Source organism: Burkholderia sp. AU31624 (assembly GCF_020420065.1).
In the GTDB taxonomy this organism is placed as follows: domain Bacteria; phylum Pseudomonadota; class Gammaproteobacteria; order Burkholderiales; family Burkholderiaceae; genus Burkholderia.
Genome location: NZ_JAIZRT010000001.1, coordinates 1 through 57,671 on the forward strand (window position 1 = coordinate 1; position 57,671 = coordinate 57,671).

At 67.5% G+C, this 57,671-nt stretch carries 46 protein-coding genes, 2 pseudogenes and 2 riboswitches (1 of these 50 running past the window's edge); of the genes and pseudogenes, 28 read left to right on the top strand and 20 right to left on the bottom strand.

Features of this window, described 5'->3' with window-relative positions:
• The 3 genes and pseudogenes from LGM89_RS00005 to LGM89_RS00015 form a co-directional block, all read left to right on the top strand.
• Window positions 1–562, top strand: a pseudogene (locus tag LGM89_RS00005) (ISNCY family transposase); the annotation flags it as partial.
• A 201-nt stretch (window positions 563–763) separates the two neighbouring features.
• The gene (locus LGM89_RS00010; RefSeq protein WP_226203261.1) at window positions 764–901 is read left to right on the top strand and encodes a hypothetical protein; all 138 of its coding nucleotides are present in this window, start codon (window positions 764–766) and stop codon (window positions 899–901) included.
• A 239-nt stretch (window positions 902–1,140) separates the two neighbouring features.
• Entirely contained in the window at window positions 1,141–1,470 is a 330-nt protein-coding gene (locus LGM89_RS00015) for a DHCW motif cupin fold protein (RefSeq protein WP_089496926.1), read from the top strand.
• Between the two features lie 26 nt (window positions 1,471–1,496).
• Here the strand turns inward: LGM89_RS00015 and LGM89_RS00020 are convergent, their stop codons facing one another.
• The 5 genes from LGM89_RS00020 to LGM89_RS00040 form a co-directional block, all read right to left on the bottom strand.
• Window positions 1,497–3,065, bottom strand: coding sequence for a coproporphyrinogen-III oxidase family protein (locus tag LGM89_RS00020; RefSeq protein WP_226271886.1), 1,569 nt, complete (start codon window positions 3,063–3,065; stop codon window positions 1,497–1,499).
• A complete protein-coding gene (locus LGM89_RS00025) occupies window positions 3,062–5,668 on the bottom strand; it encodes a methyltransferase domain-containing protein (protein WP_226271887.1) in 2,607 nt (868 codons plus the stop codon). The genes LGM89_RS00020 and LGM89_RS00025 overlap by 4 nt, the downstream gene beginning before the upstream one ends.
• A 93-nt stretch (window positions 5,669–5,761) precedes the next feature.
• Complete coding sequence (locus LGM89_RS00030) at window positions 5,762–6,472, bottom strand: methyltransferase domain-containing protein (RefSeq protein WP_089496923.1); 711 nt, start codon at window positions 6,470–6,472, stop codon at window positions 5,762–5,764.
• Complete coding sequence (locus LGM89_RS00035; protein ID WP_226271888.1) at window positions 6,469–7,389, bottom strand: DUF692 domain-containing protein; 921 nt, start codon at window positions 7,387–7,389, stop codon at window positions 6,469–6,471. The genes LGM89_RS00030 and LGM89_RS00035 overlap by 4 nt, the downstream gene beginning before the upstream one ends.
• Before the next feature lie 51 nt (window positions 7,390–7,440).
• Window positions 7,441–7,653: a hypothetical protein gene (locus LGM89_RS00040; RefSeq protein WP_089496921.1), complete on the bottom strand. Its 213-nt coding sequence runs from the start codon at window positions 7,651–7,653 to the stop codon at window positions 7,441–7,443.
• 371 nt (window positions 7,654–8,024) lie between these two features.
• Between LGM89_RS00040 and LGM89_RS00045 the strand changes: the two are divergent.
• From LGM89_RS00045 to LGM89_RS00065, 5 genes and pseudogenes are all read left to right on the top strand, one after another.
• A pseudogene (locus LGM89_RS00045) lies at window positions 8,025–8,135 on the top strand (alpha/beta hydrolase); the annotation flags it as partial.
• A 1,011-nt stretch (window positions 8,136–9,146) separates the two neighbouring features.
• A complete protein-coding gene (locus LGM89_RS00050) occupies window positions 9,147–11,081 on the top strand; it encodes a protease pro-enzyme activation domain-containing protein (protein WP_226271889.1) in 1,935 nt (644 codons plus the stop codon).
• Between the two features lie 294 nt (window positions 11,082–11,375).
• Window positions 11,376–12,539: a response regulator gene (locus tag LGM89_RS37270; RefSeq protein WP_226271890.1), complete on the top strand. Its 1,164-nt coding sequence runs from the start codon at window positions 11,376–11,378 to the stop codon at window positions 12,537–12,539.
• Complete coding sequence (locus tag LGM89_RS00060) at window positions 12,434–12,835, top strand: VOC family protein (protein ID WP_226272460.1); 402 nt, start codon at window positions 12,434–12,436, stop codon at window positions 12,833–12,835. Before LGM89_RS37270 ends, LGM89_RS00060 begins: the two co-directional genes overlap by 106 nt.
• 42 nt (window positions 12,836–12,877) lie before the next feature.
• On the top strand, window positions 12,878–13,456 hold the full coding sequence (locus tag LGM89_RS00065) for a hypothetical protein (protein WP_226271891.1): 579 nt from the start codon (window positions 12,878–12,880) through the stop codon (window positions 13,454–13,456).
• Between the two features lie 39 nt (window positions 13,457–13,495).
• Here the strand turns inward: LGM89_RS00065 and LGM89_RS00070 are convergent, their stop codons facing one another.
• From LGM89_RS00070 to LGM89_RS00095, 6 genes are all read right to left on the bottom strand, one after another.
• Complete coding sequence (locus tag LGM89_RS00070) at window positions 13,496–14,404, bottom strand: ABC transporter ATP-binding protein (protein WP_089496918.1); 909 nt, start codon at window positions 14,402–14,404, stop codon at window positions 13,496–13,498.
• A 45-nt stretch (window positions 14,405–14,449) separates the two neighbouring features.
• A complete protein-coding gene (locus tag LGM89_RS00075; RefSeq protein WP_226271892.1) occupies window positions 14,450–15,424 on the bottom strand; it encodes an ABC transporter permease in 975 nt (324 codons plus the stop codon).
• A gap of 64 nt (window positions 15,425–15,488) precedes the next feature.
• Window positions 15,489–17,396: an allophanate hydrolase gene (atzF, locus tag LGM89_RS00080; RefSeq protein ID WP_226271893.1), complete on the bottom strand. Its 1,908-nt coding sequence runs from the start codon at window positions 17,394–17,396 to the stop codon at window positions 15,489–15,491.
• Window positions 17,393–20,986 carry an urea carboxylase gene (uca, locus tag LGM89_RS00085; RefSeq protein ID WP_226271894.1) on the bottom strand — a complete coding sequence of 1,198 codons (3,594 nt, stop codon included), beginning with the start codon at window positions 20,984–20,986 and terminating at the stop codon, window positions 17,393–17,395. Before uca ends, atzF begins: the two co-directional genes overlap by 4 nt.
• Before the next feature lie 234 nt (window positions 20,987–21,220).
• The gene (locus tag LGM89_RS00090; protein WP_226203188.1) at window positions 21,221–21,877 is read right to left on the bottom strand and encodes an urea amidolyase associated protein UAAP2; all 657 of its coding nucleotides are present in this window, start codon (window positions 21,875–21,877) and stop codon (window positions 21,221–21,223) included.
• 13 nt (window positions 21,878–21,890) lie between these two features.
• A complete protein-coding gene (locus LGM89_RS00095; protein WP_226271895.1) occupies window positions 21,891–22,646 on the bottom strand; it encodes an urea amidolyase associated protein UAAP1 in 756 nt (251 codons plus the stop codon).
• Window positions 22,647–22,703: 57 nt separating this feature from the next.
• Window positions 22,704–22,837, bottom strand: a riboswitch (guanidine-I (ykkC/yxkD leader).
• Window positions 22,838–22,913: 76 nt separating this feature from the next.
• Here LGM89_RS00095 and LGM89_RS00100 point away from each other — a divergent pair.
• From LGM89_RS00100 to pal, 4 genes are all read left to right on the top strand, one after another.
• Window positions 22,914–23,114 carry a hypothetical protein gene (locus LGM89_RS00100; RefSeq protein WP_226271896.1) on the top strand — a complete coding sequence of 67 codons (201 nt, stop codon included), beginning with the start codon at window positions 22,914–22,916 and terminating at the stop codon, window positions 23,112–23,114.
• 155 nt (window positions 23,115–23,269) lie between these two features.
• Window positions 23,270–23,391, top strand: a riboswitch (guanidine-I (ykkC/yxkD leader).
• 134 nt (window positions 23,392–23,525) lie between these two features.
• Window positions 23,526–24,548, top strand: a complete 1,023-nt coding sequence (locus LGM89_RS00105) for an ABC transporter substrate-binding protein (protein ID WP_089496912.1) — start codon at window positions 23,526–23,528, stop codon at window positions 24,546–24,548.
• Between the two features lie 244 nt (window positions 24,549–24,792).
• Window positions 24,793–26,004: a porin gene (locus LGM89_RS00110; RefSeq protein ID WP_226271897.1), complete on the top strand. Its 1,212-nt coding sequence runs from the start codon at window positions 24,793–24,795 to the stop codon at window positions 26,002–26,004.
• Between the two features lie 408 nt (window positions 26,005–26,412).
• Window positions 26,413–26,904 carry a peptidoglycan-associated lipoprotein Pal gene (pal, locus tag LGM89_RS00115; protein WP_089496910.1) on the top strand — a complete coding sequence of 164 codons (492 nt, stop codon included), beginning with the start codon at window positions 26,413–26,415 and terminating at the stop codon, window positions 26,902–26,904.
• Between the two features lie 139 nt (window positions 26,905–27,043).
• Here pal and LGM89_RS00120 read toward each other — a convergent pair whose 3' ends face one another.
• The 4 genes from LGM89_RS00120 to LGM89_RS00135 form a co-directional block, all read right to left on the bottom strand.
• Window positions 27,044–27,508, bottom strand: a complete 465-nt coding sequence (locus LGM89_RS00120; protein ID WP_226271898.1) for a hypothetical protein — start codon at window positions 27,506–27,508, stop codon at window positions 27,044–27,046.
• Between the two features lie 467 nt (window positions 27,509–27,975).
• A complete protein-coding gene (locus LGM89_RS00125; protein ID WP_226271899.1) occupies window positions 27,976–29,235 on the bottom strand; it encodes a cytochrome c in 1,260 nt (419 codons plus the stop codon).
• Window positions 29,232–29,933, bottom strand: a complete 702-nt coding sequence (locus LGM89_RS00130) for a (2Fe-2S)-binding protein (protein WP_226271900.1) — start codon at window positions 29,931–29,933, stop codon at window positions 29,232–29,234. The genes LGM89_RS00125 and LGM89_RS00130 overlap by 4 nt, the downstream gene beginning before the upstream one ends.
• The gene (locus LGM89_RS00135; protein ID WP_226271901.1) at window positions 29,930–32,806 is read right to left on the bottom strand and encodes a xanthine dehydrogenase family protein molybdopterin-binding subunit; all 2,877 of its coding nucleotides are present in this window, start codon (window positions 32,804–32,806) and stop codon (window positions 29,930–29,932) included. Before LGM89_RS00135 ends, LGM89_RS00130 begins: the two co-directional genes overlap by 4 nt.
• Window positions 32,807–33,327: 521 nt before the next feature.
• On the opposite strand from LGM89_RS00135, the gene LGM89_RS00140 reads away from it, so the two are divergent.
• The 11 genes from LGM89_RS00140 to LGM89_RS00195 all read left to right on the top strand — a co-directional run bounded on the left by LGM89_RS00140 (window position 33,328) and on the right by LGM89_RS00195 (window position 44,680).
• The gene (locus LGM89_RS00140) at window positions 33,328–34,878 is read left to right on the top strand and encodes a sensor domain-containing diguanylate cyclase (RefSeq protein WP_226271902.1); all 1,551 of its coding nucleotides are present in this window, start codon (window positions 33,328–33,330) and stop codon (window positions 34,876–34,878) included.
• A gap of 244 nt (window positions 34,879–35,122) precedes the next feature.
• Window positions 35,123–35,398, top strand: coding sequence for a hypothetical protein (locus LGM89_RS00145; RefSeq protein WP_226271903.1), 276 nt, complete (start codon window positions 35,123–35,125; stop codon window positions 35,396–35,398).
• A 260-nt stretch (window positions 35,399–35,658) separates the two neighbouring features.
• The gene (locus LGM89_RS00150; RefSeq protein ID WP_226271904.1) at window positions 35,659–36,702 is read left to right on the top strand and encodes a succinylglutamate desuccinylase/aspartoacylase family protein; all 1,044 of its coding nucleotides are present in this window, start codon (window positions 35,659–35,661) and stop codon (window positions 36,700–36,702) included.
• A gap of 103 nt (window positions 36,703–36,805) precedes the next feature.
• Window positions 36,806–37,048: a type II toxin-antitoxin system MqsR family toxin gene (locus tag LGM89_RS00155; RefSeq protein ID WP_413227454.1), complete on the top strand. Its 243-nt coding sequence runs from the start codon at window positions 36,806–36,808 to the stop codon at window positions 37,046–37,048.
• Between the two features lie 52 nt (window positions 37,049–37,100).
• Window positions 37,101–37,502 (top strand): type II TA system antitoxin MqsA family protein, encoded by a 402-nt coding sequence (locus LGM89_RS00160; RefSeq protein WP_226271905.1) that lies wholly within the window; start codon window positions 37,101–37,103, stop codon window positions 37,500–37,502.
• A 316-nt stretch (window positions 37,503–37,818) separates the two neighbouring features.
• The gene (locus LGM89_RS00165; protein WP_226203175.1) at window positions 37,819–38,379 is read left to right on the top strand and encodes a GNAT family N-acetyltransferase; all 561 of its coding nucleotides are present in this window, start codon (window positions 37,819–37,821) and stop codon (window positions 38,377–38,379) included.
• Window positions 38,380–38,434: 55 nt separating this feature from the next.
• On the top strand, window positions 38,435–39,382 hold the full coding sequence (locus tag LGM89_RS00170) for an ABC transporter substrate-binding protein (protein ID WP_226203173.1): 948 nt from the start codon (window positions 38,435–38,437) through the stop codon (window positions 39,380–39,382).
• Window positions 39,383–39,445: 63 nt separating this feature from the next.
• Window positions 39,446–40,495: an LLM class flavin-dependent oxidoreductase gene (locus LGM89_RS00175; RefSeq protein ID WP_089496902.1), complete on the top strand. Its 1,050-nt coding sequence runs from the start codon at window positions 39,446–39,448 to the stop codon at window positions 40,493–40,495.
• A gap of 7 nt (window positions 40,496–40,502) precedes the next feature.
• Complete coding sequence (locus tag LGM89_RS00180; protein ID WP_226271906.1) at window positions 40,503–41,855, top strand: LLM class flavin-dependent oxidoreductase; 1,353 nt, start codon at window positions 40,503–40,505, stop codon at window positions 41,853–41,855.
• Window positions 41,856–41,919: 64 nt separating this feature from the next.
• Window positions 41,920–43,710, top strand: coding sequence for an amino acid ABC transporter permease/ATP-binding protein (locus tag LGM89_RS37275; protein WP_319001489.1), 1,791 nt, complete (start codon window positions 41,920–41,922; stop codon window positions 43,708–43,710).
• Window positions 43,711–43,744: 34 nt separating this feature from the next.
• On the top strand, window positions 43,745–44,680 hold the full coding sequence (locus LGM89_RS00195) for an ABC transporter substrate-binding protein (RefSeq protein ID WP_226271907.1): 936 nt from the start codon (window positions 43,745–43,747) through the stop codon (window positions 44,678–44,680).
• Between the two features lie 96 nt (window positions 44,681–44,776).
• Here LGM89_RS00195 and LGM89_RS00200 read toward each other — a convergent pair whose 3' ends face one another.
• The gene (locus LGM89_RS00200; protein ID WP_226271908.1) at window positions 44,777–45,871 is read right to left on the bottom strand and encodes an LLM class flavin-dependent oxidoreductase; all 1,095 of its coding nucleotides are present in this window, start codon (window positions 45,869–45,871) and stop codon (window positions 44,777–44,779) included.
• Window positions 45,872–45,923: 52 nt separating this feature from the next.
• Window positions 45,924–46,889, bottom strand: coding sequence for an ABC transporter substrate-binding protein (locus LGM89_RS00205; protein WP_179243733.1), 966 nt, complete (start codon window positions 46,887–46,889; stop codon window positions 45,924–45,926).
• A gap of 301 nt (window positions 46,890–47,190) precedes the next feature.
• On the opposite strand from LGM89_RS00205, the gene LGM89_RS00210 reads away from it, so the two are divergent.
• Window positions 47,191–48,108 carry a serine aminopeptidase domain-containing protein gene (locus tag LGM89_RS00210; protein WP_089496898.1) on the top strand — a complete coding sequence of 306 codons (918 nt, stop codon included), beginning with the start codon at window positions 47,191–47,193 and terminating at the stop codon, window positions 48,106–48,108.
• Entirely contained in the window at window positions 48,105–48,536 is a 432-nt protein-coding gene (locus LGM89_RS00215; RefSeq protein WP_059240503.1) for a MarR family winged helix-turn-helix transcriptional regulator, read from the top strand. Before LGM89_RS00210 ends, LGM89_RS00215 begins: the two co-directional genes overlap by 4 nt.
• A gap of 51 nt (window positions 48,537–48,587) precedes the next feature.
• Here LGM89_RS00215 and adhP read toward each other — a convergent pair whose 3' ends face one another.
• Complete coding sequence (adhP, locus tag LGM89_RS00220) at window positions 48,588–49,616, bottom strand: alcohol dehydrogenase AdhP (RefSeq protein WP_226271909.1); 1,029 nt, start codon at window positions 49,614–49,616, stop codon at window positions 48,588–48,590.
• 587 nt (window positions 49,617–50,203) lie between these two features.
• Here adhP and LGM89_RS00225 point away from each other — a divergent pair.
• The 3 genes from LGM89_RS00225 (at window position 50,204) to otsA (ending at window position 56,455) form a co-directional block, all read left to right on the top strand.
• Window positions 50,204–52,282 (top strand): TonB-dependent receptor, encoded by a 2,079-nt coding sequence (locus LGM89_RS00225; RefSeq protein ID WP_226271910.1) that lies wholly within the window; start codon window positions 50,204–50,206, stop codon window positions 52,280–52,282.
• 468 nt (window positions 52,283–52,750) lie between these two features.
• A complete protein-coding gene (locus tag LGM89_RS00230) occupies window positions 52,751–54,370 on the top strand; it encodes a methyl-accepting chemotaxis protein (RefSeq protein WP_226271911.1) in 1,620 nt (539 codons plus the stop codon).
• 678 nt (window positions 54,371–55,048) lie between these two features.
• Complete coding sequence (otsA, locus tag LGM89_RS00235; RefSeq protein ID WP_226271912.1) at window positions 55,049–56,455, top strand: alpha,alpha-trehalose-phosphate synthase (UDP-forming); 1,407 nt, start codon at window positions 55,049–55,051, stop codon at window positions 56,453–56,455.
• Window positions 56,456–56,471: 16 nt separating this feature from the next.
• On the opposite strand, the gene LGM89_RS00240 is transcribed toward otsA, so the two are convergent.
• Window positions 56,472–56,939: an OsmC family protein gene (locus LGM89_RS00240; RefSeq protein ID WP_089496891.1), complete on the bottom strand. Its 468-nt coding sequence runs from the start codon at window positions 56,937–56,939 to the stop codon at window positions 56,472–56,474.
• Between the two features lie 83 nt (window positions 56,940–57,022).
• A protein-coding gene (gene ftsH / locus LGM89_RS00245) for an ATP-dependent zinc metalloprotease FtsH (RefSeq protein WP_089498123.1) crosses the window boundary here: on the bottom strand, window positions 57,023–57,671 show its 3' portion. 1,334 nt of this gene lie beyond the right edge of the window; 649 of the gene's 1,983 nt are visible here — the last part of the coding sequence; its start codon lies beyond the right edge, outside the window — the gene reads right to left on this strand; it ends in the stop codon at window positions 57,023–57,025.

Below are 57,671 nucleotides of genomic sequence, written 5' to 3' on the forward strand. Positions count from 1 at the left end.
GGCCAACGAGAGTCTGGACCGGGCGCTGACGTGGCGCGAGCCACGGAAGGTAACGAAGTCGCTCACGGTTCAGTACGACCGGGTGATGTACTTGCTGGACGATACGCCGGAGAACCGGAAGTTGATCGACCGTCAGATCGAGGTATGGGAGTACCCGGATGGGCGGATCGAGATTCGGGCTGACGATCGTGCGTTGAGCTGCAGGCAATACGATCGCCTGGCCGAAATCGATCAAGGTGCCGTCGTTGAGCACAAGCGTTTGAGCCATGTGCTACAGGTCGCCCAAGCGCTGCAGGCGCAACGCGATAACAGTCGAATCGGTAAAGCCCCGTCTCGAACGCATCGTGGCGACTCAACCCGGACCGACCGAAACGAACCCCAAGCGGGCAAGAAGAAGCAACGCGAGATCACGCAGGCCGACGTCGAGCATGTGATCGTGGAGCTGGCGCAACGTCGGCAAACCGCAAAGCCGCCAACCAAACCTGGCCGTCGGTCTGCAAAGGCTAGCGAAACAAACGTGAGCGCCCTGCCCGTTCAGGCGCCGACCTTCGACACTGCGTAATGCTCAAAACGAGGAAAAAGACGCAGCAAAAACAACCTTAAAACCGGACATTTTTAAATGGCTGGAAGGTGGACATCTGAATCCGGGTATGACATTGCTTGTAGCGGCCATATCCTAATGTCGTGTTCTGGCTATTTACAGATGTCGTGTTTTTGACTGCTGGCATGCTGGACGGCTCGTTGAGCAAGCGCGGAGCCGACCATGCAGCCAGCCGGATTGGTGACACTGACGATGCGCGAGCTGGACCGATTCAAGGTCATTCAGGACGTGGCGGACAGTAAGCTCAAACCATGGCGTGCTGCGGAACGGCTGGAGTTGACGACCCGGCAGGTTCGCTGACTGGTCATGCGGCTGCATCCTGCAATCGCGATCCGGCCGAGTTCGCCGGGCCGGTGTCCCCGCAACGACGTCACCGTTTCACGAGGCACCGGCGATGGTTGTATCCTGACCGGGAAGGATCTCGCGACGCGCATCGATTTGCGCACGCGTCCCGGCAGTCCCACCCGCGTGCCCGGCCCGCCAGCGCAACAAAGTTGATCGGACGCTCAGGCATGGAGCGCGCAATTGGAGTCGTCACCGTGAAAATGTCGGCCATTCCCTTTGGCACCACGAACTGGTCGCAGGTCGATCGCGTCGAATATCCGGGCGAACGCGGCGCGGCCTACTGGCGCACGCAAACCTTCGGGACGATTCGTGTCCGCATGGTCGAGTACACGCCGGGCTACCTTGCCGACCATTGGTGTTCGAAGGGGCACATCCTCTTGTGTCTCGAAGGAGAACTGCATACCGAGCTCAAGGATGGCCGATCGTTCACGCTGCTGCCCGGCATGAGCTATCAGGTTGCCGACGACACGGAACCCCACCGTTCGTCCACCGACGTCGGCGCCAAGCTGTTCATCGTCGATTGACGCGCACCGTCGGCTCCACGCGCAGATCAGACGCGCGTCATCGACGGGACCGCAGCGGTTTTGGCTGGCATCCGTACGAGCGAAACCGCCGGTTTCGGGGGCGCCGTCAAGATGCGCTTGACGGCCGGGCTGAAGAACAGCGCGAGCGTCTCGTCCTCGAACAGCCGGCCGAGCGGGGTCAACCGCAACCCTTCCCTGCCCTCGCAGTCGGCATACGGCTCGAGGGTGCCCAGCCCGGTCAGCCTGCTCGTCAGCGCCCGATAATGCGCCGAGAGCCGCGGCTTGCCGATGGCGATCGCGTGCAAGGCGGGATCCTCCACGCGGCCGCTACGCAACCCGGTGGCGTAGGACATCGCCAGCCACTCCTCGTCGTCGATCGCGCGGCCCGTGGCGATCGGGAGGTCGCCGCGCAGCACGCGGTCGGCGTACGCGCGAACCTGCGTGTCGTTGCGGAACGTATAGCCTCGACAGCCGTAACCCGCCGAACTTGCACCGACGTGCGAATACGACGCCACCCCGACGCCAAGCAGATCGCGCGACGCCGACGTGCGGACCTTCTTGAACGGATCGATATAGTGGTGCGCGCGCACGAAGCGGTTGCCGTCGCACTGGTGATAGCCGAGCGCCTCCATCCCGCGCCAGATCAGCATGCGCCCGAGCAGCGTCGCGAGTTCGTCCTCGAATTCGCCGTGCCGGTCGTCCGACTGATACCAGTCGCCCTGGGGCCGGTCGGCGAAACGGCCGTGATACCAGGTCAGATGCGCGGGCTGCAGTTCCGCGATCGTCTGGAGGTTCCGCCAGACTTCCGCCGGCGAACCCTTGTAAAGCCCCTGGATGAGATCGAGATTCCAGTTGTCGAAGATCGCGCCCGCGATTTGCGCGGCGCGAATCGGCACGTCGCGCTTGTAGCCGCGCCCCGCGTATTTCAGGACGGCGTCGTCGAAGGACTGCACCCCGAAGCTCAGGCGCGTGAAACCCTGCTCCTTCAGGAAATGCAGCTTGTCCTCGCCGCCGGGCGCCGTGATGGTGAGCGGGCTGCCCTCGACGCACACCTCCGCGCCGGGCAGGATGTCGAAGCATGCGCCGATCGTGCGAATCAGGTCGCCCAGCGACGCCTCGTCGAGCACCAGCGGCGTGCCGCCGCCGATATAGATCGACGACAGCGCGGTGCCCGATTGCGCGATCCTGGCGCCCCAGAGCGCCAGTTCGCGCCGGAGCGCGTCGAGATAGCGCGCCACGTCGTCCTCGCTGGTCTGCGATGCCTTGCCTTTGCCCGCATAGTGCTGCACCGTGTAATGGCAAAAGGTGCAGCGCGTCTCGCAGAAAGGAATGTGCACGTAGAGACTGGTATCGCCGCCGAAGCCTATGGCGCGCAGGACCGAACGCGATTCGACCGGCGTCAACGAGTCGATCGGCGGATAGACCGCCACCGAATGGGAGCCGCCCAGCACGCTGCGTCGAATGCCCAGCCCCGCGGCGTGCAGCGCCGGCAGCGCGTCGGGGATGCCGAGCCGGTCCAGCGACGCGCGCGCGTCGTCGAAGGCGGCGGCCTGCGATCGTGCGTCGATCCCTGGGGCCGGTGCATCGGTCGTCATTGAACACGCTCCGCGATGAGGGTGAGGCACACGTCGGCGTGCGGGCCCGGATCCTTGTCCTCGGTGTAGGTCACGTCGAACGGATTGACGATGCGCGGCACGTAGTGCTTGCGCCATGCACTGGCTTTTTCGCCGGCCAACGTCGACACGGTTTGCCCCCACACGCGCTCGGTGACGATCGCGAGGTCCGGGCGATCGAAGGCCTCGCGCATCAACGCGTAGATGTTGTCGAACTGCACCCACGGCTGCCCGAGCCGATCGAGCGGGAGCCGCACCAGCCGATGCGTGACGGCGATTCGACCGCCGACGCGGACGACGCGGGCCATCTCGGCCACCATCGCCGGGCCGAGCCCCAGCTGCCAGATCGCGCCTGTCCACTCGTTGACGGCCGCATCGGCCGCCCCGGCGGGAAACGGGATGCGCTGCGCCAGGCCGACGCGAAACTGCACGTTCAGGTACCCCTGCTCGCAGGCAAAGCGGCGCGCGCGATCGGTCACGCAACGCAGCATCTCGATCGAAACGACGAGGCCGTCGGCGCCGACCAGCGGCGAGAGACGGCGCGCAACGCGGCCATTGCCGCCGCACACGTCGACGACCACGCTGCCCGGCACCAGGTGAAGCAGCTCGGGATGGTTGGGAAGCAGGTCTTCCCGAAGGCGAACGAGCTTTTCCTCCGCCTCGGGTGTCTGGCTGAACGTGTTGTCGCCTTCGAATGACTTCAGCAGCGGCAGACGCCAGCGCAAATAGGCGAGACGGAACCGTGCGGCGATGTCGGACAGCCCCTCGGGACCGGGCGACGACGCATTGCCGAGCAGGACCTCGTCACTCGGCAGGCTGACGATGGAGACATCTCCCAGGATCTCCTCCCACGCGCTCACGGCCTGGAAGACGCCGAGGAAATCGGCCTCGCTCGCCTCGCCTGCCGGCCAGAGCGCGTCGGCATCGAGCACGAGGCACCAGCCGGAGAACCCCGCCCTTTCGGCCCAGGCCAGCGCACGAGCGCGCGTTTCCGGGTCGAGGAAGGAACGGTCCGGCGTTATCCGTGCATGCACGGGGATGCCCGCTCGCGTCAACACATCGACGCCCGCGATGGGCCGCTCCGGTGCCGGCCACGGCACATCGTCGACGATCACGCCGGCGCCGAGTCGGCGCAGCGACCGGACGACCTCGGCGTCGCAACCCGGATCGGTCGTCTGCACCACGGTGTCATGCAGACGCAACTGGCCTGCCTGACGCAGGCGCGCAAGCTCGGCGAAGGTCGGCGCGTGATCGCCGAGGTGCGCACAGCGCAAGTGCAGTTGCGGCGCGGTCGACTCAGTCTCGGCACGGGCACGAATGGCGTCGGCCGATGTGGCGTCGAGAGGCAGGTCGAGGGTGTGGCAAAGCCTCGCCCGACGGCGCTCCGCGGCGGAGCGGCGCAACTGCGCCAACGCATCGGCCGACGGCGCATCCTGCGACGTCACGTGGAGGAAGCCATGCTGGCGCAACGCGGCGAGCATCGTGTCGATCAGATGCTGATCGTCGAAGCCCTTGCGCAGCGCGCCAACGCGGACAGGCTTGCCCGCGAGTTCGCCCACGAAGTCGGACAGTCCTTCGCCGGGCGGCACGGCCATGCCGACTGCGAAGTGGCCCTGGCACAGAAACCAGTGCCCGTCGATCTCCACGTCCAGTATCTCGACCGCCGGATCGAGCATGACGAACGCATCGCTGCTCAGCGACTCGTCCTGAAAGGCGCTCCGCTCGACGCGCCCGCCGGCTTTCTCGCCGACGACCACGCCGAGTTCCGTGAGCCGGTCGACCACCTTGAGCGCCTCGGCTTCGGACAGGCTGCCCAGTACCCGTGCCACGTCGGCGGCTGAATGCGGTGTGGCCAGCAGCTCGAAGATGCGGGCCGATCGCTCGGACAACTCCGCATAAGCCGGCGCGCTGTCCGCATCCGGGAAATAGACCAGCCAATGCCGCGGCGACGCGTTCAGGGCTTCGTCGGGATCGAAGCCATGCGGGTTTTCGATCCACCGCGTGAGATCGTGCCGCGACCGGACAACGACGGCGGCTCGCGACGCGACGAAACGCACGGCCGAGCGATCCGAACCGGCAGTGTCGCGAATCCCGGCCGCGACGGCGGTTGGCCATGCATCGACCGTGCCTTGGCCGAGACGGAGGGCGAGCGCAACCCGCGCCTGATCGATCGCCAACACGTCCTGGTGCGTTGGCGCGTTGAATTCGGGACGCGTCGCGAGATAGGCGACGAAGGCGCCGGCGAGGCGCCAGAAATTCGGGCCGTCGTCGGCATAGCCGTTGACGCGGGCGAACTCCGCGCCCACTTCATCGACGTCGAGCCCGCTCATCAACAGAAGATGCTGACTCATCGGCACGCAACCGAGCGCGACGCGAGCGATCCGCACCAGGCTGCGGCGGTACATGCCGACATTGGTCTTCGTTGCGCGCGGTGTCGACGCGTAGTCGTCAACCACGGCCCGCTCGGCGGCGCCGAGGCGCGCGAGTGCCGCGTCATCGGCATGACCGGCCTGCGTGACGATCGCGACAAGACCGTCGTCGCTCAGGATTCGCCGCCACGTGTCCCATACCAGCCTGGCATCCATCCAGCCCCCCGTGTTCTAAGAGTGTGCTCGCTCGCGGCCACGGCGATCCCCTCGCAGGGCATCCCGATCGCCGGAAGGTCTGCTCGCAGCGGCCTACTTGATGGCGAGGAATCCCTCGAAACACAGGTACTTCATGACGGTCGTGACGTCGACGAATCCCGCTCGCTTGAGCAGCCCCAGGTTGGCTTCCGTGGAAAACGGCTCCAGGACGCTCTTGAGGCTCGCTGTCTTGTTGAGGATCTCGTCGGCCGAGAAGCCCTCGCGCCGCTTGTAGTCGTTGTAAAGCGACACGGTCATGTCCTGGAACCGCGCATCCGGCGCGCGAACTTTCTCGAAGAGAATGAAGGCCCCGCCCCAGTGCAGGCGCTCGTAGATGTGGTCGAATACGCTCTGCCGGTCCTTCGGCGGGATGAACTGCATGCAATAGAACGAGACGATCAGGTCCGACTTCTCAAAGTCATACAACCGCGCGTCGCCGGTTTCAAGCTCGATGTTGGGCACCTCCACGCAGTGCTGCCGCGCCTTGTCGATCATCGACTCGACCGGATCGATGCCGACCCACCGGATGCCCGGCTTCGACGCATGATGTTCGGCCAGCTTCCGCAAAAGCTGGCCCGTGGATACGCCGATCTCGTAGCAGACGCTGTCGCCATGGCAGAAGAAATCGCTGAGCTGGCAAACCAGGTCGTGCCCGGCATCGTAGTACGGCACCGACCGGCGAACGTGGTCGACAAAGGTATCTGCGACGTTGCCGCCGAACGTCCAGTTCGCCGGCGCGACGTCGATCTCGTGGCCCACTTTCACGCTGCCTCCCGTTGTGTTGTTCTGCGGCTGGCGGGGCCGTAGGCACGGTCCCACGCCGCGCGTCCGCGCTCGAGATCGGCCAGGACGACGTCGATCGAGCGGGCAATGTCGAGGGTCTCTTCGCGGCTGTGCAGCGCCTCGGCTTCGTATTCGAGAATCACCGCGCCGGGGCGCGCGCGAGACAGCACGTCGTCGAGCAAGTCCCACACCGGCTCGACGACCTGAGTGTCGTGCAGATCGTGGTACTGGTCGTCGAACCAGCGGCCGCCGGCCATATGGATGCAGATGACGCGGTCCATCGGGATCGTGTCGAGGAAACGCGCGATCGAATAGCCACTGGCGCCATGGTTTTGCCCGTTGGCATACAGGTTGTGCAGGTCGAGGTGCAGATAGGTGCCCGACCGCTCGACGACGCGGGCGAGGAACTCCGCCTCCTGCATTTCGCTTCCCGGGCACGTCCGGTAGTAGGCCGCGTTCTCGTGCGCGAGCGGAACGCCGTACAGGTCCTGCAACGCGCGCGCGCGGTCGGCGACCCGGACGACCTCGGCATGCGAGAACTGCAGCGGACTGCTCCACACGTCGCACCACGATGCGTCGCTGTAAAAGCAATGGTTCGAGACCCACGGGACGTTGAATTTCCCGGCGAGGGGCACGTGGCGCCGCACCGCCGGCGTGCTCGCCAGATCATCGAACCCGAAGTCGCCGCCGTAGTTCGAGTGACCGACGAGCGGAAAGCGCGCGGCGACCGCGGACATCATGTCGACCGTCGCCGGCAGCATCAGCCCGGGCCCGTCGAGCGGCGTCATCACGCCGTCGAACAGGATTTCCAGCGCATCGAGCGACTGCTCGAGAAACGGAAACCAGCCAATCAGCGACGGATTGAACTGAAGTCCTACACCCAGCGTCGGGACGTTCATGGCGAACTCCTCCGGTGGTCCGCCATGAAGCCCGTATCCGTGCGAGGCATGTCAGTTTGCCGCGCACTTTGCCGCATTGGCCGCGCAGTGGGCCGCGTTCGCCGCGCACTTGGCGGCGGTGGCGGCGCATTTCGCGGAGGCTGCCCGCGCCACTGCGGCATGGTATGCCGCGGCGCATTTCGCCAGATTCGCCGCGCACTGGGCAGCAAGTTCGGCCGCCTCGGCCGATTGCACAATCAGCTTCTTCACGTCGTCGTTTGCCATTTCATACCCCTTCACCTGTAGTTGAACACTTTTGATTACACCCACTTCCGACCGACAGCTGAAATCCGTTATAGCAGTTATTTCGCGCAAATCCAGGAATCGATATTTTGAAAATTCATTTCAATGGGATATGGAGTCTTTACATAAATAAAGCGCAATACCGGGCGGAATCGCCCGTGTGGCGCGGCTCCGCGAGCCTTGCAATTCATTATCGCCGCGATTCAAAAAAATCAATTTCTAAAAATAAAACAAAGACGAAATTCATTGCACCAAATAACGGGGCACGCTTCGCACCGCCGCATTCGACAAAATTTTCTAAATGATTAAATCGATTGAGCGGACGGGGGTATTCAATCGATATTCCGCAAGTCTCGCGGACCAACTTCACGGAAGACCTGAAGGGCACAACGACTCCCGGGCTCGTGATGCACGGCGACGACGACCAGATCGTGCCTTATACCGATTCCGGTCTCCTGTCGGCTGGCAGCCTGGCCTTCGGGGAGGGACAGCCAGGGCCGTCGTTTCGAGCGAGCGGTATGTCGACGCGAGCCGCCCACGAACACATCGAACCGCCAGCCACCCGTCATCATGTCGATTCAAACGATAAAAATATTCTGCAATCCTTTTAAATTGGCGCAATCCCCTGCCCCTTGCTCACCGTCACCTCGCTGTATCGAGCCACGCTCGAACGAACAGCGGCGCAGCGAGCCCGTTGACTCCCCGCTCGTCACGTTCAACCAGGGAACCGGTTCATGTCGCCTCGCGCCTTCAGCGCGACGCCCCTACGTTCCGCTTACGACTCCCGCAAGCTTTGAAACCTTTCTCGGCAACCCTGCCAAACCTCGATCTAAACATTTTAGATTCCATCAAAAAATATTTGACGCTCCGTTTTCTTCCTTGCTATCTTTTCCTGCAATAAATACCGGCGGGAGCTTGAGCGGCGAAAAAATCAAAAACCCGACAAATAACTTCCATTTTAATTACGTTACTACGAGGTCGATATCCGGTTCGCAAACCGCGATTACCTCCAGCAGGGAAATATTTTCGATTCACCCTCATCCAGCTTTGCTTCAGGCTGGACCGTTTCTTAGATGCGTCGCAAGGAAGTTACCGGCATCCAGGTCGTCTAACGGCATCTCGATATCGCCTTTTTTCGACTCCAATAAATTGCATTCCTAATCAACAGGGAACGAATCGAAGCTGTTCCATCCGCAAGCCGCGGACTGTACCCAAAGCATGTGTCGGACCACCGCACGCACGATCGCGGCACAGCCCGGCAAACAAGAGGGCCGAGCGCAGAATCCGCGCCCGCGATACGCGAGCCCGATACCGGACCGGCCTCAAATCCTGATGGTGGGTGGGGAGGAATACTTATGTCGCCTTGAATTCTGCTGATCGTTCTGGCTTGCGTCAGGTTGCATCGGCCGCCCTTCGCTACCCGCGATCCGGGCCGCGCGCTGTACCCGTTCTTCGTCGAAATCTCGGAGCTCACAATGCAGAGAACTCAATACCTCAATCGCAAACGCCTGCAACGCTTTGCGCTGACGGCAATTGCAGTTGGAGTAGCAGCCACGATGGTCCCGCTGTCCGCCCAGGCGGCAACCAACTGGGTCCAGACGCGCACCAGCGCGTTCCTCCTGCCGAATGCACCAGCCGCGGCCGCATCGCAGGCACTGGCCGCGTCCGCTGCGGCACCCGGTTATTCGCTGAACAGCGTCGGCACGCCGGCGCTCACCGATACGCACGTGACGCCGCTCGAATTGAGCCAGCCGCTGCACGTGACCGTGGTCCTGAAGAACCGCAACGCGGACCAGCTCGACACCTTCCTTCGCGACGTCAACCAGCCGGGTAGCGCGAGCTATCACAAGTACCTCACGCCGGCCCAATTCAAGGCACGCTTCTCGCCGACCGACGCGCAGGTCGCGGCGGTAGTCGCTCATCTGAAGGCGAACGGCTTCAGCAACATCACGGTCTCGGACAACAACACACTGATCGCCGCCGACGGTAATGCCGGTAACGTGCAGCGTGGCTTCCAGGCGAGCATCAAGCGCTTCAACTATCGAGGCAAGCCGGTCTACGCGAACGATTCGGCGGCGCTGATCCCGGCGTCGCTCGGCCCGGTCGTCGATTCGGTGCTCGGCCTGCAGAACGCTGCCGTGCCGCACCGCCTGCTCCACCGTTTCGCGCCGGCCGCCGTCGTCGAGCCGAATGCGATCTCGAAGAATGCGACCGCCGGCTCGCAAGTCGGCCATCAGCCGACCGATTTCGCAAAGATCTATGACGCGAGCGGCCTGCCCGCCGCGACCAACACCACGGTGGGCATCATCACCTGGGGCGACATGACCCAGACCATCGCCGACCTGAACACCTTCACGCAGAACGCCGGCCTGGCAACCGTCAACACGGCGGTGGTCGCGGGCGGCCCCGGCACGCTGGCCGACGACGGCGATCCGAGCGAGTGGGATCTCGACAGCCAGGACATCATCGGCACGTCGGGCGGCGTCAAACAGCTGATCTTCTACTCGGCCATCAACGGCGACAGCAACGACAGCGGCCTCACCGACGCCACGCTGACCGCCGCCTACAACAAGGCGGTAACCGACAACAAGGCGACCGTCATCAACGTGTCGCTCGGCCTCGACGAAACGGCCGCCAACTCGGACGGCTCGCTCGCGGCCGACGACGCGGTATTCAAGCAGGCGGTCGCGCAAGGGCAGGTGTTCTCCGTCTCGGCAGGCGACGCGGGCGTCTATCAGTGGTCGACGTCACCGCAGGGCGCACCCGGCTACATCGGCACGTACAACGGCACGTCGGTCAAGACGACGATCAACCTGTCCAAGTACAGCGTGTCGTCGCCCGCGAGCTCGCCGTACGTCGTCGCCGTCGGCGGCACGACGCTATCGACCACCGGCACCACGACGTGGGCCGGCGAAACCGTGTGGAACGAAGGCGTCGCCTATGCGGACCTCGACAGCAACGGCAACCCGGTCGACAACGCCGTGCGGATCTGGGCGACGGGCGGCGGCGTGAGCGCGTTCGAGACCGCACCAAGCTGGCAGACCGCAGCGCTTGGCAGCACGGTAACGAAGCGCGTACTGCCCGACGTGGCGTTCGACGCCGCGCAGTCGACGGGCGCACACATCGTCATCAACGGACAGACGAACCAGCTCGTCGGTGGCACGAGCCTCGCTTCGCCGATTTTCGTCGGCGGCTGGGCACGTGTCGAATCGGCCAACAACAACAGCCTCGGCCTGCCGACTTCGGCGTTCTATCAGGGCCTCCCGACCCATACGTCGCTACTCCACGACGTGACGTCGGGCAACAACGGCTACAGTAGCCACGGCTACACCGCGAAGGCAGGCTGGGACGACGACACCGGCTTCGGCAGCCTGGATTTCGCGAAGGTCAGCGCGAGCTCCGTCAAGTAACGCGGCACGGCCCGAGGGGGCGCGGCAAGCTCGCCGCGCCTCTCGTTGCCCAGTCGGGCTCACGTGACGGCACGGCTTACCGGCGCTGGCCTCACGCTCATCCCGCGCCTCGATTGTTGCCACGAAACACGACCGCAGCCGCCTCGTTCGGCTGAAATCCCCGCGCCTGCGACGCGCAGGCAAACGCGGGGCCGACGACGGCTGCATCGCGCTATCCAACGCCGCGGCGCCACCGATCGGAACGGACATAAGCAAAGAATCCGCAACCACACAATGCGGATCCAAGTTAGCAGTATGGCCAAAGTGCTGTTGCTCGACGGCGAGGTCGAGTTGCGCGAAGAAATCGCCGCGTTGCTGGAAAAACGCGGCTGGACCGTCGATCAGGCCGGTACGGTCGCGGATTTCCAGGAACGGGCGTCGGATCTCGCCTTCGCGATCATCGACGTGATGCTGCCGGACGGGAGCGGCTTCGATGCGGCCGTGTGGCTCGGGGCCCGGCATCGCGACCGCGGCATCGTGATGCTGACTGCGCGCGGAGAGACCCAGGACAAAATCGACGGCCTGATTGGCGGCGCCGATCACTATCTCGTCAAGCCGGTGAAACTGCTCGAACTCGACGCCATTCTCCAGGCACCCGGCCGCCGGATGACAAACGACTGGCGGCTCGACTGTCAGGCGCGCGTGCTGTCCGCGACGGTTGGCGGCCGGCTCGAACTGTCGGCAAGCGAAATCGCCCTCCTCGCCCTGCTGGCGCGGCGCGTGGTACAGGCACCAGTGCGCCCCTTCGCGCCGCGCCGCCTTCTGCTCGACGTAGCGGCGCAGTTTCGCGCGATCGTCGGCGTTATCCTGGGCGACCGCGCCGGCGATGCAGTCGGTAACGCATTCGACCCGTTGCCGGCACGACAGTCCGCCGCATGTGACTGGCTGAGGTCGCAATGGAACGCCGGCGCCTACCTTGCGGCAAACTGCACCGGCAGTTTTGTCCTGGCCAACACCGGCCTTCCGGACGGACGGCCCGCGACGACCACGTGGTGGCTGGCAGACCCGTTTCGTCGTCGGTTTCCGCAGGGCGACCTTCAACTGGAAGTCTGTAGAATCAGCGTGTTCGCCGTTCACGGCACGGTAAACGACATGATCCGCGGCCGCTGCCCCGGCGAAGACGGCGATCCTTCATCGACCCGGCCCGGGCGTCACACCCGCCGTTTCCGAGTCAGACGAGGCGGTCAATCCTGTTCAGGACGGGGCCCGCGAGGCCCGACAGAATCGAGCGTTACCCGCACCACCCACCGGAGGGCACCATGGCGATTCACGAAGTCTTCCCCTATTTGCGCGCCAGGCGCGCGGACGACGCCATCGCGTTCTATGCGAAGGCATTCGGCGCGCAGGAGAAATTCCGTCTCGTCGAGCCGTCGGGACGCATCGGCCACGCGGAATTGCAGCTCGGGCCGTGCACGCTGATGATCTCGGACGAGTTCCCCGAATACGATATCTTCGCGCTCGACCCGGATGGCAAGGCGCCGATGTCGCTTCACCTGCATGTCGACGATGCCGACGCGACGATCGCCGCCGCGATCGCGGCCGGCGCGCAGCTGACACGCGCGATCCAGGACCAGTTCTACGGCGAGCGTTCGGGCAAGATTCGTGATCCGTTCGGCTACGATTGGCTGATCGGGCATACGTTCGAAGCGGTCGAACCCGATGAAATGCAGCGGCGTTACACCGCGCTGCTGTCCGGCGACCCGCCGAAAACCTGAACGGCGCACCGCGCGCGCCGGTCGATCACCCCGACATTCGCGATGCACTATCACCCCGACGACATCCACCGGCTCTACCGAAGCGTGCCGACGCTGTTGCTGAACCGTCCCGCGCCGGCCGAACGGTTTCTCGCCGCTGCCGTCGAGACCGGCGCCGAACTCGGGCACGTGCTGGGCGACTACCCGCAGGTCCGCTGCCAGCCGCTCGACTTCCACTACCTGTGCCAGCAAAGCCTGTCCGTGCTGGACGACGCGCTGCTGGCCGACCTCACGCGCGACGAGGAACATGGATGGCGCGGCGCGCAATGGGCCGCGCTGTTGATCGCGTTGTCGGGCGACGCACGCCATCTGCCGCACCTCGATGCAGTCAGGCGCCATCGCGGCGTCGAGTGGACGGCCGGGCTTGCCGACGCCGCCGTCCACCCGCAGGCCGCGTCCCACGGTTTTCGCTGCTGCCGGCTGATCGTCGACCTCCGGACGCAGCTCGCATCACTGCCGCGCGTCGCCGTGCGCCTGCGAAAGTCACCCCCGCCGGAAGTCATCGAGGCCACGACGGCAGCCGTTCGGGCCGCATATCGCCGCGGCGATGTCGCGACGGCGTTGGCGATCGCCCGAGCGTAGACACGTAGCGACCGTCCGCCCGTTTTCATCACCTGCCTCTTACTCGACGTTGTCCGACACATCCGTCATGCGGATCATGTGCGGCCTCACGCCGTCGTCGATGGCCACCGCCTCCTTCGGATGGATCAGCGCCTCGAGCCGCGCCTTCGTCGCGATGAATTCGGGCGTATTGACCTGCGCACCGTCGCGCGGCCTAGGCACGGGCACCTCGATCAGCTCCTGCACCGCCCCCGGGTTCGCCTTCAGCACGAGAATCCGGTCCGCCAGGAAGATCGCCTCGTCGAGGTCGTGCGTGATGAACAGGATCGTCACGTCGATGTTGCGCCAGATGTCGAGCAGGTGCGTCTGCATTCGCGCCCGCGTCTGCGCGTCGAGCGCGCCGAACGGCTCGTCCATCAGCAGGATGCGCGGACGGTTCGCGAGCGCGCGGGCAATCGCCACGCGCTGCTTCATCCCGCCCGACAACTGGTGCGGATAGACATCCGCGAAACGCGTCAGCCCGACCAGATCGAGCCACTGCAGCGCTTCGCGCTCGGCCTGGCCGCTGCTGCTGCCATTCATCCGGAGTCCGAACATCACGTTCTTCTTCACGGTGAGCCACGGAAACAGCGTATAGCCCTGGAACACCATCCCGCGATCGGCGCCCGGCCCCTGCACGGGCTTGCCGTCGAGCAGCACCTCGCCGCTCGTCTGCGCGTCGAGCCCGGCCAGGATGCGGATCAGCGTCGACTTGCCGCAGCCGGACGGGCCGATCACGCACACGAATTCGCGCCGGTAGGTACGGAAACTGATGTCGTCGAGTGCGGTGCACTCGCCCTGCGGTGTCGCGAAACGCTTGCCGACATGACGCACGTCGAGTATCACGTCGCGGGTTTTCAGGCGCGCGAAGCGCTCGCGCACCGCGTCGGACTGCATCAGGTAATCGGGAACGGCTTGCGGGTTCTGCATGATGGTCTCCGCGGAAATCGGTCGATGGGTGGGCGTCAACGGGCGTCACGCGTTCAGCGTGCGATCCCACGGAAACAGCCGGCGGCCGAGCAGGCCAAGCACGATGTCGGTGCCGAGGCCGATGATCCCGATCATCAGGATCGCCGCATATACGTTGTCGAAATGCTGGTAGCGCGCCTGCTGGCTGATGTACCAGGTGATGCCCGAGCTCGTACCGACGAGTTCGGCGACGATCAGGTAGGTCCAGGCCCAGCCGAGCAGGATGCGCTGGTCGCGATACAGGTCCGGCAGCACGCCCGGAATCACGACGTGCGTGAGCAGCTTCAGCTTCTTCGTGCCGAGTGTCATCGCGGCCTCGAACAGCCCGTATTCGAGCTTGCGCGTCGTGTTCGCGATGATCAGCACCTGCTGGAACAGCGTCCCGATCACGATGATCGCGACCTTCGGCGCATCGTAGATGCCGAGGATCGCGACCATCAGCGCGCCGAACGCCGGTGCGGGCAGGTAGCGGAAGAACTCCAGGAACGGCTCCTGCAGCCGCGCGAGCACGCTAAAGGTGCCGCAGACGATGCCGAGCGGCACGCCGATCGCGGATGAAATCACGAAGCCCCAGAAGATGATACGGATGCTGTGCCACAGGCTCTCGTGCAGCCAGACGCCGTCGCGGGATGCCGGCGGGGTCGTGAACGCCGTGTAGAACGCGCGCAGCACCTGGTGCGGCGCGGGCAGGTACGCCGGGTTCGCGCGCACGCCTTCGGGCACGGCCGCGTGGGTCGCTCGCGCATGGGCGAGTTCGTCGTCGAACACGTCGCGATCGATCTGCATGCCGGTCTGGAAGTAGTCGACGCTGCCCGGATTCGTGACGCGCATTTGCGGATGCCAGATGAACGGCACATAGCTGATCAGGCACCAGACGGCGAACGGCAGCAGGAAGGACGCCACGCCGAGCGTCCATTTTCCGCGGGTCGTCAGCTCGCGGCGCACGGCGAGCCATCCGGTCGTGTTGCGGGTCGTTGGCATGAAAATCTCCGTATCGTTTCAGATGCCGGTCGCGCGCATGCCGGGGCACCGCGCGACCGGGCGTTCATTGCAATGCGCCTGCGCCGGTCGCGGCGCTCGCGCGGTAGGCACGCCAGCCGCCGAAGTGCGTGATGTCCTGCGCGCCGGCCAGCGCCGCGCTTTCGCACAGGAAACCCTGCACCCGAGAGCCGTCCGCGAGCGTCAGCGTGCCGATGCCAAGCGGGCCGGCAATGCCGGCGACGAAGCTGCCGTAGGCGTCGACCGGCATCTCCCAGAGCTCGACCGCGATCGACGCGCCGCCGTCCGGCACACGCACGAGGCCCGGCTTGGCGACGCCGCCGGATGCCGCCGCGGACAGCGCGTAGAGACGATAGGCGGGCGCTGTCGTCGTCGCGGCGACGAAACGTCCGCCACGCTGGGTGAGCTGCCAGTTGAGCGGCTCACCGCTCAGATGCGCGCCGACGACAGCCACGCGCACGACGCCGGATGACGCGCCGGGCACCGATGCCGGCGTTGCGAACGCGTCGCCGGCGACGTCCGTCAGCAGGCCGCCACCCTCACCGCTGCCACGTTCCGCCGCGTCACCCCACGCCTGTGCAAGATCGAGCAGTTGCGCGTCGTCGTGCGCGCGCCCGACGAACGTGATGCCGAACGGCAGCCCGGCATGCGGCCCGGTTTCGCAAAGGCCGGCGGGCACCGCGATCGCCGCCAGGTCGAGCAGGTTGACGAAGTTCGTGTAATAACCAAAACGCGAATTGACGCCGATCGGGTCGGCTTCGAGTGCGTCGATGGTCGCTGTCGTCGCCGAAGTGGGCATGACGATCGCGTCCAGTCCGTCCCAGGCGCGACCGGCGTCGACGCGCAATGTCGCGAGCGTGTCGAACGCGGCGAACGCATCGGCCGCGCTGAAGCGCGCCGCGCCGCCGACGATTTCGCGGATCACCGGATGAAGCGCGTCCGGTTCCCGCGCGGCGAACGCACCGATCGCGGCGAGCCGTTCGGCGACCCACGGGCCTTCGTAAAGCAGCCGCGCGACAGCCAGGAACGCGCTGAAATCGATCTCGACGATCCGCGCCCCGGTCGCGCGCAGGCGCTCGAGCGCGGCACGCCACGCCGCGCCATACGATTCGTCGCCGAAGAATTGCAGCTGGTCGGCGCGCGGCGTGCCGAAGCGCAATTGCCCGAGCGGTCGCGCCGGTTGCGCGCGTAGCCCGTCCGCGCCCAGCAGTGGCTGCCATGCGCGTCCGTACGGATCGCCGTCGGTCACGCCGTGCGCGGCGGCGAACACCGTGCGCGCGTCGGCCGCCGACTGCGCGAACACCGACACGCAATCGAGCGACCGGCAGGCCGGCACGACGCCGAGCGTACTCAGCACGCCCTTGGTCGGCTTGAGCCCGACGAGCCCGTGGAACGCGGCCGGCACGCGCCCGGAGCCGGCCGTGTCGGTACCCAGCGAGAACGACGCGACGCCGAGCGCCACGGCCACCGCCGACCCGGAGCTCGAGCCGCCCGACGCATAGCGCGGATCGAGCGCATTGCGGCACGCGCCATGAGGCGAGCGCTGGCCCGACAATCCGGTCGCGAACTGGTCCAGGTTGGTCTTGCCGATCGGGATCGCGCCGGCCGCGATCAGCCGCTCGACGACGGGCGCGCTGCGCGCCGATGTGTACGCGTAGGCCGGGCAGGCTGCCGTCGTCGGGATGCCGGCGAGATCGATGTTGTCCTTGATCGCGAACGGCACGCCGTACAGCGGCAATGACGCGAGGTCGCGCCCGGCCAGCGCGTCGGCGTAAGCCGTCATCTCGGCATGCGTCAGCGGCCGGATCCACGCATGATGCGGATCGCCCGCGGCGAAATGCGCGGCGATCGCGTCGACGAGCGCGTGCGGCGTCAGGTCGCCCGCCGCATAGCGCGCACGCAGCGCGGCGATCGAGCGGACGCCGGGCAAAATCGAACGTTCCGTCGTGCTCACGCGACCTCCTCGGCGGCGCCCGCCTTCATCACCATCAGCCGCTGGCCGGCCACCACCGCCGCGCCCGGCGCGCAATCGATCGTCTCGATCGTGCCGTCTTCCGTTGCCGTCACCGCGACCTCCATCTTCATCGACTCGACGATCGCGACGACCTGCCCTTCGGTCACGCGTTCACCGGCTTCGACCAGCACCTTCCACACGCTGCCCGATACGTCCGCGGCAATCGCGCGCTGCGTGTCGGCGAGTGCGCCGGCTTCCCGCGCGGCATCCGCGTCACCCTGCGCCGCGTCGCCGACGTATTCGGCATGGCCGGCCACCCGCCACCGTTCGCGCTCCGCTTCGAACGCCGTTTGCTGCGCTGCCTTGAACGCGGCGATCGAATCGGCCTCATCGCGCAGGAAACGGTTGTATGCGCCGAGATCGAACACCGATTCCTCGATCTTCAGACCGGCGCGCCCCGCGACGAAATCCGCGCGCAGTTCCGCCAGCTCCGCCTCGCCGACTTCGTAGAAGCGGATCTCGTCGAAGAAGCGCAGCAGCCACGGCTTGCCGGCTTCGAACTCGCGGGTGGTGCGGTGGCGGTTCCACATCTGGACGGTGCGGCCGACGAACTGGTACCCGCCCGGCCCCTCCATCCCGTACACGCACAGGTACGCGCCGCCGATGCCGACCGCGTTCTCCGGCGTCCAGGTGCGCGCGGGGTTGTATTTCGTGGTGACGAGCCTGTGACGCGGATCGAGCGGCGTCGCGACCGGCGCACCGAGGTACACGTCGCCAAGGCCCATCACGAGATAACGCGCGTCGAACACGATGCGCTTCACGTCGTCGATGCCGGCCAGGCCGTTGATCCGCCGGATGAACTCGATATTGCTCGGGCACCACGGCGCATCGGGCCGTACCGACTGCATGTAGCGCTCGATCGCGACCCGCGTCGACGGGTCGTCCCACGACAGCGGCAGATGCACGATGCGGTTCGGCACGCTCATGTCGGCGACTTCCGGCAGTTCGCGCTCGGCCGCCTGCAGATGCGCGAGCAGCGCGTCGAGCGGCAAGGTCCGCGTGTCGAACTGCACCTGCAGCGAACGGATGCCCGGCGTCAGGTCGAGCATGCCGGGCAGCCGGTGCGCGTCGAGCCAGCACATCAGCGCATGCACGCGAAAACGCAGGTTCAGGTCGAGCACGAGCGGCCCGTATTCCACCAGCACGTTGCGGTCGCCCGAGCGCCGGTAGACGACGCCGAGGCCGCCGCCGGCCGACGGGTCGCGATGCAGCACGCAGTCGTCCGGCGTGCCGGTGGATGCCGGACGCGCAACCGCCATGTCGGCGGAGCGCTTGGTCGACACTCGGGCGCGCACGAACTGCACGGTATCGCCCGGCCGCAGTTGCCCGAGCTTCCACAACTCGTCATGCACGACCGTCACCGGACACACGAAGCCGCCGAGGCTCGGGCCGTCCGGGCCCAGGATCACCGGCATGTCGCCGGTGAAATCGACCGCGCCGATCGCGTACGCGTTGTCGTGGATGTTCGACGGATGCAGGCCGGCCTCGCCGCCGTCCGCGCGTGCCCACTGCGGCTTCGGGCCGATCAGCCGGATGCCGGTGCGGCTCGAGTTGTAGTGAACCGTCCACTGCGTGCCGTACAGCATCGCGATGTCGTCCGGCGTGAAGAAATCCGGCGCACCGTGCGGACCGTCGAGCACGCCGAGCGTCCACGCGTGCGTCAGCGCGGGGATGTCCGCCGCGGCCAGCGTGGCGCCCGCGTCGCCGCGCCCGGCTGCCGCATCCAGATGCAGCACGTCGCCCTTGCGCAGCGCACGCCCCGCATGGCCGCCGAACTGGCCGAGCGTGAAAGTCGCCTTGCTGCCGAGATAGTCGGGCACCTGCAGCCCGTCTTTCACGGCCAGGCATGCGCGCACGCCGGCGCCCGTCACGCCGCCCAGCTTCAGCACCGCGCCGGGCCGCGCACGCAGCACCTGCCAGAACGGAGCGGGCTCGCCATCGAGCGATGCCGCGAGCGGCGCACCGCCGAGCACGAAGAGCGTCTCGGCGTTGAAGCGCAGCGTCGCGCCGACCATCGTGAATTCCAGCCCCGCCGCGTCGAGCGCGTTGTCGAGCAACGCGTTCGCGAGCGCGAACGCGCGATCGTCCATCGGCCCGGACGGCGGCACGCCGACGTTCCAGTAGCCGACACGCCCGGGCGCCTGCTGCACGGTGGTCTGCACGCCGCCGTCGAGCACGTCGATCGTGTGCGGCGCGAACGCGAAGCGCGACAGGAAGGCGGTCGTCGACGCGCCGCGCGCGAAGGTATCCGAACCGGCAATCGCGCGCAGATAGTCGAGGTTGGTTTCGATGCCGTACAGTTCCGTGCGCGCCAGTGCGCGCTGCAGCGCGGCCAGCGCGTCGCGGCGCGTCTCGCCATGCACGATCAGCTTCGCGAGCAGCGGATCGTAATACGCGCTGATCTCGGTGCCCGCCTCGATCCAGCCGTCGACGCGCACGTCGTCCGGAAACGCGACGTGCGTCAGCAGCCCCGCGCTCGGCAGGAACTGCTTGTGCGGATCCTCCGCATAGAGCCGCACCTGGATGCTCGCGCCGCGCGGTGCAACGGCGAGCGTGTCGAGCGGCGGCAGGTCGCCCTCCGCCTGCAGGATCATCCATTCCACGAGATCGATGCCCGTCACTGCCTCGGTCACGCAATGCTCGACCTGCAGCCGCGTGTTCACCTCGAGGAAATAGAACTGGCGCGCAGTCGCGTCGAACACGAATTCGACCGTGCCGGCCGACGCATAGCCGACCGCACGGGCCAGCCGCACCGCGCTCGCGTGCAACGCGGCGCGCTCTTCAGCGGTCAGGCCCGGTGCAGGCGTTTCCTCGATCACTTTCTGGTTGCGGCGCTGCACCGAGCAATCGCGCTCGCCGAGCGCGATCGCATCGCCACGGCCGTCGCCGAAGATCTGCACTTCGATGTGCCGCGCGTGCTCGACGAATTTCTCGAGATACACGCCCGCATGCGCGAAGTTCGCGGCGCCGAGCCGCACGACGGAATCGAACGCCGCTTCGAGCTGCGCGGCGTCGCGGCACAGGGACATGCCGATCCCGCCGCCGCCCGCGGTGCTTTTCAGCATCACCGGATAGCCGATCGCATCCGCTGCCGCGAGCGCCGTCCGCGCATCGTCGAGCAGGCCCGTGCCCGGCAGCAGCGCGACGCCCTGTGCGGCGGCGAGTTCGCGCGCGGTGTGCTTGAGCCCGAACGCGCGCATCTGGTCGCCGCGCGGCCCGATGAAGCGCAGGCCCGCGGCTTCGCATGCGTCGGCGAAACCGGCGTGCTCGGACAGGAAGCCGTAGCCGGGATGCACGGCTTGCGCGCCCGTCTCGCGCGCGGCGGCGAGAATCGCCGCGACGTTCAGGTAGCTGTCCGCCGCAGGCGCGGGGCCGACCCGCACGGCTTCGTCGGCGAGCGCCACATGGCGCGCATCACGGTCGGCGTCGGAGTAGATCGCGACCGACGCGATTCCGAGCCGCTTCAGCGTACGGATCACGCGGCACGCGATTTCGCCGCGGTTCGCGACGAGGATTTTCTTGAATCTCATGTTGCCTCCCGCCGGGCCGCCCCAAGGTAGGCAACCGCCCCCTTGGGGGGCAGCGAACGATAGTGAGCGTGGGGGTCGTTCATTCCGCCTCCCGCCGGGCCGCCCCAAGGGGCGTAGCGGGGAATTCGCGGAGCATCGCTCCGCGCCCGCGCAGCCGGCCGGCTTTGCAAAGCCGGCCGTGGACGGCAACCGCCCCCTTGGGGGGCAGCGAACGATAGTGAGCGTGGGGGTCGTTCATTTCGCCTCCCAGATCGTGAGGCGCACCGGCGTCGGGTTGTACCCGTTGCACGGATTGTTGAGCTGCGGGCAGTTCGAGATCAGCACCGTGACGTCCATCTCCGCGCGCATCTCGACGTACTTGCCCGGTGCGGAAATGCCGTCCTCGAAGGTCAGCCCGCCGAGCGGCGTGACGGGCACGTTCATGAAGAAGTTGACGTTGCCGACCAGGTCGCGCTTGGTGAGCCGCGCGCCCGCGCCGCACGTGCAGTGCGTGATCGCGTTGAGGAAGCTGTCGCGGCAGTTGTGCATGTGCCGCTTGTCGAGCGCATAGCGCACGGTGTTGCTCTCGGCCGCGCACGCGCCGCCGAGCGTGTCGTGACGGCCGCAGGTATCGGCGACGATCGTCACCATCGGGTTGCCCCGGCTCGACAGCAGCACGCTGCCCGCGCTCAGGTACAGGTTACGCTGGGCGCGGATGGTGTCCTGCGCGCTGTAGCGCTCCTCGGGGTCGTCGGACCGGTAGAACAGCGTGTCGACGGCCTGGTTGCCTTCCAGGTCGAGGATGCGGAAGACCTGCCCGCGCTTCAGGTCGCGCAGCCACGGTTCGCCCGCGTTCAATGTGGTGTCGTGAATGGCATCGCGCGGGTCGAGACGGCTTTCGATGATCGGCATGGCTCGGCGCTCCTTACGCAAACAGGCGATCGGTGTTGGCGAAGCCGCGCACGTTCTCGGCGCACGCGCGGCGGCACGGGTCGTCCTCCGGCGCGGCACCGTCCGCCGGATACGCGCGGTACGCGATCAGCTTCACCACCTTCGGCGCGTAGTCCGGGTGCGGGTCGAGCGGATGCGGCGCGGTCGAGAACGCGGCCAGCGTGTTCATCTCGAAGCGCAGGTCGAGCATGCTGCCGGCCGGCGAATGTCCGGCGACGAAATCGAGCGCGCCGTCGTCACGCGTGTCGAGCTTGCTGAAGAAATTGACGTTCGCGACGAGGTCGCGCGCCGACAGCCCGTATTTCGCGAGTTCGAGCACGAGGCTGTCCCGGCCGTTGCGGATCATCGCGTTGCGATCGGCCTGGTACGACGTCGTGCCGTACTTGTGCGCGAACAGCCGCGCATCGCCGACGCCGCCGAGCGGGTCGTGCCAGCCGAGCGTGTCGGCCGTGATCGACGCGATCACGCGCCCCATGTCGGTGTACAGCGCATGGCCGCGGGTGAGATGCGCGGTGTGCTGCGCCTTCAGCGTGTCGGCCATGTTGTAGCGTTCGAGCGGATCTTCCTGGCGATGAAACACGGCGGAAAGATTCGCACCGCCGTCGACATCGACGACACGCAGCGCGAGACCGCGGCGCAGGATGCCGGACCAGTGGGTTCCGGCGGGAATGAGCGTTTCCCACACGACGTGTGGCGGCGGGGCAAGGACGGCTTGGGGGCGCGGCGACATGGCGGCTCCGTGGTCGGTTGGACAAAAGGCGTGAGAGGGCGACCGAACGACATCGCGACCTCCCGGGCTTTTATCCCTCCGTGGAGCCTCGCCGTTTCCTCGAAACGAGGAGAAGACAAGACCGGATTGCTCTCGGACCAGCCATCGCGCGGCGCGAACGCCGCACGACCGGAACCCTAGCGATCCTGAAGATGATGCAAATTGCTTCGCACCTCTCGGGCACTGACTAAGCGAGTTGCGTGCCAGCGTGTGAGGAATCGCCGCGCCATGCGGCTTTCCGGCATGCGCGCGCTGACGGATACCGCACCGGATGCGGATGGCCGCCCTCGCGGCGGGCGTGCCGCGCACCATGCGAACGCGCGCCCGCACCGGCGCAGTGCGCGCCGCGCCCGCCTGCACGACGCGACCGGCGATGGCATGGGCATTGCTCGATGCATGCACCTTCACTCGATCCACGACACCTCATGAACAAGCTCGACCTGCTCCGGCGCGCGCTGAGCGCGCTCTTCTCCGCCCGCTTCATCGAACTGCAGCGCAGGTCGCACCGCCCCTGAGCCGCCCCGCCGCGTGCCGTTGGCACGCTTCTCGCTCGGCATGACGCCGAGAGGTGCGGCGGCGTCGCATCTTAGGGGTGCTAGGGTTCCGGTTCATCGAACGTCTGGTCCGAGAGCAGCCCGGCGCGGGTACGTCCGATCGCGAGACCGGACGCGCACGCGCTACACGGCGGGACAAAAGCCCGGGAGATTGGCGATGGCAACGGCCGTCGCGCCTCTCCGTGGCCGCTTCATTCGTTCCGCCTCCGCAGGAACCGGCCACGCGGCCGGACCGCGCACGAGCACGGTCCGTATCGATCCCGATCCCGGTCTCCTGGAGAAAACGATGACCCGCCCCGCCCTGGCGCTCCGCCGCCTGCTGTCCCGCCGTTCCGTCCGTCACGCATTGGGGGCCGCCGCCGCGGCCGCCACGCTCCTCATGACGCCCGCCGCGCACGCGGCAGCGCCGCTCAAGATCGGCTACAGCGACTGGCCCGGCTGGGTCGCGTTCCAGGTCGCACTCGACAAGGGGTGGTTCAAGGAAGCCGGCGTCGACGTCGATTTCGAATGGTTCGATTACTCGGCATCGCTCGACGCGTTTTCGGCAGGCAAGCTCGACGCGGTCGCAGCGACGAACGGCGACGCGCTCGTGACGGGCTCGGCCGGCGCGAAGAACGTGATGATCCTGCTCACCGACTATTCCGCCGGCAACGACATGATCGTCGCCAAGCCGCCGCTGCGCAGCGTCGAGGCGCTGAAGGGCAAGAAGGTCGGCGTCGAACTCGGCCTCGTCGATCACCTGCTGCTCGAAACCGCGCTGCAGAAGCACGGGCTGAAGGACGGCGACGTGACGCTCGTGAACGCGAAAACCAACGAACTGCCGCAGGTGCTCGGCTCGTCGACGGACATCGCCGCGGTGGCCGCCTGGCAGCCGAACGCGGGCGAGGCGTTGAAGCGCGCGCCGGGCGCACGTGCGATCTTCACGTCGGCGGATGCGCCCGGGCTGATCTACGACGCCATTACCGTCGCGCCGGCCAGCCTCGCCGCGCGCCGCGCCGACTGGGCCAAGGTGATCAAGGTCTGGTACCGCTGCGTCGCCTACATCAACGATCCGAAGACGCAGAGCGACGCGGTCCGGATCATGTCCGCCCGCGTCGGGCTTGCGCCGGAGCAATACCTCCCGCTGCTGAAGGGCACGCACCTGCTCGACGAAGGCGCCGCGAAGCGCGCGTTCCGCAAGGGCGACGGGCTCGATTCGATCTACGGCTCGACGCGCAACGCGAATGCGTTCAACGTACGCAACGGCGTATACAAGCAGTCGCAGGACATCGACGCGTATATCGATCCGCGCCTCGTGATGCCGCATTGACGGGCGCGGGGCCGGGCTTCGGGCGCCGGCCCCTCGCGCTCACTCCCGCCAAACCCGGCCGCGTCGATGCGCGGCCGCGGCCGCGGCCGCCGCCTGACCCTCTCCCCGCCCCCGCTTCGCCGCGATTCCACGCGATTTTGCAGAGGACCTTTCCTGTGCAACGCCTTAATCGAGCGCCGCACGATCTCCAATAATGGCCGCTCGATCCGCCGGCCACCGGGCCGGAAAAACGATAAAAACTCCTATGCATTCCTACAAGATGAACCAGCACGCCAGCACTCGACTCGCGGGGACCGCCATTGCCGCCTGCCTGACCGCCCTCGCGTCGGGCGGGGTATACGCACAGAGCAGCGTGACGCTGTACGGCCTGATCGACACGTCGATCACCTACGCGACCAACCAGCGCACGCACGGCGCCGGCTCGCCGGGCAGCGGCACCGTCGCGATGACGAGCGGCGCACTGAACGCGTCGCGCTGGGGGCTGCGCGGCCGTGAGGATCTGGGCGGCGGGACGGCCGCGGTCTTCACGCTCGAGAACGGCTTTTCGGGCACCACCGGCGCGCTGTCGCAGAAAGGCGTCGACCTGTTCGGCCGCCAGGCATGGATCGGCCTGAGCTCGAAGACGGCCGGCACGCTCACGTTCGGCCGCCAGTACGACCTGATCCTCGATTTCGTGACGCCGCTCGGCGCGTCCGGCCCCGGCTGGGGCGGCAACCTCGCGGTGCATCCGTACGACAACGACGATTCGAACCGCAACCTTCGCATCAACCATGCCGTGAAGTACACGAGCCCGACGTACCGCGGGCTGACGTTCGGCGCGATGTTCGGGTTCTCGAACACGGCCGGCCAGTTCTCCAACAACGCGGCGTGGAGCACGGGGGTGTCGTATGCGAACGGGCCGCTGAAGCTCGGCGCCGGCTACCTGAAGATCAGCCGCGACCGCAATGCGCCGAACCCGAACGGCGCGCTCAGCACGGTCGACGGCTCGGCGACGATCACCGGCGGCAACCAGCAGATCTGGGCCGCGGCCGGCCGCTACGCATTCGGGCCGCATTCGGTCGGCGCCGCGTGGTCGCACTCGACCACCGACGGCGTGACCGGCGTGCTCCAGGGCGGCGGCATCGCGCCGCTGAAGGGTGAATCGCTGGTGTTCGACAACTTCTCGATCGACGGGCGCTACGTCGTCACGCGGGCGTTGAGCCTCTCGGCCACCTACACGTACACGATGGGCCGCTTCGACACGCGCACCGGCCAGACGCGCCCGAAATGGAATCAGGTCGTGGCGCAAGCCGACTATGCGCTGTCGAAGCGCACCGATGCGTATCTCGAAGGCGTCTACCAGAGCGTGAGCGGCGGCAACGGCAATCCCGCATTCAACGCAACCGTCTGGACGCTGACGCCGTCGGCGAACAGCAACCAGGTCGTCGTCGCCCTGGGGCTGCGGCACAAGTTCTGACGACGCAAGACGGAGCGACGCGGCGCAACGCTGCTGCGCCGACGGACGTATCAGGCAAGCGCTCCAGCACCACCCGATCGTCATGCTCCGAACCGGAATGGCCGCGCCCGTGCGCGGCCTTTTCGCTGCGGCATCGCCCATCACAACGGCAAAAATGCGGCCGGGACTGTCGCATCGGCGCAAAAAAATGCGGAGAAACTGGTCACGCTGTGACATTTTTCCTAATCTGTTTGCAGCGACGCCGAGATTTGGCGTTCCGGTCGCGACACTCTTTCATATGGCGCACCACCGGCTTACGAACGCGCTTCACGCCGTGCGTGCCGGACCTTTCGCGCCATGCCGGCCGGATACGGGCGTGCCCGTCGCACGCCCTACGCGTTCAACGCAGTCAACCGCTGGAGACGAACGATGAGCAAAACGAATCGATTTGCAGTCCTGGCAACCTTCGTGCTGCTGGCCGGTTGCCACAATGCGGCGAAGACGCCCGAGAATGCCGGCACGGAGCCAACACCCTCGAGCGAAGCCGTCGCAACGGTGACGGCCGACGATCTCGACAATCCGAACAGCCCGCTCGCGAAACGCAGCATCTACTTCGATTTCGACCAGTACTCCGTCAAGCCCGAATACCAGTCGCTGCTGCAGGCGCATGCCGACTACCTGCGTAGCCATCCGGCGCGGCACGTGCTGATCCAGGGCAACACCGACGAACGCGGCACGTCCGAATACAACCTCGCGCTCGGCCAACGCCGCTCGCAGGCCGTGATGAGCGGGCTCGAAACGCTCGGCGTGCCGGCCACGCAACTCGAGGCGGTCAGCCTCGGCAAGGAAAAGCCGGTTGCGCTCGGCCACGACGAGGATGCGTGGGCGCAGAATCGCCGCGCCGATCTCGTCTATCGTTGATCACAGGCCGCCGCGACGGCGGCGGCTTCTGCTTAAGGAACGGCATGCCAGCCCACGGGCCGCAGAAGCGGCCGCGCGGTGCCGCCCGCTGCATGCTCGCGAGCAACGACACAGCGCCCGCTGACGCACGGCGTCGCATTCAACGCCGGCGTGCGAGCCGCCGATGCAGCCAGTACGACAGCGCGGCCGACGTCACGATCGCATCGAGCGTGGCGATCGCGTTGATGTCACCGACCTTGTCGGATTTCAGCAGGTAGGCCACGAGTTCGACGAAGCCGATCATCGCGCCTGCCCCGACGATCATCCCCAGCAGCACGAACCAGCGCCGCCGGATTCGCGTGCCGATTGCACCCATGATGCCGCCCGCCACGGCCGCGGGCACGAAATAGCCGAACAGGAACGACGCGAAGAAGATCAGCGGCACCATGCCGGCGCTGACTTTCAGTACCTCCCACGACGGACCGTCGATCAACGACCACGCGATCAGCATCACGGCCGGCCAGACGAGCGATGCGACCAGCGGGGCGCCGATAGCAAACGACACGCAGCCGAGCACGACGGAATGGGACGGACGCGACGGCGGACGTTCTACGGTAGCACTCATGTTTTTGTAGTCGGAACCGGAATGGCGGCTGCCAGAGTGTACCAAGGCGGCAAGATGCATCCGGTCTGCCCCTTCGCGTTCAACGATCCACAAAATGCATGGAATAACCCGCCCGCCCGAAACGTTTCATGTTCCGTCAGCACGCAGACGCGCGGTTCACGCGAACCGGCCTTTCCAGCGTCCCGCGCGCGGCAAGGAGGCGGACATGAAATCGGCAAGGTGGGCCGCGGCGCTGATCGCCGCGTTGGTGCTCGTGCTGTCGGCGGGATGTATGTCGTCGGGTAGCGGCCCTGCGCAGGGACCGGGCATGAGCCGGTATGGCGGTGGCGGCTCGGGAGGCAGCGGTAGCGGTGGCGGAGGTGGCAGCGGCTACTGAAGAACCGCCGAAAAAAAATCGAACGACGCGTCGCGCGCGAGCACCGGAAAACCGGCTGACTCGCGCGCGACGCGCCGCCCTGCGGCACGACTTAACGCATGGCCTTCACGTCGGCCGGCGTGACGCTCGCGGGCTGGCCGCCCCACGTCGCACGCAGGTAGTTCGCGAGCTGCGCGAGTTCGTCGTCGCTCAGCGTGTGCGCGAAACCGGGCATCGGCTGCAGGTTCTCGAACCCGGCAAACTTCTGCTCGCCGATGCCGTCCAGCATCGCGACCAGCAGGTTGCGCGGGTCGCCCTGGCGCACCGTCGAATTGCCGTTCATCGGCACCGCCACGTGCGGCTTGCCTTCACCGTTGAAGCCGTGACAGCCCGCGCACACCGCGAGATACACCGAGCGGCCTGCCGCGAGCTGCGCGGCGTCGACCGACACCGGCTTCACCGGTTGCGGCGGGGGCGGCGTATCGCCCAGCAGGTACACGGACAGCGCGCGCAGGTCGTCCTTCGTCATGGTCTGCGTGCTCAGGTGCACGACCGGGTACATTTCGCCAAATGCCGAGCCTTGCGGCGCGATGCCGACGCCGAAGAACGTCTGCAGGTCGGCGCCCGTCCAGCCGCGCGCGGCGAGGCCCGCCGGCGTGATGTCGGGCGCGGCCACGCGGCCGAGCGCGGCGCCGGCGAACGGCTTCGCGCTGTCGAGCTGGCCCGTGAACGCGCGCGGCGTATGGCATTCCGCGCAATGGCCGAGCGCACCCGCCAGATAGCGGCCGCGCTGCCAGTCGGCGGACTGGCCGGTCGACGCATCGGGCAGGCTGTCCTTCAGGAACACCATGTCCCAGAAGACCATCCCGAAACGCAGGTTGTACGGGAACTTCAGCGCGTGCGCGCGGTTTTCCAGTGCGACCGGCTTGACGGTCTTCAGGTACGCGTACATCGCGTCGGAATCGGCGCGCGTGAGCTGACGGTACGACGTGTACGGCATCGACGGATACAGGCGCTTGCCCGGCGCCTTGCCGTCATGCAGCGCGGCGTAGAAATCGTCCGCGCTCCAGCTGCCGATCCCGTGATCCTTGTCGGGCGTGATGTTCGAACCGTAGAACGTGCCGAACGGCGATTCGAGCGGCGCGCCGCCGGCGAACGGCGCGCCGTCCTTCGCGGTGTGGCATGCCGCGCAGTCGGCGGCCTTGACGAGGTAGCGGCCGCGCGCGATCGGGTCGGCACCCGGTGCGCCGGAAGCCGCGTTCGAGGCCGGCGCGTCATGGCCGCCGCAGGCGGCGAGCAGCAGCGCGCAGGCGGCCGCGAGCGCGGGCAAGCCCGCAACCCGCGCGACACGATGAGCGAATGTGCGTTTCATGCGGCGTCCTTCACGAGTCCCGGCGTCGTCAGCACCACGTCCTTGACGGCTTCGTAGTAGCGGACATAGCCCGTGCAGCGGCAGAGGTGCGCATCGAGCGCCTCGGTGATCGTGCGCTCGACGTCGGCCTTCGCGACCGGCTCGCGCTTCAGGCGTTCGATCAGCACGGTCGCCGCGTTGACGAAGCCCGGCGTGCAGTAGCCGCACTGGAAGCTGAAATGCTCGAGGAACTTCTGCTGGATCGGCGACAGCTCGACCACTTCGCCCGCTTCGTTGCGCTTCGCGTGGCCTTCGATCGTGCGGATCGCGCGGCCGTGGAAGAAGTGCGCACCGGTGATGCAGGTGCGCATTTCCTCGCTCGTGCCGTCCGGCTTGTCGACGATCACGACGCACGCGTGGCAGATGCCCTGCCCGCAGCCGAGCCGCGAACCGGTGAGGCCCGCGTATTCGTGCAGGAACTCGATCATCATCAGCCCTTCCGGCACCTGCATCGGGCCGACGGACTTGCCGTTGATATTGATCGACAGCGGTTTCGACTGGAACCGGACGAGCGGACGCTCGACGGCAGCCGGGGCCGAAGCCGGCACGGCCGGAGCCGGAGCCGATGCCGGTGCGGCCGAAGCCGCGCTGGGCGCGGAAGCGCCGGTCGCAGCGGCGCTGGCGCTCGCGGCGGAAGCCGCGGTTTGGGCGGTCGTCATGCGAGCACCTCCTGAATCTTTTGCGGGGTCACCGGCAGGTCGGTGAAACGATGGCCGATCGCGTGCGCGATGCCGTTCACGATCGCGCCGACGACGGGAATCATCACCACTTCGGCAACGCCCTTCGGCGGATCGGTCTCGGACAGCGGCGGCAGCACGTCGCCCGTCTGCGTCCAGACGGCGACGTCGGACGCGCGCGGCAGCTGGTAACGGTTGAAGTTCCACGTGCCGTTGCCGGGGCCGTCTTCATAGAGCGGCAGGTATTCGTGCAGCGCGTGGCCGATCCCCATCGCGAGCCCCCCCTGCAACTGCCCCGACACGAGCTGCGGCGAAATCTGGTTGCCGCATTCCATGATCGAGTGATGCGTGAGCAGCTCGACCTTGCCGGTCGCTTCGTGCACGGCCAGCTCGACCAGCGTGCCGACTGCCGTGTAGTACGTGACGGCCGCGTTGTTGCGGCTCGTCGGCGGGATGAACACGCGCTTGCGGTCGAGCACGCGGTAGCCGTTCGCGGTCGGCGCCAGCGTGCTGCGCATCGTGGTCGCGCCGGCCGGTGCGGCGGTGCCGGGCACCGGGCCGTTGTCGCCCGTCTTCGGCGCGCCGACACGCAGCGACAGCCCGTCAATCGGCAGACGCTCGACCGTGCCGCCCACTTCGAACTCGGCGTCGGTCCACTGCCAGCGGTTGAACACGTGCACGACGGCGCCGGTCGGCAGGCCGAGCGCATGGGCCTGCTTCGCGAGCTGCTCGAACGACAGCGGCTCGAGGCCGTCGGCGGTCAGCTTGCCGTCGACCCAGCGCGCGTCCTCGATGCGGATCGTGTACGGCGCGGCCTGGCCGCCGCCGAGGCCGCGCGTCCAGATCGACATCGCCGCCGGCCACAGGCCGTAGCGGAACACCGCGCGCGCGGCTTCGCGCGTGCTGTGCGTGAAGTAGTACGCGGAGTTCGTCGCGCTCGACGGCGACGCATAGCTCGGCGACCAGCGCGGATTCGCGCTCAGGCGATCCTGGTCGGCCTGCGACATGAGGTACGGATCGCCGCTGGTCTCGACCGGCAGGTCCGGCCATTCGGTCACAGCCACGCGCACGTCCGTGGCCGGACGGCCCAGCCATTTCGCGACCGCGACGGCCTGCGACGTCGACATCCCGGTGCCGATCTCGGCCGCCGTGTGCTGCAGCGACACCTTGCCGTTCTCGTCGAATTCGACCTTCGCGAACGACGCTTCCGCGCCCGTGCCGAAATCCTTCTGCACGCACGCGAAGCCGACGCCGTAGCGCTTGCCCGGATGCGCAGCCTCGTATTCGGCCTTGCGCGCGGCGCGGCGCGTCCACAGCGGATGCTGCCTCGAGCGCTCGAGCACCTCGTCCACGCGCAGCGCGCCGGCGGGAATCGCCCCCTGCGTGTTCTTCATCCCGGAGCGCAGCGCGTTGCGCAGGCGGAAATCGATCGGGTCGATGTTCAGCTGCGCGGCGATCTCGTCGACCGCCATCTCGGTCGCCGCCATGCTTTGCAGCGTGCCATAGCCACGTGCGGAGCCGGCATCGATCGCGCGCGACGCGATCGCGACCGCGGCCAGGTCGCTCTTCGGGAAGTAATAGATCGATTGCGCGGCCGTCGCCCCCACCATCGCCACCGACGGCGAGAAGTTCGAGCGCCCGCCGCCGTTCGCCTCGAAGTCGCCCTTGAACGACTGCAGCAGGCCCGTGTTGCGATCCACCGCGATCCGGTAATGCATCTTGAACGCGTGACGCTTCAGCGACGTCTGGAACTGCTCGTAGCGGTCGTTCGCGAAACGCACCGGGCGGCCGTCCGCATACAACGCGCAGACGAGACCGTAGAACGGGACGTTGAAGTGATCCTTGGAACCGTAGCCGACCGTGTAGCACGGATGCACGAACAGCTTCTTCACCGGGAAGCGGCACTTCGCGACCATCGCGGCCGCGTTCTCCGCCACTTCGAGCGGCGACTGGGTCGGCACGACGAGGTGCAGCGACTGCGTCGCGGCGTCGTACCAGCAGTTCGCGTTGTCCGGTTCGAGCGCGGCCGTATCGACCGACTGCGTGTTGTACTCGCGATCGAACACGAGCCAGTCGGCCGACGGATGGTCGAGCTCGCTGGCGATCTGCCCGGCGAGGAACATGCCCTGCTCGTCGAGCTTGCCGTGCTCCTTGCCGTCCGGCCACACCGGCAGGTGCTTGCGCATCATGCTCGGGAAGATCGGCGCGTCCTTCAGGCTCGAATAGACGTCGTCGTCGTAGGCCGTCTTGCCGCCCACGCGCACGTAGCGGAAGGTGCCCCACGGATCGCGCTCGAGCGGGCCGGTGACCGCGCCGTAGCGGATCACGTCGTCGCGGAACTTGAGCGCGTTCTTCGCGAAGCGGAAGCGCGCGAAGTCGTGGTAGATGAGGATCGCGACCGCATGGCCGAGATACGCGGGCGTCTTGCCGGCCGGCAGCAGCATGTCGTCGCCGTAGAACGTCGGGAACGCGACGCCGTCGCGCACGAGATCGTCGGCCGTGACCACGCGGTCCGGCTTCAGGTCGTCGCCGAGCAGCGACAGGTCGAAGCCTTCGTAGGTGCGGTCGGCCTGCGTGACGCGCAGGATCAGCGCATGCGACTGCTGCTGCGGCCAGTGCGGCATGTCGGCGGCGCGCACGTCACGGGCGAACACTTTCGAGCCGGTGACCTTCGCGATGCCGTCGATGCGGAATTGGGGGATGCCGGTGACGCTATCCCATTTGACGGGGGTGAGGAGTTTTTCTTCGAAGAGCGCCGCGAATGCGCGGCTGCCCAGGGGCGCGACATACACCGCGACACCCGCCAGCACGCTGGCTTTCAGAAAACCCCGCCGTGACAGGCCGTGGTTTTTCATTTGGGGGGGAACCTCCTGATGCGGCTCGGACGGCGATCGGGTGTCGCGACGTTCGGAGCGGCGCGCATTCTGGCATTGTTTTAGATATATCGCCTATAGTATTTCTCGCATGAAATACTTATTGAATTTCTTATAACGGTATTCAGCCGGGCTGCGACAGCCGGTCGCGGGTAGCAATTCGACCGCATCGCGTGCCCGGTTACGGCGGTTTCGATCGTGTCGACCGAGCCCGCCGTGCACGGTGACCGGTCTCCTGCCGGTCGCCGTGCCGCAATCCGTTCGCCACGATGCTGCCCCGGCGCCGACGAATGCGCAAGCCATTCGCGGGCGTGGTTGACGACGAGTGGCCGGCGCGGCGAGCGGTGCCGCAGGCCTCTCCGGGTATCCCCCGGGGCAACCCGCGCCGCCCGTGTTTCATGGTAATGTCGTGCGCATCCGGCCTGGCCGGGCGCCCGCCATGTGCCGTGCGGGCGCCGCCAGCCATCGCGACATCACGCGACATCGTGTCGAGGTTAAAAACCATGGCAGTCAGGGCATCTCTCCTGCACTCCGTTCTCGCCACTCCTCCCTCCGGCAACCACCGTGTGACGGCCGCGCTGCGCCCGTCGATGCTCGTTACGCTGTTCGAAGACGTCCGACCGATGGCGCTCTCCGGGCTCGCGAGCGGCTTCGTCGCGGCCGTTGCACTGATCCGGCTGCAGCAGCTGTGGTGCCTCGCGTGGCTGATCGCCGACGTCGGCCTCCTCATCACGCGGCTCTCGATCGCGCGCGCGTACACCGTTCAGCGCAACGCCGGCGACGACCGTGCCGAATACTGGGCGTTGCGCTATGCGCCCGTGTCGCTCGTCGCGTGCTTCGTGCTCGGCCTCGGCGTGATGGGCTGCGTGCAGGCCGTCGACGTCGAGCTCGGCACGCTGTCGGTGATGGTCGCGGGCGGCGTGTTCGGCGGAATCGCGTCGCGCAATTCGGCGCTGCCGCGGCTCGCGATGATGCAGGTCGCGCTCGGCGTGCTGCCGATCGGCGTCGGTGCGCTGCTGGCCCACCGGTCGGGCGCGTGGCTGCTGCTGCCGCCGCTCGCGATCTATCTCGCCGCGATGCGCACGGTCGTCCAGCGTCACTATCGCGTGCTCGTCGCGCTGATCGCCGCGCGCCAGCGCAACGCCGAACTCGTCGCGCGCTTCGACGCCGCGCTCACTTACATGCCGCACGGCCTGTGCATGATCGACGGCGAGCGCCGCGTGATCGTCGCGAACCGGCGCACCGCGCACCTGTTCGGCTCGCCGCGCGAGATCATGCTCGATACGCCGTTGCCCGCCGTCGTCGCGGCGCTCGGCGCGAACGACGCGACCGATCCCGACGGCGCCGGTCTCGCCGCGCAGTGCGAGCTCTGGCTGGCCTGCGACGAGCCCGCGCCGCTCGACGTCGTGCTCGCCGACGGCCGCCAGCTCGAACTGACGCGCCACCGCGTACCCGACGGCAACGCAGTGATCATCGTCGAGGATGTGACCGCGCGCCGCCGGACCGAGCAGCACATCCGGCATCTCGCGCGGCACGATGCGCTGACGGGCTTGCCGAACCGTCATGAACTGCATGCCGAGCTCAAGCGGATGCTCGCGCGCCGGCCGCGCGCGCCGGGTCCCGCGCTCGCCGTCATGTATCTCGACCTCGACGGCTTCAAGGCGATCAACGACCGGTTCGGCCACCAGGCCGGCGACGATGTGCTCACGCAGGTCGCCGTGCGGCTCGGCAAGACGCTGCCGTCCGGCGAGCTGGCGGCGCGCATCGGCGGCGACGAGTTCGTCGTCGCGATCGACGACACGACGATGCATGCGTGCTCGCTCCTCGCCGCGCGCATCATCCGGCAGATCTCGGCGCCGTACACGCTGTCGATCGGCGAGACGGTGAGCCTCGGGATCAGCATCGGCATCGCGCTCGACGACGGGCACGGCTCCCCCGACGAACTGATCCGGCAGGCCGACAGCGCGCTGTATGAAGCGAAGTCCGCAGGCAAGGGCATCTATCGCTTCTATTCGAGCGGCAGCAGCCGGGTCACGCCCGTCACCGCGAGTTGACCCGGCTGCACAAGCCCGCTTTCCCCGCCTCCACCGCCTCCCGACGATTCAATTCCGAAACGCTTTGCGTGGCCGCACGTGTCGTCGCGCGTTCGCGTGTCACGTGACGTGTTCCGTAACATCGCCGCCTGCCGCGCGTCACGTTGGCTGCAGAAGCCTGCACGATCGAAGCAGCGCAAGGCTTTTCAAGCCTGGCACTCTTATTGCTCCCTGTCAGGGAAACAGGTTGTCAGGGAGACCCAACATGAATACCGTCGAAGTCCTCAGCCGCAGCGAAACCATCGACGCACTGGACGTGATCGAGGGCGAATCGCTGATCCGCCGGCTCGTGTCCGAAAGCCGCATGCCGGCCGCCCGCGAGGCCCGATGCGTCGACAATCCGCCGCTGACGCTGTACGGCGCATTTCGCCAGGGCATCGCCGATCACGGCGCACGCCGCGGGAATCCGTATCGCGCCGGCAGCCGTTTCTGGGCGCTGTGGGAAGAAGGACGTCTCGAAGCTGAAACATCGGGCCGGTAACGCGGCTGCGCGCGCCGGCCCTGTCTCGGCAAGGGGCCGGCGCGAAACATCCCGCCGAACGCATGCCGGCCGACCGACCGGCATGCGTTCATCGCTGCAACATCGCACGGGGTCTCGCGTATCGGCTGCCGTGCAACTGGCCGTACCCGAGATCCATGCACGTGCCGCTTGATGGCGTTGGGCGTTGCGCACTCCCTGCGCGCCGCGCGGCAGTCGTTTCCCGATAAGATGGCGAATTCCGTTCATCGAACGATGCCGCCATGACCGCCTCTTCTTCCTCGCACCGCAATCCCATCCACTGCGAAATCGATCTCGACGCACCCGGCAAGCACGCGGGCTACTTGCGGCTGCCGCATTCCGTCCACCGCTCGGCATACGGCTGGCTGCCGATCCCGATCGCGTCGATCCGCAACGGCGACGGCCCGGTCGCGCTCGTGATGGCCGGCAATCACGGCGACGAGTACGAAGGCCAGATCATCGTGTCGCAACTGATGCGCGAGATCGAGCCCGAGATGGTCAGCGGGCAGTTGATCCTGCTGCCGATGGCGAATTTCCCGGCAGCGGATGCCGGCCTGCGCGTGTCGCCGCTCGACGGAGGCAACCTGAACCGCAGCTTCCCCGGCGACCCGACCGGCACGCCGACGCAGATGATCGCCCACTACATCGAGCACGCGCTGCTGTCGCGCGCGCAGTATCTGGTCGACCTGCACTCGGGCGGCAGCTCGCTGCTGTACCAGGGCGGCAACATGCTCGCGATCGATCCGCTCGACGCCGACGAAGCCGCGAAGCTCAACGGGCTGCTGGTCGCGTTCGGGCTGCACAATGCGCTGCTGCATGCGCCGAATCCCGTGCATTCGGCGTCGGCCGCGCGCCGCCAGGGCGCGATCTCGATCGTGACCGAACTCGGCGGCGCGGGCATGGCCGATCCGTCGCTGATCCGGATGGGCCGCCACGGGCTGCTGCACTACCTCGGCCATATCGGGCTGCTGCACGGCGCGCTCGTGCCCGATGCGCCACCCACCGTCACGCGCTTCATGCGCGTCGACGGCGATCGCCATTTCGTCTACGCGTACGAGCGCGGGCTGTACGAGCCGCTCGTCGAACTCGGCGACCAGGTGAAGGCCGGGCAGCCGGCCGCGTGGGTGCATTTCCCCGATACGCCGCTGCGCGAGCCGGTACTGCACCGCTTCAAAGGTGACGGCGAAGTGGTGTGCAAGCGCGTGCCCGCGCAGGTGCAGCGCGGCGATTGCCTGTTCCAGCTGGCGGAGTTGTCGGCGCCGCCGAGCATCGGCCAGACGGCCTAAATCCGGACCTCTCTCCTTTCCACGCTGTCTGCCAGTCATGGCGGACGGCATGCGTTCGTCATTAACCAACTTGACAAATTAACTTACTTGGTTATGATCGCAGATGGAAAAGAGAACGCCTCATTGCAAGCTGCTGCGCGTGAAAGCGCTCGTCGAATCCGGCCAGGTCCGGCTAACGGCGAGCGCGGTACTCGGCGCCCGGCTATTGGGTTTCACGGAACGGGAGGCGCTCGGTGTCGTGCTGTCGCTGACCGATCTCGACTTCCACAAGAGTATGACGACGTACGCCGACCACACGATCCGGCAGGACACCGATCTTTCACGGTGCGCGGCGACGTGTACCTGAAACTGACGGTGATCGACGATGTGCTGATCGTGTCTTTCAAGGAGCGTTGAACATGAAGTGCCCTGCCTGCGGTGCCGCCAAGCTGGTCCGCGACACGCGAAACATCCCCTATACCTACAAGGGCCGGTCGACTGTCGTTCGCGATATCACCGGCGATTTCTGCCCGGCCTGCGGGGAATCGGTGCTGGATCTCGACGAGGCCACCCGTCTCGGCGAAGCGATCACCGAATTCAACAAGCAGGTGAACGCCACCCTCGTCGACCCGAAGTACATCGCGAAGGTGCGCAAGAAGCTGAAGCTGGACCAGCGCGAGGCGGCCGAGCTCTTCGGCGGCGGCGTCAACGCGTTCTCCCGTTACGAGACAGGCAAGACGAATCCGCCGCTTGCCCTCGTGAAATTGCTGAAGCTGCTGGATCGTCACCCCGATCTGCTCGCCGAAGTGCGAGCGGCATAGGCGCTCGCGCTTCAGGATCGCGCATACGTCCGGCACACGCCTCAACGCATGCGCGATCCCCCGTCACCCCACCCCACTCCCGCTGCAAGCCTTCTGACGCTTCCCGCGAAATCCTTATCGAAATTGCTTCGTTCGCCTTTGCCGGCCGCGCCGCTAACGTGTTCAAAACGGCGGCGGCCCGCCACCCGCATCCCAGCAGGACACGCAACGGCCGCCGCCATCACGACAACCGCGTCGCGATAACGGAACAGACCGGACGGGCCGCGTGCCCGCACCCCGCCAGGAACGTCCGCATCGCGCGCCCTTCGCGATGCCCATGGCCACGACCGACCGCATCATCGACACGACGCCGCTCGACGTCCGCGCACAACCGCTGATCGACGCGCTGATCGACGAGTATTCGACCCGTTACCACGCGTATCGGCCCGACAGCGAGGCATCCGCCCGCGAAGAACTCGCACGCTACCCGGCCGACGTGTTCGCGCCGCCCGAAGGCGCGTTCGTGCTGCTGCTGCGCGACGGCGAGACGATCGGCGGCGGCGCGTTCAAGCGCTACGACGCGCAGACCGCCGAGCTCAAACGCATCTGGACCCGCTCGGACCTGCGCCGCCAGGGCCTCGCCCGCGTCATCGTCGAGGCGCTCGAACTGCGTGCCGCGCAGCAAGGCTATCGCCGCATCTACCTGACCACCGGTTTTCGCCAGCCCGAAGCATGGGCGCTGTACGACCGCACCGGCTATACGCGGCTGTTCGATTCGTCGATCGACCCCGAAGCGTATTTCCACCTGCGGTTCGGCAAGGATCTCGCCGATCCGTCGCGCACGTCGACGCTGGCCGACCTGTGGGCGCCCGTGCCCGAACCGGTGCTGTCGCGCTGACCGCGACGGCCCCCCGCTTCCCTCCGATTTCCGCTTGCCACTCCAGGACGCTTTCATGCAACGAGCCGTACCGCTTTCTTCCCGTGCCGTGCGCACGCTGGCCGCCGCGCTGATCGGCCTGACTGCGTTCGCCGCAGCCGCGGCCGCCGCCACGTTCGACCTGAGCCCCGAGCAGCGCGGCCGCCCGCGCGGCGTGGCCGATGCGGCCGTCGAGCGCGCGGTGCCCGCGTCGTTCAAGTTCGCCGAACCCGGCACGCTGACGATCGGCGTTGCGCCGAGCCTGCCGCCGATCAGCTCGTATGCGACCGACGCGCGCACTGTGATCGGCTTCGACGCCGACGTCGGCCAGCTCGTGTCCGACAGCCTCGGCCGCAAGCTGAAGATCGTCGCGCTCGCGTGGGCCGACTGGCCGCTCGCGCTCGAATCCGGAAAAGTCGACGCGGTGATCTCGAACGTCACCGTCACCGAGGAGCGCAAGCAGAAGTTCGATTTCTCGACCTACCGCAAGGACCAGGTCGGCTTCTACGTGCGCAACGACAGCAAGATCCAGGCGATCCGCGAGCCGAAGGACGTCGCGGGGCTGCGCATCGTGACCGACGCCGGCACCAACCAGGAAAAGATCCTGCTCGCGTGGGATCGCGAGAACGTCGCGCACGGGCTGAAACCCGTGCAGATCCAGTACTACGACGACCAGGCGATGCGCATCGTCGCCGTGCAGTCGGGGCGCGCCGATGCGGTGTTCAGCGTGAACTCGGTGCTCGCGTACCAGAGCGCGCAGCAAGGCAAGACGCGCCTCGTCGGCGCGATCAGCGGCGGCTGGCCGCGCACGGCCGACATCGCGATCGCGACGCGCCGCGGCAGCGGGCTCGCCGATCCGCTGACCGTCGCGCTGAACGGGCTGATCAAGAACGGCCGCTACCAGCAGGTGCTCGACCGCTGGAACCTCGCTTCGGAAGCGATCGACCAGTCGCGCACGAATCCGCCGGGGCTGCCGAAGAGCTGAACGCCGCGCACGCGCACCGCCCCTTCACGCCCACGCCACGCTCACGCAGGAACGCCGCTCACCATGTCTTATTCGCTTTCGTTGCTGGACAAGAGTCCGATCGCCGACGGCGCGAACGCCGCCGACGCGCTGCGCTTCACCACGACGCTCGCGCAGCGCGCCGAACAGCTCGGCTATGAGCGCTTCTGGGTCGCCGAACATCACGGCACGCCGGCCTTTGCAAGCTCGGCGCCGGAGATCGTCGTCGCGCACCTGCTCGCGCACACGTCGCGCATCCGCGTCGGCTCGGGCGGCGTGATGCTGCAGCACTACAGCCCGTTCAAGGTCGCCGAAACCTTCAAGGTGCTGGCCGCGCTCGCGCCGGGCCGCGTCGATCTCGGCATCGGCAAGGCGCCCGGCGGGTTGCCGCTGACCACGCGCGCGCTGCAGTGGTTCCACGACAAGGCGCGCAAGCCGGATTTCGCGGGCCAGCTCGCGGAGCTCGACGCGTTTCTCGGCTGGGGCGTCGCCGAGGATCATCCGCTCGCCGGTGCCGTCGCGCTGCCCGTGCCGCCGCAGGCGCCCGAACGCATCCTGCTCGGCGGCTCGCCGGACAGCGGCGCGCTCGCCGCGCGCAACGGCTGGCGCTTCTGCTACGCGGGGCATTTCAACGGCGACGACGCGAACCTCGAACGCTCGCTGGACGCGTACCGCAGCGCGGGCGGCACCCGGCCGCTGGTCGCGCTGTACGCGGTGGCCGCGCCCACGCGCGACGCGGCCGAGCAACTGATCGGGCCGCTGAAGATCTTCAAGCTGCAGTTCGCGGGCGGCCAGAGCTTCAATCTCGCCAGCGCGCAGGCGGCCGCCGAATTCGCGAGGCAGAGCGGCGCGTCCGACTACCGGATCGACGAGTTGCGCCCGACGGTGCTGGCCGATACGCCCGAACGCGTCCACCGCGCGCTCGACGCGCTGAGCCGGCGGCTCGACGTCGATGCGTTCGTGATCGATTCGCCGGTGACCGACTACGCGGCGCGGCTCGCATCGGCCGAATGGCTCGGCGGCGCGCTGTCGGCCACGCCGTTGCAGGCGGCCCTCGCGGCCGACCGCTCCCTTTCCCCTGACCAGAACGCGTGACGCGCCCATGACGACCCGACGATCGATTCCCTTCGGCCTGATGCTGCAAGGCGCAGGCAGCCACATGAATGCATGGCGGCACCCGAGCAACCCGCCGGACGCGAGCATCAACCTCGATTTCGCGATCGGCATCGCGCGCCAGGCGGAAGCCGCGGGCATCGCGTTCGCGTTCGTCGCGGACGGCCTGTACATCAACGAGAAGTCGATCCCGCACTTCCTGAACCGCTTCGAGCCGCTGACCGTGCTGTCGGCGCTCGCGGTCGCGACGAAGAAGATCGGGCTCGCGGGCACGATCTCGACGTCGTACAGCGAGCCGTTCACGGTCGCGCGCCAGCTCGCGTCGCTCGATGCGATCAGCGGCGGGCGCGCGGGCTGGAACGTCGTGACGACGCCGCTCGAAGGCACCGCGAAGAATTTCGGCAAGGCGCATCCCGATCACGAACTGCGCTACGAGATCGCCGACGAATACCTCGACGTCGTGCAGGGCCTGTGGGACAGCTGGGACGACGACGCCTTCGTGCGCGACCGCGCGACCGGGCGCTTCTTCGATCGCGACAAGCTCCACACGCTCGACCACCACGGCCGCTTCTTCCAGGTCGCGGGCCCGCTCAACATCCAGCGCTCGCCGCAGGGGCAGCCGGTGATCTTCCAGGCCGGCTCGTCGGACACCGGCGTCGCGCTCGCGGGCAAGTATGCGGATGCGGTGTTCACGCATTCGCCGTCGCTCGACGAAACGGCCGCGTTCACGCGGCGCGTGAAGCAGAGCGCGATCGAGCACGGCCGGCAAGGCAGCGACGTGAAGATCTTCCCCGGCATCGGGCCGATCGTCGGCCGCACGGCGGCCGAGGCCGAGGACAAGTACCAGGCGATCCGCAACCTGCTGACGATCGACGAGGCGCTCGCGTATCTCGGCCGCTATTTCGATCACCACGATTTCACGCAGTACGCGCTCGATGCGCCGTTCCCGGAACTCGGCGAGCTCGGCCGCAACAGCTTCCGCTCGACCACCGACCGGATCAAGGCCGACGCGAAACAGAAAGGCCTGTCGCTGCGCGAGACGGCGCTCGCGGTCGCCACGCCGCGCCCGAACTTCATCGGCACGGCCGAGCATGTCGCAGACGAGCTGATCCGCTGGCACGACGCCGGCGCCGGCGACGGTTTCATCCTCGGCTTCGCGGTGCAGGCGCAGGGCGTCGAGGATTTCATCGAACTCGTGATTCCCGTGCTCGAGGCACGCGGGCGCTACAGCCGCGACCTGCCCGGCGCGACGCTGCGCGACCATCTCGGGCTGCCGCGCAAGGCCAGCCGCCATGCGGCGCCCGGCGCGCCGCACGAAACGGCGGCCGAAGCGCACGCCTGACATCCGCCGCCGCGCCGCCCGTGCGCGGCGCGCCCGCCCGACCGATTCGAGGATTTCCACCGACATGAGCGACACGACCCACCTCGGCGGCGCGCTGCCGCCGCTCTCTTCCCCCGGCGCGCGCGACGCCGGCACGCGTTTCCGGATCGTGCCCGCGCGCCACCGGTCGCGCACGGCCGGCACCGTGCTCGCCGTCGCGCTGATCGCGATCGTCCTGCATTCGATCCTCGGCAACCCGCAATGGGGCTGGCCGGTGTTCGCCGAATGGTTCCTGTCGCCGCCGGTGCTGTCGGGGCTCGCGCGCACGCTGGTGCTGACGCTGCTCGGCGCGGTGTTCGGCCTCGTGCTCGGCGCGTTCGTCGCGCTGGCCCGGCTGTCGCGTTCGCGGCTGCTGTCGGCGAGCGCGTGGACCTTCGTGTGGCTGTTCCGCTCGATTCCGCTGATCGTGCTGCTGCTGATCCTGAACAACCTCGGCTACCTGTACGAGCATGTGCGGCTCGGCGTGCCGTTCACCGACATCGTCTGGTTCGACACGCCGACGACCGACCTGATCAGCCCGTTCCTCGCGGCCGTGCTCGGCCTCACGCTGCACCACGCGGCGTTTTCCGCGGAGGTGATTCGCGGCGGCATTCTCGCGGTCGACCAGGGCCAGCTCGAGGCGGCCGCCGCGCTCGGTCTGCCGCGCGGCCGACAGACCACGCGAATCGTGCTGCCGCAGGCGATGCGCGCGATCCTGCCGACCGCGTTCAACGACCTGATCATGCTCGCGAAAGGCACGTCGATGGTCTACGTGCTCGCGATGCCCGAGCTGTTCTATACGGTGCAGGTGATCTATCGCCGCAATCTCGAAGTGATTCCGCTGCTGATGGTCGCCACCGTCTGGTACCTGATCATCCTGACCGTGCTGTCGGCCATCCAGGTGCAGGTCGAGCGGCACTATGCGCGCGGGGCGCTGCGCAACCCGCCGCCGTCCGTCATCACGTTCGCGCTCGCGCGTATTGGCGTGCTGTGGCGGCGTGTGGCGTCCCGTCACGCGGCATCGGTCGAGCAGGCTCACGGCGATGGCGACGCGGCGACCGCCGTCGCACCGCGCGCCGGCGGCGAAGTGGCCGTGCATGGCGTGTCGAAGCAGTTCGGCATGCAGCGCGTGCTCGACAACGTGTCGTTCGTCGCGCCGCGCGGCAGCGTGACCGCGATCGTCGGGCCGTCGGGCTCGGGCAAGTCGACGCTGCTGCGCACGATCAACCATCTCGAACGCGTCGACGACGGCTTCATCGACATCGACGGCGAACTGATCGGCTATCGCCGCGACGGCGACGTGCTCTACGAGCTGAAGGAACGCGACGTGCTGACGCGGCGCACGGCCGTCGGGATGGTGTTCCAGAACTTCAACCTGTTCCCGCACCTGACCGTGCTCGAGAACCTGGTCGAAGCGCCGGTCGTCGTGGGCGGCATCACGCGCGACGCCGCCGAACGCGTCGCCCGCACGCTGCTCGCGCGCGTCGGCCTCGCGGACAAGGCCGATGCGTATCCGCGCCAGTTGTCCGGCGGCCAGCAGCAGCGCGTCGCGATCGCGCGGGCGCTCGCGCTGCGCCCGAAGGTGCTGCTGTTCGACGAGCCGACGTCGGCGCTCGATCCCGAGCTCGTCAACGAGGTGCTCGACGTGATCAAGGAACTCGCGCGTTCGGGCACGACGCTCGTGATCGTCACGCACGAGATCGGCTTCGCGCGCGAAGTCGCGGACAACGTGCTGTTCATGGAGCGCGGGCGCATCGTCGAAGCCGGGCCGCCGGCCGTCGTGCTCGATGCGCCGTCGCATCCGCGTACGCGTGCGTTCCTGTCGCGGGTGCTGTAATGCGCGCCGCTGCCTGCCTGCGAGGTGCCGCACGATGACCGACCGACGCCAGTTCATGACCGCCGCGCTGATCGCGGCAGCGGGTAGCCTTCCGTGGCACGCGGTGCATGCAGCCGCCTCGACCGCGGATCTCGATCCGCGCCAGGCCGGCCGCCCGCGCGCGCAACCCGACGACGCGGCGATCCGCGCGGCAGCCGGCTACCGCTGGGTACGCGACGGCGCGTTCACGGTCGCGATTTCACCGCACGCGCCGCCCGTATCGACTTACGCGACCGACGCGCGCACCGTGGTCGGCGCCGATCCCGACTATGCACAGCTCGTCGCCGACGCACTCGGCCGCACGCTCGTGCTGCTGCCGATCGCGTGGGCCGACTGGCCGCTCGGGCTCACGTCCGGCAAATATGACGCGGTGATCTCGAACGTCGGCGTGACCGAGAAGCGCAAGGAGAAATACGATTTCACGACCTACCGGCTCGGGCTGCACGGCTTCTACGTACGCACCGGCAGCCCGATCGCGAAGCTCGCCGAGCCGCGGGATATCGCCGGCCTGCGCATCATCACCGGCGCGGGGACGAGCCAGGAGCGCATCCTGCTCGAGTGGAACAAGCGCAACGTGGCGCAGGGGCTGAAGCCGGCCGAGCTGCTCTATTTCGACGACGATGCGGCGGCGCGCGTCGCGCTGCTGTCGGGTCGCGCCGATGCGGAGCTGAACCCGAACGCGTCGCTCGCGTACGAGGCCGCGCGCACGGGCAAGATCCGCCGCGTCGGCGTCGTCAATGCGGGGTGGCCGGCCAACGCCGACGTGGCGATCGCGACGCGACGCGGCAGCGGGCTCGCGCCCGCGCTGACGCTCGCGACGAACGCGCTGATCGGCAACGGCCGTTACGGGCAGGCGCTCGCGCGCTGGGGCCTGCAGAGTGAGGCGATCGCGCGTGCGGAGACCAATCCGCCGGGGTTGCCGTCGTTTTGACAACGTCGATCGGGCGGTGCGCGACGTGACATCGCCCCGGCATTGCACGATGGCCATGCCGGGGCGCGTCGAAGCAACATCGTGGGCTGCAGGAGCCTACGCCGTCACCGCCGCGTGATGCCGGTCGAGTTCCGCGACGTGTGCATGAATCGCCGGAATCAGCTCGCGCCCGTAATCGAGCGCATCGTCCAGCGGATCGAACCCGCGAATCAGGAACGTCGACACGCCCAGCCGGTAATACGCACCGAGCGCCCGCGCGACCTGTTCGGGCGTGCCGACCAGCGCGGTCGAATTCCAGCGCGCGCCGGTCAGGTTCGCGACGCCCATCCACAGCCGCTCGTCGAGCACGTCGCCTTGCGCGGCCGCCGCCATCAGCCGTTGCGAACCCGCATTCTGCGGCGCATGGCCGGTGATCGGCTGGCCGTTCGCGAGCCGTGCCGCGCGCACGCGCTCGCGGATCGCCTCGGCCTTCTCCCATGCGGCCGCTTCGGTAGCGGCCACGATCGGCCGGAACGACACGCTGATGCGCGGCGCACGCCCGAACGGTGCGGCGGCTTCGCGCACGCGCGCGATCTGCTCGCGCACCGATGCGAGCGGCTCGCCCCATGTCATGTAGACATCGGCATGCTCGCCCGCGACCGCCAGCGCAGCCGGCGACGACCCGCCGAAATAGATCGGCACGTGCGGCCGCTGCGCGCCCTTCACGAGCGGCGACGCACCGCGCAGCCGATAGAACGCACCGTCATGGTCGACCGGCGCGTCGGCTTGCCAGATCCGTTTCAGCACGTCGAGATATTCGCCGGTGCGTCGGTAGCGCGCATCGTGCGGCACGAAATCGCCGTCGCGCTGCAGGTCCGCATCGTCGCCGCCCGACACGACGTTCAGCGCCAGCCGGCCGCCGGAAAACACGTCGAGCGTCGCGATCTGCCGCGCGGCGGCAGACGGCACGATCACGCCCGGCCGGTGCGCGAGCAGGAGGCGGATGCGTTCGGTCGCGGCGGCCGCGAACGACGCGACGATGAAACCGTCCGCCGCGTTGCTGAAATGGCCGACCAGGATCTGGTCGAAGCCGGCGGCCTCGTGCGCCTGCGCGAAGCGGCGCACGTAGTCGGGCTGGACGGCCGCGCCGCCCGGTACGTCGACCTCCGCGCCGGGTGTCGCGGTGATCATGCCGATGATGTCGACTGGCATGTCGGAATGTCCTTGGGGTACTTGATCGAAAATCGCGGCGGAGGCAGCCCGCTTACTGCGCGGCGGCCGTCTTCTGCGCCGGCGCCGCGAACGCGCCCGCATACGAACGGTCGAGCAGCTTCGACGTGTCGTACGCGACCGGAATCACGCCGGCCTTGTGCAGGAAATCGGCCGTGTTCTGCGCGTCCTTCGCGGCCGTCTCGTCGACCGGGCCGACGCGCTGCTTCGCGTTGTTGAGCCAGCGGTACGCGACGTCGGGTTCGAGCTTCGCGCGCTTCGCCCACAGGTCCGCGTACTCGCGCGGGTGGTTGTCGACCCACTGGCGCGCGGCCACCACGCGCCGCAGGAAATCGGTGATCTCGGCACGCTTGCCGGAGACGGCCTGCTCGTTCGCGGCGACGAAGCTCAGCGCCGGCATCAGCCCCTGCGCGGTCGTCACGGGCCGCGCACCTTGCCGCAGCGCAAGCGTGCTGACGAACGGCTCCCACAGCGACACGGCGTCGACCGAGCCGTTCGCGAGCGCGTTGGTCGCATCGATCGGCATCAGGTACGCGTACTTGACCGAATCGGCGCGCAAGCCCGCGTGTTCGAGCGCGCGCAGCACGAGCTGCTGGCTCCATGCGCCGCGCCAGACGGCGATGGTCTTGCCTTGCAGGTCGGCCACGGTGCGCACCGGCGAATCCTTCGGCACGAGAATCGCGACGCCGTCGAGGCTCTGCCGCGACACGGCGACCACCTTCACCGGCGCGCCGCGCGCGGCCAGCGTGAGCAGCGCGGAATCGCCGAGAAAGCCGACGTCGATCGCATTGCCGTTCAGCGATTCGGCGACGGGCGCCGCGGCCTGGAAATGCTTCCACTCGATCGTGTAAGGCAGGTCCTTCAGCACGCCGGACGCCTCCATCGACGCCTGGATGTTGAAGTAGTTCTGCTCACCGACGCGCAGCGTGACGGTGTCCTTGGCCATGCCCGGCTGCGCGGCAAGCGCCAGCAAGAGTGCCGTGACGATTCGACTCAACAACGTGATCTCCCGGAGGGTTGGCGGGCGGCCGCGCGAGAGCGGCGCCCGGTGGTCCGCCGTGCACGGTGGCCGGCGGAACGGATGGAACCGCTGAAGATACGTCGATCCTCATCATGAAACAAACGCAATATTCTTCTATGCAAAGATGCAAATGTTTTATGACAAGGCAGGCGTCGCCGGATGCCGCCGGCCGCGCTCGAGGGAATCCGGTTCGAATGAATCCTCGACAGATATTTCGTGCGCGAAATAAATCACGGATTATATTTCGCATACGAAATAACTACCCGTCACGAGGACAGCCATGACCTCCGAGCCCATCGAGTTTTCCGCCGCCGACGGCTACGCGCTGCACGGCACGCTGTGGTCGCCGGACGCGCCGCCGCGCGCGCTGGTGCTGATCCATCCGGCAACGGCCGTGCCGGAGCGGCTGTATGCGGGCTTCGCGCGCTTCCTGACCGAACGCGGCTTCGCGGCGCTCACCTACAACTATCGCGGCATCGGCGCGTCTCGCCCCGCGCGCCTGGGTGCGTTGAAGGCCCGCATGCGCGACTGGATGGAGCTGGACGTGGGCGCCGCGACCGCGTGGGCGCGGCAGGCGTACGAAGGGTTGCCGCTGCTGGCGGTCGGCCATAGCGTCGGCGGGCACGCGATCGGGCTGTCCGCCGCGACGCCGCACCTGCGTGCGGCCGTGCTGGTCGCCGCGCATGCGGGCAGCACGCGGCTGATCACGCAGGCGGCCGAACGCCTGAAGGTGCGGCTGATCCTGCGCGTGCTCGGCCCGCTGATGTCGGCGCTGCTCGGCTACGTGCCCGGCAAGCGGCTCGGGCTCGGCGAGGACATGCCGGCCGGCGTGTTCCGCGAATGGAGCCGCTGGACCACGCTGCCGCACTATTTCTTCGACGATCCGACACTCGGCGCGGCCGAGCGTTACGCGAAACAGCAGTTGCCGATCCTCGCGCTCGGCTTCGACGACGACCCGTGGGCGAACCCGCCGGCGATCGGGCTGCTGGTAAGCTATCTGACCCGCGCGACGGTCGAACGCCGCCAGATCGATCCGCACGCGGCGGGCAGCGGCCCGGTCGGGCACATGGGCTTCTTCCGCAGCCGCCCCGGCACCGTGCTGTGGCCCGACGTGGCCGACTGGCTCGCGCAGGCGCTCGACACGCCGCGCGCCGCGGGCCGTCCCTCCCTTTCCATTGCAGCCGGGAACCCAGCTTGAGCGAAGACAGACGACTGTTTTTCATGTTGAACATCGGCCAGCGGCGCGTGCAGCGCTGGATCGACCGCAAGGCGGAGACCGAGACGCGCGCGAGCGCCGCGCAGGCCGGCGCGCTGTTCTGTCTCGCGAAACAGGATGGCGCGCTGATCGGTGAAGTCGGCGCCGCGCTGCAGCTCGCGCCGTCCGCGATGACGGGGCTCGCCGACCGGATGGCGAAAGCCGGCCTCATTACGCGTCACGCCGATTCGGATGACGGCCGCGCGACGCGCCTGTATCTCACCGATGAAGGCCACGCCGCGCTCAAGCGTGCGCGCGTGCTGCTGCGCGAACTCAACGGCAAGCTGTGCGACGGGTTTTCCGACGACGAACTCGATGTCGTCGCGCGCTGGCTGCATGCGTTGCAGGAGCGGTTTCCGGCGGAGCGCTGAGCAGCGTGGTGCCGTCGCTCCATTGACGGCACGTGCGCGGCGCGCATCACCTCAATGCATGTCCGTCAGCACGATGCGCCCGTCGACCTTGCCTTCGCGCAGCTTTGCGAACACGTCGTTGATGTTGCCGAGCCGGTCGCGATGGATATGCGCGCGCACCAGGCCATCGGCCGCGAAATCGAGCGATTCCTGCAGGTCGCGCCGCGTACCGACGATCGACCCGCGCACGGTGATGCCGTTCAGCACGGTCGAGAAGATCGGCAACGGGAAATCGCCCGGCGGCAAGCCGTTGAGCGCCACCGTGCCGCCGCGCCGCACCATCCCGAGCGCCTGCGCGAACGCGCTGCGCGACACGGCCGTGACGAGCACGCCGTGCGCACCGCCGATCTCCTTCTGGATCACCTTGGCCGGATCGTCGATCGACGCGTCGATCGTCAGTTCCGCGCCGAGCTGCCGCGCCAGCGCGAGCTTGTCGGGTGAAATGTCGATGGCCGCGACGTGCAGGCCCATCGCACGCGCATACTGCACGGCCACGTGCCCGAGGCCGCCGATGCCGGAGATCGCGAGCCACTGGCCCGGGCGCGTATCGGTGACGCGAATGCCCTTGTAGACGGTGACACCCGCGCACAGGATCGGCGCGATCTCGTCGAACGCAACCTGCGCGGGCAAATGGCCGACGTAGTCGGGATCGGCCAGCACGTATTCCGCGTAGCTGCCGTTCACCGAATAACCGGTGTTCTGCTGGCCGTGGCACAGCGTTTCCCAGCCCGTGTGGCAGTACTCGCAATGGCCGCAGGCTGTGTAGAGCCACGGCACGCCCACGCGATCCCCCTCGCGCACGTGCGTGACGCCCGCGCCCACCGCCGCGACGACGCCCACGCCTTCATGCCCCGGAATGAACGGCAACGTCGGCTTGACCGGCCAGTCGCCATCGGCCGCGTGCAGGTCGGTATGGCACACACCCGACGCCTTGATGTTGACGAGGATCTGGCCGGGCCCCGGCGTCGGCACGGGCACTTCCTCGATGCGCAGCGGTTCGCCGAATGCGTGCACGACGGCCGCTTTCATGGTTTGGGTCATAGGTCGCTCCTGCCTGGTCGATGAGCGATCCAGTATCCGGTTCCGGAATCGAACGACGTTGATACGCATCAACACGCGGGCAATGCACGGCGATGACCACCGCTACAAGGCGTCGCACCGTCGCGCGACGCGGAATCGCGCTGGCTCCCGACTCAGGAACGGAGGTCCGCGCCCGCTGCATCGATCAGCGCAGGGCTGCTTCGGGCGGGCCGCTTCGACGGACACCGAACGCGGGCAGCACGCACCTGGCCGGCGTATCGGCAACGCGTCGGCCGTCGGCGTGCGCATCGCGTCATCCGGTTCAGGCGATCGCTCCGAACACCGCGCAGGCAGTTTCCGCTCCCGCCGCCATTCCCCCCATCCGACAGAAACCCGACAGGATCCTGCCATCCGGCTTGGATTTTGAAATGATATAACATATCATTTCGCGTGCTCGTCCGCCTGTCGTCGTTCCACTGTGGGTGGCCGAGCCTCGCCGAGCGATGGTCCAACGGGATCACTGCGCGTCGCAGACGCAACAATATATCGTATCAAGCCGTGACCTGCATCGCTCGTTATCCGATCCGATTCCAACCGATTCACCGACCATGCGCGACCTCCCTCGTCTACCGCTTCGCCCGCTCTCGTCCCTTTCGCTGATGCTGTTCGCCGCCGTCGCGCACGCGCAGACCGAACCGCCCGCCGAGTCCGGCACGCCGCCGACCACCACGCTCGCCCCGATCTTCGTGACCGCGAACCCGCTCGGCGACAACGAACTGATCGCACCGACCGCCCAGCTTTCCGGCGATGCGCTGACGCGCCGCCAGGCCGATTCGCTCGGCGAAACGCTGAACGGGCTGCCCGGCGTGTCGACCACCACCTACGGGCCGATGGTCGGCCGCCCGATCATCCGCGGGATGGATGGCGACCGGATCCGGCTGCTGCAGAACGGCGTCGCGGCGTACGACGCGTCGTCGCTGTCGTACGACCATGCGGTGCCGCAGGACCCGCTGTCGATCGAACGCGTCGAGATCGTGCGCGGCCCGGCCGCGCTGCTGTACGGCGGCAATGCGGTGGGCGGCGTCGTCAACACGATCGACAACCGGATTCCGCGCGAAGCGATCCAGGGCGTGACGGGGGCGCTCGACGCGCGCTACGGCGGCGCGAACTCGGTGCGCGCGGGCGCCGCGCAGGTCGAAGGCGGCAACGGCCGCTTCGCGTTCCACGTCGATGCGTTCGACCGCGAGACGAGCAAGCTGCGAATTCCCGGCTACGCGCGCAGCAGCGCGCAACGCGCGATCGACGGCCCCGACGCGCCGCAGCCGTACGGCAACGTACCGAACAGCGACGGCCGCGTGCACGGCGGCGCGGTGGGCGCGTCGTACACGTGGGCGGACGGCTTCGCGGGCCTGTCCTACAGCGGCTACGAATCGAACTACGGCTCCGTCGCGGAAAGCGACGTGCGGCTGCGGATGCGCCAGGAGCGCCTGGCGCTCGCATCCGAGGTGCGCAACCTGAGCGGGCCGTTCACGAAGCTGAAATTCGACTTCGCGTACACCGACTACCGTCACAAGGAAGTCAACAACGGCGAAACCGCGACCACCTTCCGCAATCGCGGCTACGAGGCCCGCATCGAGGCAACGCACCGCAAGATCGGCCCGTTCGAAGGCGCGATCGGCGTGCAGTTCGGCCAGAACACGTTCTCCGCACTCGGCGACGAATTGCTCGTGCCGTCCACGCGCACCAACAGCGTCGCGCTGTTCGGCCTCGAGGAATGGCAGGTCGTCCCGGCGCTGAAGCTGAGCCTCGGCGGCCGCTTCGAGCACGTGAAGGTCGATCCCGATCCGGCCGGCGTCGAGAAATTCGCGGGGGCGCAGCCGCGCGAATTCAACGCGGGCAGCCTGTCGGCCGGCGCACTGTTCTCGCTGACGCCCGTGTGGTCGGTGGCGGCCAACGTCGCGTACACCGAACGCGCGCCGACCTTCTACGAGCTGTATTCGAACGGCCCGCACGATGCGACCGGCCAGTTCCTGATCGGCAACCCGAACGCGTCGAAGGAAAAGGCCGTGTCGACCGACCTGTCGCTGCGCTACGCGAGCGGGCCGAATCGCGGCAGCGTCGGCGTGTTCTACAACCGCTTCTCGAACTACCTGACCGAGTACAACACCGGCCGCGTCGTGAACGGCGACGACGAGCCCGTCGCGCCCGGCACCGACGGAGCGCTCAACGAAGCGATCTATCGCGGCGTGCGCGCCGAGTTCTACGGCATCGAGCTGGACGGCAAGTGGCGTGCGTTCGCGCGGCGCGGCCATACGGTCGACCTCGAACTGACCGCCGACTACACGCATGCGCGCAACGTCGACACAGGCCAGCCGCTGCCGCGTATCGCACCGCTGCGCGCGACGCTCGCGGCCGACTACGGTTACGGCCCGTTCGGCGCGCGTGCGCAGGTCACGCACGCGTGGTCGCAGCATCGCGTGCCCGACAACGATTTCTCGACGGACGGCTACACGTCGCTCGGCGTGATGCTGACGTACAAGTTCCGCGTCGGCCCGACGCACTGGCTCGCGTACCTGCGCGGCGACAACCTGACGAACCAGGAGATCCGCTATTCGACCTCGGTCGTGCGCGGCTTCGCGCCGCAGGGCGGCCGCAGCGTGATGGCCGGGTTGCGCACCACGTTCTGACCCTCTCGTGGTCCGCGGCGCCCGCCGCGGGCCTCTCTCCGGCGCCCCTCCCTGCGTCGCGAGTTTCCGTTGATCCGCGATAACCGCCAATCGTGCGGCATTCGCCGGCGACGCTCACCGGTTCCCTCCCCAATTAAATACAAATCGAATCCCGATATTCATCCATAAATCGAAACAGATTCATCAGACAATTATTAGCAAAACAAGTGCTTTTGTTTCACCTACGAAAACCGGTTTCAAATTCCACATATAAACCTTTTAATCACGGGCACTCCGCCGATTTTTGATCAAAATCAGGAACGCCCGCCTGGCAACGATTCCAGCGCTAAAAAAACTAATATCAGGGTTTTCGAAGGGTAAAGAATCATCCCGTATACCCGTTAATGCCGACACGAGCCCGTATCTGGTCGAACAATAAATTCAATTCGTCAACCACACGCACAGAGGCACACTGTGAAAATCGCCAGAATGAGCATCAAGACAAAACTCCTTGGCGGCTTCGGCCTGCTCGCCGCGGTCGTCGTGATCGTGTCGGGCATGGCACTCAAGGCGCTATCCGATACCAACGCCGAATTTTCCCGCTACATGAACGGCATCAACGCGCGGGCGACCGTTTCCGCGCAAATCCGCACCGCGGTCGACCGGCGCGCGATCGCCGCGCGCAACCTCGTGCTCGTGACCAAGCCGTCCGACGTCGAGCTCGAACTGGCCGAGGTGAACCAGGCGCACAAGGACGTGCAGGATCACCTCGCGAAGCTCAAGGACCTGATGGCGAACGCGACGGACACCTCCGATCGCGCGCGCGAACTGGTGGCCGACATCGTGCGCATCGAAGGCAGCTACGGGCCCGTCGCCCTGCGCATCGTCGGGCTCGCGCAGGCCGGCAAGAAAGACGAGGCGACCGCCGACATCGACGACAACTGCCGGCCACTGCTCGCGCAACTGGTGCGCGCAACCGATGCATACGCAACCTATACGCATGAACGCGAGCTTGCGATCGCGCAGCAATTCGCGGATCGCTATGCGATGGAACGCAACCTGCTGGCCGGCATCTGCCTGATCGCAGTCGTGGTCGCGGCATGCGGCGGCCTGTGGCTGACGCGCAAGATCACGGTGCCGATCGGCTCGGCCGTGGACGTCGCGCGCACGGTCGCGAACGGCGATCTCGGCAGCCGCATCAACGTGAGCGGCAACGACGAGACGCGCGATCTGCTCGACGCGCTGCGAACGATGAACGAGCGGCTGATCGGCATCGTCGGCCGCGTGCGCGATTCGTCGAACAGCATCGCGCATGCGGTCGGCGAGATCGCATCGGGCAACCTCGACCTGAGCCAGCGCACCGAGGAACAGGCCGCGTCGCTGCAGGAAACCGCCGCGACGATGGAGGAATTCACGTCGACGGTGCGCCTGAACGCGGAGAACGCGCAACAGGCCAGCTCGCTCGCCGCGAACGCGTCGGACGTCGCGCAGCGCGGCAGCGCGGTGGTCGGTCGCGTGGTCGACACGATGACGGAGATCGGCCAAAGCTCGTCGAAGATCGCGGACATCACGGGCATCATCGAAGGCATCGCGTTCCAGACCAACATCCTTGCGCTGAACGCGGCCGTCGAAGCCGCGCGTGCGGGCGAACAAGGGCGCGGCTTCGCGGTGGTCGCCAGTGAAGTGCGCAGCCTCGCGCAACGTTCGTCGACGGCGGCGAAGGAGATCAAGGAACTGATCTCCGCATCGGTGCAGACGATCCGCGACGGTTCCGAACTCGCGGGCGAAGCCGGCAAGACGATGTCGGACGTCACGCAGGCCGTCGCGCGCGTGACGGACATCATGGGCGAGATCGCGGCCGCGTCGGCCGAGCAGAGCCGCGGCATCGACCAGGTGAACCTGACGATCACGCAGATGGACGAGACGACCCAGCAGAACGCGGCGCTCGTCGAGCAGGCCGCGGCCGCATCGAAGTCGCTCGAGGCGCAAGGCCGCGAGCTGTCCGAAACGGTGGCCGCGTTCCGGATGCCGTCCGGCACGCACGGGGCGTCGCCGGGCGCATACGCGCACGCGCCTGCCGCGCATCACTGGCAACCGGCCACGGCGTAACCGCGGAACTGCGGAACTGCGGAACTGCATAATCGATACCGCACCGGGACGACGATACGCCCGCTGCTCCGCAGATCCGCCTGCGTCGCGCTCGCGCGCACTGCGCGATGCGCGGCCGCACGAGGCACGCAGTGCAGCTGCGTATCGTCACCGTCCGACGCGGCCGGTTCTCATGCGCGACGTCGCGCTGCGCCGATTCGCATCACGCGTGCGCAGCAGGCATAAGTGTCGCTCGGTGCCGCTCGCACGTCGGCTCCGCCACGGCATCGCCGGTCGCTTCCACTGACCGGCGCGGGCCGCGTGCGCACGTCATGAAACGCACATCGTCGCGCTCGATTGCGCGTGACGTGCCCGCCTCCTCATCACACGACGCACGCTGAATGGCTAGCGCTGCGCAAGATTCGATCCCGCCCATGTTTCTCACGTTGCCACACCGCGGACATGGAGATCGCGCTGCATTCGCACGCGCATCGCTCGCCGACGCAGACTTTTAAAACAGCCGAATGACGAGTATGCTTAAAAAAGCACTCCCCGTTCGGACGGCGAATCGCGTGCCCTGGTTCCCGTCCGATCGCATTGCGGCCCCATCGTTCTGCGCGCACCGCGCATCGATGGCGGCGTCTGCTTCTCGCGCCACGGCCGCACGAACCTTTCCCTCAACAATCGTCAGGAGAGCTGGTGAGCCGACTCGTCGTCGTATCCAATCGCATTGCAGATCCCCGTAAAGCCGCGGCCGGCGGGCTCGCCGTCGCCGTGAAGGACAGCCTGCAGGAATCCGGCGGCGTCTGGTTCGGCTGGAGCGGGAGGCTACGCGGCGGCGACGAGCAGCCTGCGCACGGCGACGAGGTGCAGATCCAGAACGTCGGCGGCATCCAGCTCGCGACGATCGATCTCGATCCGCAGGATTACGACGCGTACTACCTCGGTTATTCGAACAACGTGCTGTGGCCGGTGTTTCACTACCGGCTCGATCTCGCGCAGTTCGACCGCCGCTTCGCCGACGGCTACCGGCGCGTGAACCAGCTGTTCGCGCGCAAGCTGCGCACGCTGCTGCGCCCCGACGACACCATCTGGGTCCACGACTACCAGCTGATTCCGCTCGCCGCCGAGCTGCGCGCGATGGGCTGCACGAACCCGATCGGCTTCTTCCTGCACATTCCGATGCCGCCGCCGCCGATCATGGCCGCGATCCCGGAACACGAATGGCTGATGCGTTCGCTGTTCGCCTACGATCTCGTCGGCTTCCAGACCGAGTCGGACCTGCTTCACTTCGAGCATTACGTCGAAGCGGAAGCCGGCGCCGCGCGGCTGCCCGACGGCCGCCTGCGCGCGTTCGGCCGCACGCTGTCGGCCGGCGCGTTCCCGATCGGCATCAACGTCGACGAGTTCGAATCGCTCGCGCGCGATCGCGACGGCCTCGACATGTTCGAGCGGATGCGCGACGAATACTCGCGCCGCCAGTTGCTGGTCGGCGTCGACCGGCTCGACTACACGAAGGGGCTGCCGCAGCGCGTGAATGCGTTCCGGCAGTTGCTCGAGCAATATCCGGAGAACCGCAACCGCGCGACGCTGATCCAGATCGCCGCGCCGAGCCGCGAGGATCTCGGCGCGTACGACGACCTGCGGCGCGAGATGGACAGCCTGTGCGGCGCGATTAACGGCGACTACGGCGAACTCGAATGGATGCCGATGCGCTACATTCACCGCACCGTCGCGCGCAAGCGCTTGCCGGGTCTCTACCGCGCGAGCCGCGTCGCGCTCGTCACGCCGCTGCGCGACGGGATGAACCTCGTCGCGAAGGAATTTCTCGCCGCACAGGATGCCGCCGATCCGGGCGTGCTCGTGCTGTCGCGTTTCGCCGGCGCGGCCGAGCAGTTGAAGTCGGCACTGCTCGTCAATCCGTACGACACGCAAGGCACCGCGCAGGCGATCCAGCGCGCGCTCACGATGCCGCTCGAAGAGCGCCGCCAGCGCCACGCAGCGCTGATGGCGATCGTGCGCAAGACCGACGTGCACTGGTGGCGCACGCGCTTTCTCAACGCGCTCGCCGAAGCGGCCGAAGTCGCGGCCGCGACCGAATCCTGACCGACCTGACGCGCGCTCACGCGTCCGTCGCCGCGTGCTCGAGCGCCGCGCCGTTCACGTCGCACAGGTCGACCGACACCGGAATGCCTTCGCGCAGGCTCTCCGTCAGTACGCAATACGCATCGAACTGATCGAGCACGCGCGTCGCGGCTGCGAGATCGGCCCATGTCTTGCCGATCGACAGCCGTACCGACATCGCGCCCACGCGCACCCGGCCCGCCTCGTTCTGCACCATGTCGACGTCGATGTGCGCGGCAATCGGCTGCGGATCGACCTGCTGCTTTTCCAGCGCGAACTGCAGGCTCGCCGCGAGACAGGTCGCGACGGCCGCGGCCAACAACCGGATCGGGTTCGGCCCGCGTCCGTCGCCGTGCGGCGGCGGTTCGTCGGTGAGCACCGGTGCCAGCGTCGTGCCGGCGAATACCACTTCGAAACAGAACCGCGCCTGCTGCGCGACATCGACCGATACGTGCGCCTCGCTCATGGCGACTCCGTGGAGATCAACGGGGAAAGGAATGACGGCACGCAGTCGCTTCGACGCGCGCCGCTCGCCGGTTCATGGCATCTTCAGCGCTCGGGTTCGCGTGGCGGCCCGTACGCGACGAAATCGCGCTCGATCGAGGACGCCTGCTCTGTCTCGACCGTGCCGCCGCGTGCGCCGGCTGCGTCGTCCGGAGCCGGCACCGACGCCGTGGCGGCCGGCGGTTCGGCGCGCCCGTCGATCAGCGCCTGCAGCGCATCACGTTCGAGCACTTCGCATTGCAGCAGCCGGCGCGCGATGCGTTCGAGCGCATCGCGACGTTCGCCGAGCGTCGCCGCGACGCGCGCATGCGCGTCGGTCAGCAACGTATGCACCTCGTCGTCGATCATCCGCGCGGTGTGCTCGCTGCAGCGCCCGTCGCCCGCATGCCATACGCCCGGCATGCCGGTACGCGTGTCGCCGTCATCGAAAGTCACCAGCCCGATCTTCTCGCTCATCCCGTACTGCATGACCATGTGGCGCGCCATCGCGGTCGCGCGCTCGAGATCGTTCTGCGCACCCGTCGACACGTCGCCGAACACGAGTTCCTCGGCAGCGCGGCCGCCGAGCAGCGCATCGATCCGGTCGAGCAGCTCGCTTCGACGCAACACGTAGCGATCCTCGGTCGGTACCTGCTGCGTATAGCCGAGCGCCGCGACACCGCGCGGAATGATCGACACCTTCTTCACCGGATCG

Bases quoted from the DNA above. Each gene is read 5' to 3' on its own strand.
- adhP (WP_226271909.1), bottom strand. From the start codon at position 49,616: ATGACCCAAACCATGAAAGCGGCCGTCGTGCACGCATTCGGCGAACCG.
- uca (WP_226271894.1), bottom strand. From the start codon at position 20,986: ATGAGATTCAAGAAAATCCTCGTCGCGAACCGCGGCGAAATCGCGTGC.
- LGM89_RS00150 (WP_226271904.1), top strand. From the start codon at position 35,659: ATGACCGCCTCTTCTTCCTCGCACCGCAATCCCATCCACTGCGAAATC.
- LGM89_RS00035 (WP_226271888.1), bottom strand. From the start codon at position 7,389: ATGAACGTCCCGACGCTGGGTGTAGGACTTCAGTTCAATCCGTCGCTG.
- LGM89_RS00095 (WP_226271895.1), bottom strand. From the start codon at position 22,646: ATGTCGCCGCGCCCCCAAGCCGTCCTTGCCCCGCCGCCACACGTCGTG.
- LGM89_RS00050 (WP_226271889.1), top strand. From the start codon at position 9,147: ATGCAGAGAACTCAATACCTCAATCGCAAACGCCTGCAACGCTTTGCG.
- LGM89_RS00210 (WP_089496898.1), top strand. From the start codon at position 47,191: ATGACCTCCGAGCCCATCGAGTTTTCCGCCGCCGACGGCTACGCGCTG.
- LGM89_RS00160 (WP_226271905.1), top strand. From the start codon at position 37,101: ATGAAGTGCCCTGCCTGCGGTGCCGCCAAGCTGGTCCGCGACACGCGA.
- LGM89_RS00100 (WP_226271896.1), top strand. From the start codon at position 22,914: ATGCGGCTTTCCGGCATGCGCGCGCTGACGGATACCGCACCGGATGCG.
- LGM89_RS00240 (WP_089496891.1), bottom strand. From the start codon at position 56,939: ATGAGCGAGGCGCACGTATCGGTCGATGTCGCGCAGCAGGCGCGGTTC.
- LGM89_RS37275 (WP_319001489.1), top strand. From the start codon at position 41,920: ATGAGCGACACGACCCACCTCGGCGGCGCGCTGCCGCCGCTCTCTTCC.
- LGM89_RS00065 (WP_226271891.1), top strand. From the start codon at position 12,878: ATGCACTATCACCCCGACGACATCCACCGGCTCTACCGAAGCGTGCCG.
- LGM89_RS00090 (WP_226203188.1), bottom strand. From the start codon at position 21,877: ATGCCGATCATCGAAAGCCGTCTCGACCCGCGCGATGCCATTCACGAC.
- LGM89_RS00120 (WP_226271898.1), bottom strand. From the start codon at position 27,508: ATGAGTGCTACCGTAGAACGTCCGCCGTCGCGTCCGTCCCATTCCGTC.
- LGM89_RS00230 (WP_226271911.1), top strand. From the start codon at position 52,751: ATGAGCATCAAGACAAAACTCCTTGGCGGCTTCGGCCTGCTCGCCGCG.
- LGM89_RS00200 (WP_226271908.1), bottom strand. From the start codon at position 45,871: ATGCCAGTCGACATCATCGGCATGATCACCGCGACACCCGGCGCGGAG.
- LGM89_RS00125 (WP_226271899.1), bottom strand. From the start codon at position 29,235: ATGAAACGCACATTCGCTCATCGTGTCGCGCGGGTTGCGGGCTTGCCC.
- LGM89_RS00010 (WP_226203261.1), top strand. From the start codon at position 764: ATGCAGCCAGCCGGATTGGTGACACTGACGATGCGCGAGCTGGACCGA.
- pal (WP_089496910.1), top strand. From the start codon at position 26,413: ATGAGCAAAACGAATCGATTTGCAGTCCTGGCAACCTTCGTGCTGCTG.
- LGM89_RS00180 (WP_226271906.1), top strand. From the start codon at position 40,503: ATGACGACCCGACGATCGATTCCCTTCGGCCTGATGCTGCAAGGCGCA.
- LGM89_RS00165 (WP_226203175.1), top strand. From the start codon at position 37,819: ATGGCCACGACCGACCGCATCATCGACACGACGCCGCTCGACGTCCGC.
- LGM89_RS00155 (WP_413227454.1), top strand. From the start codon at position 36,806: ATGGAAAAGAGAACGCCTCATTGCAAGCTGCTGCGCGTGAAAGCGCTC.
- LGM89_RS00225 (WP_226271910.1), top strand. From the start codon at position 50,204: ATGCGCGACCTCCCTCGTCTACCGCTTCGCCCGCTCTCGTCCCTTTCG.
- LGM89_RS00135 (WP_226271901.1), bottom strand. From the start codon at position 32,806: ATGAAAAACCACGGCCTGTCACGGCGGGGTTTTCTGAAAGCCAGCGTG.
- LGM89_RS00145 (WP_226271903.1), top strand. From the start codon at position 35,123: ATGAATACCGTCGAAGTCCTCAGCCGCAGCGAAACCATCGACGCACTG.
- LGM89_RS00070 (WP_089496918.1), bottom strand. From the start codon at position 14,404: ATGCAGAACCCGCAAGCCGTTCCCGATTACCTGATGCAGTCCGACGCG.
- LGM89_RS00175 (WP_089496902.1), top strand. From the start codon at position 39,446: ATGTCTTATTCGCTTTCGTTGCTGGACAAGAGTCCGATCGCCGACGGC.
- LGM89_RS37270 (WP_226271890.1), top strand. From the start codon at position 11,376: ATGGCCAAAGTGCTGTTGCTCGACGGCGAGGTCGAGTTGCGCGAAGAA.
- LGM89_RS00040 (WP_089496921.1), bottom strand. From the start codon at position 7,653: ATGGCAAACGACGACGTGAAGAAGCTGATTGTGCAATCGGCCGAGGCG.
- LGM89_RS00195 (WP_226271907.1), top strand. From the start codon at position 43,745: ATGACCGACCGACGCCAGTTCATGACCGCCGCGCTGATCGCGGCAGCG.
- LGM89_RS00020 (WP_226271886.1), bottom strand. From the start codon at position 3,065: ATGACGACCGATGCACCGGCCCCAGGGATCGACGCACGATCGCAGGCC.
- LGM89_RS00170 (WP_226203173.1), top strand. From the start codon at position 38,435: ATGCAACGAGCCGTACCGCTTTCTTCCCGTGCCGTGCGCACGCTGGCC.
- LGM89_RS00025 (WP_226271887.1), bottom strand. From the start codon at position 5,668: ATGGATGCCAGGCTGGTATGGGACACGTGGCGGCGAATCCTGAGCGAC.
- LGM89_RS00140 (WP_226271902.1), top strand. From the start codon at position 33,328: ATGGCAGTCAGGGCATCTCTCCTGCACTCCGTTCTCGCCACTCCTCCC.
- LGM89_RS00110 (WP_226271897.1), top strand. From the start codon at position 24,793: ATGCATTCCTACAAGATGAACCAGCACGCCAGCACTCGACTCGCGGGG.
- LGM89_RS00075 (WP_226271892.1), bottom strand. From the start codon at position 15,424: ATGCCAACGACCCGCAACACGACCGGATGGCTCGCCGTGCGCCGCGAG.
- LGM89_RS00130 (WP_226271900.1), bottom strand. From the start codon at position 29,933: ATGACGACCGCCCAAACCGCGGCTTCCGCCGCGAGCGCCAGCGCCGCT.
- LGM89_RS00105 (WP_089496912.1), top strand. From the start codon at position 23,526: ATGACCCGCCCCGCCCTGGCGCTCCGCCGCCTGCTGTCCCGCCGTTCC.